Below are 51,948 nucleotides of genomic sequence, written 5' to 3'. Positions count from 1 at the left end.
TAAACGCCCAAAAGATATCACCACGCCGGACAGGCAAACGTGGTGAGTTTGGGAACCTGAGCAATCAGGATATTAAGAACGAAATTTCTTAAGAATCTCAGCGTCTTTAGACCTGAGAGTGTCAAAATTCCGTAAATTTGCTGAAAAATCAGGTTTTTTTAGTCGGAGGTTTTCTCGTATTTATGGTGATAACTAATGGTTATCATTTAATAAAATAAAGGGTTTCAGCTTTCCTTCTTAAAAAATTTTGTATCAATTGCTACATTGGAATTGCGCATTTCCTGTTAAGTTAAGCTTTCTAAATTTATGATAAGTGGTGTGAGTGTGATGGCGAACAATACAAATTCGTTTCCAGTTTTGTGGTTGTCTTTATTGATTTCTGGTCTCGCAGTGCCTTTGAGTCCGATCGCCACAATTGCTCAAGTTCAAGATAACTCAAATCCAGAACTTGCCCTAGAAAGTAGTACCGTCCAGGAGATTTCCTCAGAGCCAACCCAGAAAGCGGTTGAGTTTGAACCATCCCAGCTTAGGGGGACAATTACAGAGATTGACTCCGTAGCCGATCGCACTTTAGCACCAACACAGACAGCAGAGACAGTCACAACCATAGAACCCAAAATAATGGGGACAATCCGTGAATTGCCCCCAAAAGAGTTAGAAACTACAAACTTTCCTCAGTCTCAAAAAGTTTCTGAAGTTGGCGCAGTTGCCGATCTTAGCAGCGAGACTAACAGCGCTGATGACCTCAGTATACAACAAGATGCAGCACAAGTCACATCTGTTTCCCAACTGTCTGACGTGCGACCAACAGACTGGGCTTTTGGCGCCTTACAATCCTTGGTAGAAAGATACGGCTGTATTGCAGGATATCCCGATGGTACATTCCGCGGCAACCGGGCCATGACTCGCTACGAATTTGCTGCGGGATTAAACGCCTGCTTAGACCAAATCACCAAACAAATTGGTACATCAACCGCGAATTTAGTCAAGAAAGAAGATTTACTTGCCGTCCAAAAATTGCAAGAAGACTTTGCCGCCGAATTGGCGACATTAAGGGGACGAGTTGATGCTTTAGAAGCACGCACTTCCGAACTAGAAGCCAACCAATTTTCGACTACAACTAAACTCAGTGGATTTGCCTGGTTCAACGTGACGGGAGCTTGGGCAAATGATAAAATTAGAGTAGAAACTACCGACACAAAAGCTGCTTTACCGACTCGTCCAGCCGGAAGAGACCCTGTAACAAATAGACCAATTGTGCAGAAAGTAGACAACCCAGAAGTTACTTTCAGTCAGTTAGTTTGGTTGACTTTGAATACTTCTTTTACAGGCAAAGACCAGTTGATAACGCAATTAGCAGTAGGCAATGGCAATTCCCCAGCCAATCAATTTACTTCTGCGGGTTTGTTCAATACATTTGGAACTCCGTTTCTGGATCAAACATCAGGAAATAATCCTAATGAAGTAATCCTGCGAGAACTTTCCTATCGGTTTCCAGTTACTAACAACTTGCAATTAGTAATCGGTCCCCGAATTAATTTCTATCGCTACTTTGACAACAATAAATTTAACTTTTTTGTCGATGGTGCAAGTAGCTTTAATTCTAACAACAGCACATTGTTAACTGCTACTAAACGCGGTGCTGGTGCTTTGGCGTTGTGGGAACTGAGTCGCCAATTTAAACTGAGTTTTGGCTATTTGGGGGAGAGTATGGAATTTTTACCTTCTTCAGTATTTAACTCAGCTTCTAATCCATCTCAAGGCTTGTTTAATGCGACGAATACGAGTACCGTTGAGTTAACCTTTAGTCCGAGCGATCGGGCAAATTTGCGCTTTCTCTACTCTCGTTCCAACATTCGACAAATAGGCGGACTAATTGGTGCCCCGGTTGGTAAACCGATTAATGGTTTGGCAGATGACGGTTTCGGCGGGAAAGTTGGCGATGCTACTGCGAATACTTTTAGTTTCAATTTCGATTGGTCTGTCACTCGCCGTTTCGGTCTATTCGGTCGCTATGGCTACGGCGAAACCAATATATTTCCCCGAACTAATCGACCTGATGGCACGATTAAAACTCAATCTTATCAGTTAGGAGTAGCGTTTCCCGATTTAATCAAAAAAGGGGCTTTGTTTACGATGTCATTTTTAGTACCCTTCGACGTTACCGGCGGTCGCAGATTTCTGATTTCTGGGGGCGGCAATGGGGGTACTCAGTATGAAATTGAAGCAAATTATTATTTGCCAGTTACCGACAATATTTCGATTGTGCCGGCATTTTATGTGATTGGTAATGCCAATAATTTTGACAACAATCCGACTATTTTTGTAGGCAATTTGCGCACGCAGTTTAGTTTTTAAGCTCGACAATGATAAAGGCAAAGCCCTATTGAAAAATGGGGTTTTTATATCAAATCCGTTGACATCGGAATTATGATTTCTCTCTTCTCTTTCTCTGTGTCCTCTGTGTCCTCTGTGGTTTAATAATTCCGATACAACCGGAATTAACATTACCCAATTTTTTGATAAATAAAACCCCCCTTGCTTAAACAAGGGGGGTTAGACGCATAAAGTACGTCGGATTCTCCTTACATCGAAGAACCTAAACCGGCATAAGCACCGTAGAAGAAAAGAGCCAAAATGCTTAGAGCACCGAGGCCAGCTACAGTAGCTACTAGCCACAAAGGAATTCTGCCACCACTAGACATAGCCATAACCTCACTAATTCACAACTAAATTGACGCTTCCCGGCTTTTGGGGGCAGGGATTATCAAGAAACTACCACATGGTAATTCTTACAGGCTTTGTCAAACTGCCTTTAATCGACATCAAATTCAAAGACCAGTTAGTTAAAGAAGTAACTGGAAAACAAAATACCTAAAACAAAAATCAGCAACAAACCCAAATAAAGAGAAGTCCGGTTTAATTCAACAGGCTGCTCATTGGGATTAGGAACGCGCTCAGGCATTGTAAACTCCTATCTATCGTTGAATAAATTGCATTGCTGCGATCGCGCCCAAAAAGAAAAGAGTTGGGACACCTAAAGTATGAACTGCCAACCACCGTACCGTAAAAATCGGATAGGAAATCGGCTCATTGTTGGGGGTTCTGCCAGTCATTTTTTCTAACTCCTTGTTAAATTACTTGGCAATGAACTGATCTACTTGTTTTTTAGCTTCAAAGCGATCCGAAATAATCGGCACTTCTTCCCGTTGCGGGGTGAAATACTGGTTAGGGCGAGGAGTGCCAAAAGCATCATAGGCCAAACCAGTCTGCACAAACAGCCATCCAGCAATAAACAAAGCTGGAATGGTGATGCTGTGAATTACCCAATAACGGACACTTGTAATAATGTCACCAAAGGGACGTTCTCCAGTTGTACCGGCCATCTCAAATTCTCCTTTCAACAAATCTACAGACAATCTCTATCACTATTCTACTATCAAGCAGCTTGCGCGGAACCTTGATATTTAAGTAGAGTACCGTTGGCGCCGATCACAAATCCGCGTTCTGGGCCCATAAAGACAATCCTGTAAAAATTAGCAGGAACATCTTCTACTTCGCGGTCTTTTTGCCAAGTTTTCCCGCCATCCAAACTGCACAGCAAATTGCCGCCGCCGCCGGCTACCCAAACTTCATTATCAGTCCGGTAAGCCATATCTAGTAAACCCCAACTCGCTTTGCGATCGGGAAAAAACGGTTTTCCCCAACCTTCAGGATTAGAGGGGTCACTAAACTGAATTTGACCACCACGGGCGAGCATCCACAAACGCCCATCCTTGGTAAAGCCCATATTTTGCAAGCGACGAGAACTATTGCGGTTGTGAGGTTCCCAAGTATTCTGTCCTGGTTTCCACACCGAATAGAAATTGCCCTTGGATGAGACTGCAACATACTGCCCGTCTTCAGAACGGTTGATATTGCGAACGACTCCAAAGGAATCTTGAACGACAGCTTTCCAATTTTTGCCACCGTCAGTCGTCCGGTAAATCGCCCCCACATCCGTCGTCATTTCTGCCGAGTTGGGGCCCTGGGCAACGATCGTACTAGGAGAACCCGGTAACTGAGAACTCAAAGCAATCCGAGTCCAAGATTTGCCCTCATCCTCTGTGTGGAGCAAAACTGAAGGCTGACCGACTATCCAGCCTTCGGAACCGGAAAAACTCACCGCAGAAAAACGCGACCTGGTATCGTCGATATCCAGGGCGATCGGTTTCCAATTAGAGCCGCCGTCAACAGTTTCAAACAGAGTCGCCTCAGAACCCACAACCCAGCCGTGCTGACCATTGTCCGTAAAGGCAATATCCTGCAAATTAGCTTCTGTCGGCAAGGAAATTACCTGCCAAGGGTTGTAACTCACAGAACCAATGGTGCTGCAACTGGCACAGATGAGTGCCGCACTCAATAAAATTACAATTCGTTGCCAAAATCTCACAATCGTCTTACTGCAAACCATACATACTAAGTAAAAACAAGAAACCAACGACCAAGCCGCCAAAAATCAGTAAACTTTTCTGACCTTCGGTCATGCCGTTGACGCCGACACCGTAGCGCTGATTTGCCTTAAATCCCGATACTCCTTCCATCTGACCCAGATTTTGAAAGACCGACTTGCGGCCCGCGCAAACGGGACACACCCAAGTAGCGGGCAAATCTTCAAAAGCTGTGCCAGGGGCGATGTCATTTTTAGGATTCCCTTTTTTCGGATCGTAGACGTAGCCGCAGGCGCGGCACTCGTGCCGATCGAGGTTTTTAGTCTCAGTGGCTTGATCGCTCATAGATCGAAAAGAATAGGCTAGCTAATCTTAAAATATACATTAAAAATTATTGCAGAACACGGGCGATTAATCTCAACTAACTCGTAATTTTAGCTACCCAGAATCTATATAATGTAAAGACAAGTTACAGAACCCTTTCACAGAGGCAGTAATTATTCACCGTGTTTGCACTTAGCGGCTACGAGTATTTCTTAGGCTTCCTGTTAATTTCCAGCCTAGTCCCTATCCTCGCCCTCACGGCGGCGAAGGTACTGCGCCCCAAAAGTCGTCCCTACGACCGACGGACCACCTACGAATCTGGCGTCGAGCCGATCGGCGGAGCCTGGATTCAGTTCAACATCCGATATTATATGTTCGCCCTGGTCTTCGTCATCTTCGATGTAGAGACCGTCTTCCTCTATCCTTGGGCGGTTGCTTTCAACCAGCTAGGACTGTTGGCTTTTATCGAAGCCCTGTTTTTTATCACGATCCTCGTTATTGCTCTTGTCTATGCATGGCGCAAAGGAGCCTTGGAATGGTCTTAAGTTCTGACAAATCACAAAAATCCCTAATTGTCAACCCCGCGAGTCGGCCGGAAGTCACCTCGGAATTATCAGAGAATGTCATCCTAACTACGGTGGATGACCTCTATAATTGGGCGAGACTTTCTAGCCTGTGGCCGCTGCTTTACGGCACTGCTTGCTGCTTCATCGAATTTGCAGCTTTGATTGGTTCGCGCTTTGACTTCGATCGCTTTGGCTTAGTACCGCGATCGAGCCCACGACAAGCCGACTTGCTAATCACGGCCGGCACGATCACCATGAAGTACGCCCCCATCTTGGTGCGGCTGTACGAACAAATGCCCGAACCCAAATACGTGATCGCCATGGGCGCGTGCACGATCACCGGCGGAATGTTCAGCGTAGACTCCCCCACAGCAGTCAGAGGCGTTGACAAACTGATTCCCGTAGATGTGTACATACCAGGCTGTCCCCCCCGCCCAGAAGCGATTATTGACGCAATCATCAAACTGCGGAAAAAAATCGCCAACGACTCGATGCAAGAACGGGCAAACTTGCTGCCCACCCACCGCTACTACACCAGACCCCACAAAATGAAAGTAGTAGACGACATTTTGGATGGCAAATATTTGTCAATTCCCGGCCGGATGGCGCCACCGAAGGAATTGACGGAAGCGATGGGAATGCCCGTACCACCAGCTTTGCTGACTGCACAAAAACAGGAGGTAGAACGTGGCTGAGACAGAAACCTCAATTGTTGAAGCTGGGAAGGTTTCCCAGTGGCTGACTCAGAATGGCTTTGAACACGAAGCTTTAGCGGCTGATAATTTGGGCGTGGAAATATTAAAGGTCGATCGCGACTTCTTAATTCCCATGTCAACAGCGCTGTACGCCTACGGGTTCAATTATATGCAGTGCCAGTGCGCCTACGACCAAGGCCCCGGACAAGATTTAGTCAGCGTTTACCACTTGGTGAAACTGACAGATAATGCTTCCAAGCCTGAAGAAGTCCGCGTCAAAGTATTCATTCCCCGCGAAGATCCGAGAGTGCCATCAGTCTACTGGATTTGGAAAGCAGCAGACTTTCAAGAGCGGGAATCCTACGATATGTACGGCATAGTTTATGAAGGACATCCGAATCTGAAACGGATTTTGATGAACGAAGATTGGGTAGGCTGGCCGCTGCGGAAGGATTACATTTCCCCTGATTTTTACGAATTGCAAGACGCTTATTAAAGTTTTGAGTTTTTAGCTCAAAATACATTTGGTCGTTTTGCACCCACTTCTTTGAGGAGTGGGTGCAATTTTTGTGCAATTTTCGGGAAAGGTCGATTCCCTACGGGATAGCTTCGCTTCACGAAACTTTTTGGGATATGATGAAAGTGTGACCGTCACCTTGCCACATTTTTAATGTCTGCTTATGCCCAAAAAGATTAGAGAACTCAAAAGCCTGTTGCTAAAAGCTGGGTTTACTTATCGTTCGGCAAAAGGCAGTCATACAAGATGGGTTCATTCTTTACTACCAAATGAACCGATTACCATTGCTGGAAATGATGGCGATGATGCGAAACTTTATTTAGAGAGAGAAGTTAATCGAAAACTTGGAATATTGAAAGCAATTGAAGAAGAGGAATCAGAATCATGAAATTACCTTATATAATTGTTATTCAATGGTCGGATGAAGATAATTGCTACCTAGTTCACTTACCTGATTTTCCATCTCAGCAGTTCCACACTCACGGAGATACTTACGAACAAGCTTTGCAGAATGCTGTAGAGGTATTAGAGCTTTTAGTTGAAGAATATCAGGTAGATGGTAAATCTCTCCCAGCACCTAAAACTCTAGTAGAAAACTTGCTGTTTGCTTGAATGTAGATTTGAAGTCATTGAGCATTATTCAGAGATTCCGAGATTAACAACCTGCTATCCTTTGTAGTGCCGGGGGTAATAAAAGTGGCAAAGAATACAATTAAATTACTCGATGTCGTTGCCTTGACAGTTGATATTCCTGAATACAACCTGTGGCGCGGACAAGTTGGCACAGTGGTGGAACTGTTGGCTGATGGTGCAGCGTTTGAGGTGGAATTTAGCGATCGCAACGGACGCACTTATGAATCTGTCGGGCTGCAAAGAGAGCAAATCATGGTGTTATACTTTGAGCCAGCATCACCTGATATCAAACCCGAAATGGTTACAGCATAAGCGGCACAACAACGCCCATGCACCCTACCGTATCAAAGTTATTGGTTGCGATCGAGAGGTTATCTGCGGCGGGTGATGGGCAACGATCGATCGCCAGCTTAGCCTAGTAGGTTGTAAAATATAAAAGTATAGCTATAAAAACACCTATGACACTCACCCTCACTCTGACACGAGAAATAGAGCAATACTTAACACAAAGAGCTCAAGAGCAAGGGCTTTCGACAGAAGCATACACTCTGCAACTGCTGATAGAACATATTCTGCTAAAACAAAAGCAAACAAAATCAGTCAATCTGCTTCAATCTTGGATGGATGAAGAAGATGGCGAAGAGCAGCAAGAAACAGGTCAGTATCTGATTCAGGCTCTTGATGAAGATCGTTTGTCCGATCGCCAGCTATTTCCTATTGAATTATAGGTTTGCGACCGCCGATTTATGGCGAAACATCAATCTCAGTTGAGATTCTGGTGCTGATTGGAGAGATAGCAAAGGCAATCAAGGCGCGATCGCAGTTTATAACTATAACCGATGAGTTTCAACGATCGCAAAACAAGACTAGAATACGGCGATTTTCAGACACCGCCGGCATTAGCCGAGATGGTGTGCCGCAAATTAGTAGAACTTAATGTCAATCCTGGCACCATAATTGAGCCAACGTGCGGTGTCGGTAATTTTCTTCAAGCTGCTGCACATTCGTTTCCAGCCGCAGCCAAGATTATCGGGGTTGAAATCAATCAAAATTACTTAACACAAATTAGACTTAATAACCAATTATTTCACGATGAGAGATGTGATATTTTCCACGGAGATTTCTTTCAGTTTGATTGGGAATCCTTAGTCAGTCAGTCCACTGATAGACTGCTGGTACTAGGCAATTTTCCTTGGGTGACAAACTCACAACAAGAAACTATTCGTAGCGAAAACTTACCTAAAAAAAACAACTTTCAAAGTCACAAAGGCTTAGATGCTCTCACAGGTAAGAGTAACTTTGATATCTCAGAATGGATGCTGATTCAGGCGGTGCAATGGCTGCAAAAGCGCGATGCCGATCTGGCGATGCTTTGCAAGACTTCGACGGCCAGAAAGTTATTGAATTACCTTCACTCTCAAAAACTGAATCTCGCTGACTGTGCAACTTATACAATAGATGCTAAAAAATATTTTGATGCACATGTTGATGCTTGTTTATTAGTTTGCAAATTTGACGCTCATTCGCGCAACTATTTCTGTGATGTATTTAGCAGTTTAGAAAGTTCACACTGTCACCGAATCGGATATCACAACAATCTGCTGGTTAAGGATATAGATGCTTTTAGTCAAGTGAGCGATTTATATGCGGTGAATTCAGGGACTAAATGGCGATCGGGTGTAAAGCATGACAGCTCGAATGTGATGGAGTTTCGGAAAATTGACAATTATTTTGTAAATACATTGGGAGAAATTGCCGATATTGAGGAAACTTATCTGTTTCCGATGCTCAAAGGATCTGGTGTTGCTCAAAATCGAATTAATGATACCGATCGCTATATGCTAATTACTCAAAAATTCATCGGTGAATCAACCGAAAATATCAAAAATATAGCTCCTAAAACCTGGTGTTATCTGGAGTCTCGCGGGCAATATCTAGATAATCGGAAAAGCAAAATTTATCAAAATAGTCCTCGATTTGCGATTTTTGGAGTGGGCGATTATACTTTCAAACCTTGGAAAATTGCGATCGGCGGGCTTTACAAAAAATTGGAGTTCAGATTAATTGGTGAAATAGCTGATAAACCTGTGGTTTTTGATGATACTGTTTACTTTCTTGGCTTTGACGACGAGGGAGTTGCACGTCAAACTTTTGAGCTTTTGAATTCACCGGCTGCAATTAAGTTTTATTCGTCGATCGTATTTTGGGATGAAAAGCGTCCGCTCAAATCGAGTGTTTTAAATTGTCTGAATCTAGAGCTGCTGGCAGATTTGGAATTTGTAACCGCAGAGGACGCAGAGAACGCAGAGAGAGAGAATAGAGAGATGAATAATTTCGATGAAGCGCGAATTTGATATAATGAATATCTATACTATGCCATATTTTAACTGGCAGTCTTTGTATCTGAGTTAGCTAATATTCCAGTTTATTGATGTTTTTATTTTTTAACCACTGATGTAGGCGCTTCGCCTTCTTATTCGGTTTTTAATATCGCATCGGTGCGTCGCCATCTAGAATCTGCAAATTCTATTGAATATCTCACAGCGACGCACCCTAAAGATGAGAAACTTGCGTTAGTCCTAACTTCATTCCAACCGGATTAATTTGACCAACAAACTCATGATTTCTCCATGTTCCGGTGTAATATTGACACTCTCAGGTCTGAAGACGCTGAGATTCTGCGGACAGAATTAGTTTAATCTAATTCTCGCTACGATTGCCAAAGATCGTCTACTGAGTTGATCGAGCGACAAACCTAATCTTCCCGATACTTTTCTTAAAATATTGGCTGCCCCATTCAGGTCAGCATTAACAACAAAACCATCAGCAGTCCAATAAAGTCCACGCTTAATTCTGTTTCCAGATGCTTTCCACCCCATCGGTTTTTCACCGTATTTGGGTAGGGAGTCTCCATCCAAGAAACTAGCTTTTGAAGTGTAGGCTTCCTCAGTTTCAACAAATTTAATCCCGTGTAAATCACCAAGTTGTTTGACGCGGGATTTTAGTTTACCTAAAGGCATTTGAACAAACTTTTGATTATTCAAATTACCCAAATTAGCATTAATTTTAAACCCTTCATTCCAACCCATCACCAAGGTTCCTATACCATATTTAAGACAGTGGCTAACAATTAGTTTGGCTGCTTTATTAATCCCATCACGCATTTGGTGATTGCGTTTACGGGTTACACGGTCTAACCAATTATCCCAATATAGTGATTCTGTCAACCCCAAATTAAATAAATATGCTCCCTCTCCCAGAATACAGAACCCATAATCATGTAAAGCATTTAAGGGTAGGTCTAGTAATTTATTGAGAAAATATTTTCCACACTTGCTAAAATTACCTAGCTTGTGGACAAGTAGTTATTTTGTTAGCAGTGCTGGTAATATCAGCAGCGAAACTGTTAAAAAATATATGGAAAATCCACATCATTTAGTAAACTAATATTTCAAGGGGAATAAATTCCCCTGTGTCGTGTTTCCTCTCAGGTCTGAAGACACGCTCGTTTCCACACTCCCATCCTTTTCTTATGATGCGATCGTCGGGAATCGCGATTGGATGAGTCCAACGAACAGCTTCCTCGTACCGCAATGCGTGCAGTTGGTGGATAGTTCGGCGTACTCCCAGCGGTGAACCGATGATAATATGACGGACTGCTTCGCGACGATCGCCCTCAAAGGTTTGGTTGGTTAAAACATGGGGCGATGTTTGGTTCGATGATGAATCTTGCAACATAGCTTTGATGAATAATTTTGGATAGATTTGATGCTTTGTCACGGTAAAACCGCATACAATAACAAATTGAAGAAAAGACAACAATTCCCCTACAGCACAAGTATCTTACCTGGGGCTGTCTAATTTGTATTAGTCTAAATCTAAATTAATTTAGGGTTGATGTCAATTATTTTAGGCAAAACCCAAATAAATTAATATAAGTTAATAAACAGTCTATGGAAATCTCAGAAAGAGCCGATCGATCGCCCCTAATGCGACTGAGAGTTCAGCGGTTTATAACTCAAAAGCAGCTAGCAGAAGGACTTGGAGTTACGGAAGCGACAGTCAGCAACTGGGAAGCCGGACGATCCGTACCGAAGCTAACGCCTATTCAATACAAGAAGTTGCTAGAGATTCTGCAAATTACTTCTGCTGAATTACCAGACCAATTTGGTTATCCCAACGAGCTTGATGGATAGAATCGAGATCGACAGAGAGTTGCTGATTCGTATCAGCTTGTTCGAGCGATCGCCAGTTAGGCACGCAGCACTGACTTCGCTTTTTGCAAATAATCCCGCCGATCTTCGAGACCGTTGTAACCCCCATTCACGCGCAAGGTGACTGCTTCGAGGTCATCTCGATCGGCATACTCGTTGAGCTTTCGGGTATCCCAGTACCAGCCTGCCACCCAAATCGCAAACGGAATCTGTCCGACAAGTTGGGGTTGAGCGATAAAATCCTGATTCATTGCCTTAGAAAACTCCGCATAGTTCGATCGCCCAGTCAGTTGCATTAACCCCCGTCCCTTAAAGCGTACACCGTCGCCCGGTTGGGTGTTGCCCAAATCGTCTCGTCCCTCGTAGTCTTCACCAGAAGCATATTCTTCCATCGCATTGAAACAGTCCGACTCGTGAGCCACCTGAGCGATGAAATGGCAGATCCGCAGGGACGTATTAATCTGGTAGCGATCGAGAACTTCGTTGAGGCTGGAAGCCAGTTGGCGCAGGCGATCGCTCGGCCCCTTCGATCCGGCAATCTGAATCAGTTGCTCGCCCGTCATATATTGGGCGCTGGCCGTGGGACTCGCAGCCGTAGCCGTACCAGAGGCGAAGAGAGTTTGAGCTGTTTGGACTGGTGCAGTTTGAGCTGGTGCAGTTTGAGCTGGTGCGTTTTGGGCGGATGTACCCGGTGGGTTATTGCCGTAAAACAGCCGTCCCCAACCCGTTTTCGGACCATCTGCCGTCCAGCGGCAGGTCAATTCCCGGCGAGAATAGGTCAATCCGCCGCCATCTTCAGAAGCGTAGCCGTCCAACAAATTGCCGAAGGGATCGTTGATAATGTAATCGCCACCTGCCGTGCGACCGATCGCCACAATCATGTGTCCGCCAGAAGGAGCTTCCGGCGGGCCGTGATGCAGAATACCAATGACAGCAGGCAGTCCACTGGCTAGCGATTTATCCACATCGTCAAAATCTAGATTGGTATTCCAGGTGGATTGAATTCCCAGTTCTGTCAGCGCTTGAGTTTGGGCGCTATGGTCGGTGGTATCGCCATACTTAATCACGTACTGGAAGTAGTCGTCATCCCCCGAAATGTTTGCACCCAGGAACTTAGCCACCATCGCACAACTGGAGGTATTGCAAGTTCGGTAGGGTTGCTCCATATTGTCTCGTTGCGAGAAAAAGGGAACAGGGAGTTGAATTGCGCCGTTGCTTGCCACCGGGGCAGAGGAAGCCGGGGCGGGGGGAGCTGGGGGAGCAGTGGGCGCGGGGGGAGAAGCGCTGAGCATCGGTGCTGGAGCAGCAGAGGTCGCCATCATCGGGCTGGGAGCGGCGGCCGTTGGTGCGATCATCGGTGCTGGCGCAGCAGGGGGCACCATGAGATTGGGGGAACTAGACCCAGTATTGCCAACGATCGCGACATCGGATGCGCTGACAAACCAGACGTTGCGGTTTTCAGCGCCGATTCCGCGATCGATCGCCACTTGCAGGTGATTGTTGTCAGCTTGAGCATAAGAAATCAAGCCAAAGCTGTTGCCTGCACCGACCCAAATCTTATAGTTATCGGGCAACAATGATGAATGTTGGGGACTGAGCTTGAATTCGGTATTCTGGCGAACTTGGAGAATGCCCGCAGCCCCAGCGGGAGGAAGGGCGGGAGCCGCCGCAGGCATGAGTCCCCCCGCAGGAGCAGGATTTCCCCAAAGCTGTTGCTGTTGCTGTTGGGGGAGCCGAACGGGTTGGGGTCGATCGAACAGGGTTTTATCGGTGGCGACAGTGTTGGCGGTCTTAATAATTTGCTTGATTTGCTCGTTTTCTTTAGCTTGCTGCTGCTGCAACGTCGCGATGTAATTTTGTACGTCGTTCTTGATGATACTTTCGACCCGGCTGGCAAAGTTAGCATAGCCGTCGATATGCTCGAGCAGGTTGTCGTAGGAACCGCTCAATTGCACGTACTGCCAGCCTTCAGCCTTGAGGTCTTCTGCCATTTTGCGATAATCTCGCCAGCGATCGCCATAGCGATGAAACTCCTCTAGCGCCGCACTGACGGCAATCACCTGACTTAAGAAAAAGGGAACGTAAGGAAACCAATCCCGGAAGAAGACATTATCTTTAGAAAGTTGCATATTAATACCCACCAGAGCAGGCAGTACCACCCCGCTAATAATCGTCGTCAGACGCAATCGGTAGTGCATTCGGCGGCACTGATCCGCTTTTTTATCCGCCCACACTACCTGATCGATCCAGCGCTGTTTGAGCGCCTGTTTGTAGAGGTCGGGAAGTTTTAACTGTTCGACTAAGCTTGCTAACTCTTCGCGCAGATATTGTTCGTAGGTCTTTTTCTTAGCCATCGGGATATTCTGTTAGAGGGTAGAGGCTGGGATACATCTGAGGTTAGGCAAAATCCGCATAGGCGACCCATCTTTGAGGTCGATCGAGATGCTCATCAGAAAATCATAGCTAGAGACAGACACTGAAGAGCTTAATTTTTGGAGGAGGCATTCAGTCCCGGATTTCGGACACTCAATCCAGTCAGCATGATTAATTTTCAACTTTCAACTTTTCAGACGGTAAATGGTACTCTGGCCGCCGTAGTAGCCATCAAAATCCGTATCGCTTTCCCACACAAAGCAGGCTCTAGAAGATGAGTTGGAGAGGACTCGACTGCAACAATCGGTCAGTCCAATCCCTATGTGTGCTTCTCCATGCGCAACCACCAAATCCCCAGCTTTCGCCGATTCTCTCGACACCTGTTGTCCTCGCCTTTGTTGGAGCGCGTCTAAGACTGAGGGAACGTAATTGGGATTGTCGCCCAGTGGTCTGATACCTGCATCCTGCATGACTTTGTTGACCGTCCAGGCGCAGGCGTTATTACCGCCATCGGGGCCGTCGGCCGTAGACATTCCCCGCAGTTTGAGAGCGGAGGCGAGGATTTTAGCATTCACATCGGCGATCGCGGTTTGCTCCACTGGGGGGCTGACGGCGGGAGGCTGGGCGACAGTCGGCTGAGGGATTGGGGCACTCGGTGCGGGTGGAGGTGTAAATGCTGTCAGAGGTTGGGCGACAGTCGGCTGAGGGATTGGGGTACTCGGTGCGGGTGGAGGTGTAAATGCTGCGGGAGGTTGGGCGATCGCGGTTGGCGGCATCTGAGCCATCTGAGGGGGGGCTGGTGCGATCGCGGGTTGTCCTGGAGCGTTGAACATAGCAGGTTGAGCCGGGAGTCCCATTGCCCCAAAGCCATTGTGAGGAAGGTTTGCAGCCGGATAGGGAGGCAGTTGAGGCGCAGGAGTGTGCTGCGCGAACAAGGTTTTATCGGTGGAAACCTGCTCGGCGGTTTTCAGCATTTGCTTGATTTGCTCTTGCTCCTTAGACTGTTTTTGCTGCAACGTCGTGATATAGCTTTGTACGTCATTCTTAATCAAACTTTCGATCCGACCTGCAAACAGGGTATAGACATCTTGGTGGGTTGTAGATTCGTTGTTCTCACCCCTAGGTTTGAGGGCTTTCCAGTCTTCGACGCTGACTTCGGACATCCGGCTGCGCGGCAGGGGAGGCGGACTATCGTCTTCTTCGTGGGTTTTGTAGCGATAGGGGCCGGTCAATTGCAGGTATTCCCAGCCTTCTGCTTTGAGATCTTCGGCTAGTCGTCGGTACTCGCGCCAGCGATCGCCAAAGCGCAAAAATTCTTCGGCCGCGGCACTGACGGCGATGATTTGGCTCAAGGCAAAAGGGACGTAAGGAAACCAAATGCGAAAGTATTCATTATCTTTACCCAGTTGAAAGTTAATTCCAACTAGGGCCGGCAACACTACCCCACCCACGATCGCCGTCAGGCGCAAGCGATAGTGCCAGCGTCGGCATTCTTCGGCTTTCTTATCCGCCCAAACCACTTGATCGAGCCAGCGACTTTTCAGCGACTGTTTGCATAGATCGGGTAGCTCCAGTTGCTCGACCATATCGGTCATTTCTTGGCGCAGGTAGTCGTAATATGTGAGCTTTTTTGCCATGTGGATTTCTGTTCGCGCTATGTTGTTTAGACCCGCATCGTGGCTGGGAAATCCGAGTTGTTCACCCCCTTTATTTCACGAGGCAACAATCCGAGCGACCCTAACGAACGGCTGGATTCCCCTGACCTATGCAGTTTTGCAGATCGAAGGCAGCCCAACCCTAGAGGGGGTAACACTATCGGATGGTATAACCCAATTTATACCCGACCTTCGATCGAGGCAAGAGTCTGTTCGCTATTTCCCATTCCTAAGTATTTAGCTATGCCTGCGACACGCTAGGCGTTTCATGTCGCGTAACGAAACGGCAATAATTTCAGTCTCAGATGACATGAATTATCGCTAGGTATTGACCCCAGCTAGATAATTTTGCACATCACTAACATACAATATCCACTGTACAATTGTTGGATTGAATTATGATAATGACTCTGTTCCCTGTTTCCCGTTCCCAGTCCCCTCTTTGCTTATTATAGATATGACAACATTTTATGATGCTTTTATCTCTTACGGACGCGCAGACAGCTTAGGTTTCGGCAAAATTTTATACGATCGCCTGCGAGAGCAAGGGTTGAATATTTGGTTCGACCAAAACGATATTCCCCTGGGAGTTGATTTCCAAAATCAAATTGACGACGGCATCGAGAAAGCGGACAACTTCTTATTTATCATCGCTCCGCATTCGATCAACTCGCCCTATTGCGGCAAAGAAATCGAACTGGCGATTCGGCGCAACAAACGGATAATTCCCTTACTGCACGTCGAACACATCGATCGCAACATTTGGCAGCAGCGAAAACCCGCAGGAACCGATGAAGAATGGGAAGCTTACAAAGCCAAAGGATTGCATTCGAGTTTTAATAATATGCACCAGGCGATCGGCAAAATTAACTGGGTGTATTTTCGCGAGGGAATCGATGATTTTGATAAATCTTTAGCCGGGTTGACAGAGTTACTAAACCGCCACGCCGAGTATGTAAAACAGCACACGCAATTTTTAGCCAAAGCCTTGGAGTGGGAACGGCAGCAAAAACAAAATCGATGGCTGTTAGTTGGGGACGAAAAAAAGCAAGCCGAAGCTTGGCTGAAAATTAGATTTAAAGAACAACAACAACCTTGCGTTCCGACGGACTTGCACTGCGAATATATTACCGAAAGCATCAAGAATGGCAACAACTTGATGACTCACGTGTTTATCTCCTATTCGGATCTGGATCGGGAAACGATGGAGAAAATTCGCAGCAGTCTGAGGCGAGAAAGTTTGACTGTTTGGACGAATAAAACCGATATTCAAACCGGAGAAGATTTTCAGAGTGCGATCGATCGGGGAATCGAACAAACCGATAACTTGGTCTATCTGCTCTCGCCCGACTCGGTAAAATCCGAGTACGTTCGCAAAGAATTAGAGTATGCCGTATCGCTCCAGAAACGAATTATCCCCGTTCTAGTGCGGGAAACGTCAGCAGACGAAATCCCCAAGGCGTTACAGGGCGTGCAGTATATTGACCTCACCGACAATATAAAAGAAGACGATTACTTACTCGATGAAAGTCAATTGCTGAAAATTTTACATCAAGATGAAGCCTACTATAACGAGCATAAAGTGTTCCTAACTCAAGCCTTGAAGTGGGAGCGACAGCATAAGAATCCCAGTATTTTACTGCGAGGCTATAACTTACGAAGTGCCGAGGCGTGGTTGAAGGTGGCACAGAAACGAGAGCAGTATCTTCCTACAGCATTAATCGAAGAGTTTATCGCTGAAAGTTTGCGGCAACCGCCTTTAGAATCCCTCGATGTGTTTATTTCCTATTCTCGTGCCGATTCAGATTTAGCCCGGAAGCTCAATAACGAACTGCAACTACAAGGAAAAACGACCTGGTTCGACCAAGAAAGTATTGCATCGGGATCGGATTTTGCGCGAGAGATAGAGCAGGGCATCCAATCGTCCGATAATTTCTTATTTATTCTGTCACCGCAATCGGTCAATTCGCCCTATTGCGCGATGGAAGTCGAGTATGCTGCCAATTTGAATAAGCGGTTTGTAACCCTACTGCATCGATCGGTCAATTCAGCCGACTTGCACCCAGAGTTAGCCAAAGTTCAGTGGATTGATTTCAATCAAAACGATGGCGATTTCAATGCCAATTTCAACCAATTGGTCAGAACCCTCGATACAGACAGAGAACACTTACAGAATCATACGAAATGGTCTCAACGATCGCTAGAATGGGAGCAAAAAAATAAAACCAACGATTTACTGTTGCGAGGAAGTGAATTAGCCATTGCCGAAGCGTGGTTGAAAGACATTCAAACCCAAAAGAAACAGCCCGTCGCGACGGAGTTACAAAAGGCATATATAGCCAAAAGTAGCGGGTTAAAACGCCAAAATAAGATGCTATTAACGGGAGCGGCTGTGGGTGCGATCGGGATTATGACCCTTGCCACTATTGTTACCACAAAGCTGTGGCTAGACGCACAAGAGCAAACGAAGATTGCCCAGTTAGACGAGAATGCCGGCCGCGTCCAATCGCTGCTCGATGCCGATCCCCTAGAGGCACTCATTCTGGCGATTAAAGCCACGGGCGAAAGCCAATCTGCATCGCCAGAGGTTCGCCAGGAGACCTTTGCCGAGATCCAGTCTAGCTTGCGCGATGCCACCGGGGATGCCAGAGAACGTAATCTCATTCAGGGACAAGCCGCTGGAGTCAACTCATTAGCGTTGAGTCCAGACGGCAAAATCCTCGCGAGTGCGGCTAAAGACGGGACGATTCGCCTGTGGGATACCTCTGGCTATCCCATCGGTGAACCGCTCGACCCGCTGACCAATGGGCCTATAATCGCCCTCTATGCTGTGGCATTTAGCCCCGACGGCAAAAGGATCGTCAGTGGCGGTGCAGACGGGACGATTCGCTTGTGGGACATCTCTGGTAAGCTCATCAGCCAAAGCTTCAAAGGGCATCAAGGCAATGTCTGGTCAATCCGATTTAGCCCCGATGGTAAAACGATCGTCAGTAGCGGCGAGGACGGGACGATTCGCCTTTGGGATACTTCTGGCAATCCCGTCGCTCAACCCTTCAAAGGGCATCGGGGTGGGATTCGATCGATCGCATTGAGTCCCGATGGAAAAACCATCGCCAGTGGCGGCAAGGACAAAACGGTTCGGCTGTGGACTCGTCAGGGTCAACCCATTGGTAAACCTTGGACGGGGCATGAGGATGAGGTCGCGTCAGTGGCGTTTAGCCCCAATGGCAAAACCATTGCCAGTGGCAGCAATGACGGGCGGATTCGTTTGTGGGACACATCGGGGAAACTCATCACTCAACCCTTCATAGGGCATGAGGGGGCCCCGATTGGGTCAGTAGTATTTAGTCCCACGGGTAGAGCCATCGTCAGTGGGGGGAGTGATGGAACCATTTCTGTTTGGAATCTTCGGGGGAATTCTATGCTGAGTCATCCCCTCATCGGGCACGTGGGTGCAGTCTCGTCGGTGGCATTGAGCCCCGATGGCAAAACCATTTTCAGTAGCGACGATAAGGGGATGATTCGTCTGTGGGATACGCACGGCTACCTCATCGGTCAACCCTTCACCGGGCACGACTATGGAGTATACTCAGTGGCATTTAGCCCCGATGGCAAAACCATTGTCAGTGGCAGCGCAGACAAGACGCTCCGCCTGTGGGACACTTCTGGCAATCCCATCGGTCAGCCCTTTAAAGGACATCAAGGTATGGTCTTTTCAGTGGCATTTAGCCCCGATGGCAAAACCATTGTCAGTGGTAGCGAAGACATGACGCTCCGCCTGTGGGATCGCTCTGGCCATCCCATCGGTCAACCCTTTAAAGGACATCAAGGTACGGTAGGCGCAGTGGCATTTAGCCCGGATGGTAAAACCATTGTCAGTGGTAGCGATGACATGACGCTCCGCCTGTGGGATCGCTCTGGCCATCCCATCGGTAAACCCTTTGAGGGACATACAAATTGGGTCATGTCCGTCGCCTGGAGCCCGGACGGCAAAACGATCGTCAGTGGTGACTATAACGGGAAAATTCGCTTGTGGGATACTTCAGGCAATCCCATCGGTCAACCCTTTGAGGGACATAAGGATGGGGTCTACTCGGCGGTATTTAGCCCGGATGGCAAAACCATCGTCAGTGGTAGTCGGGACAATACGCTCCGCCTGTGGGATCTCTCCGGCAAACCCATCGGTCAACCCTTTAAAGGACACACCAATTCAATCTACTCGGTGAAATTCAGCCCGGATGGCAAAACCATTGCCAGTGGTAGTTACGATAAAAACATTCGCTTGTGGGACACCTCCGGTCAACCCATCGGTCAGTTTCTCAAGGGACATACACGTTCAGTCAGTTCAGTTGCCTTTAGCCCGGACGGTAAAACCATTATCAGTGGCAGTACCGATCGCACGCTTCGTCTCTGGCGCGTTGGCACTTGGCAAGATTGGCTCAAGAGCGCCTGCAACCGATTAATCTTACATCCCGTTTTAGTCGCACCGGAAACGCTGCTTATTAGGGATGCGGAAATGCTCTCCGTGGCGAAAGAGGCTGGCAAAACCTGTCAAACCTCAGCCTGGAACGACGCAGAAAATGCGCAGTTTTTAGTCAATCGAGGTCGATCGATCGCGTGGCAAGGCGATGTCAGCCAAGCCATCGCGACGTTCCAACAGGCTCAGAAATTATTGCCCAGCCTTGAGGTGCCAGCACAGGACAGGATTAAACAGTGGGCTGCCGACGGTTTGATCGAAAAAGGGGAAAACCTAGTCCAAGAGGGTAAAGTTCAGGAAGCGCTGGATGCCTTCGAGAAAGCAAAGCAGTTCGAGGCAACTTGGAAGATCCCTCAACAGTCTTGGCATACGCTGTGTTGGTACGGCGCACTGCACGGTGCCGCCCACGAAGGGGCAAAGGCCGTGATAGCGGCGTGCGATACGGCGGTGGCACTTGCACCTAAAAATGTCCGGGTTCGAGATAGTCGTGGGGTGGCTCGGGCGCTGACGGGGGATACGACAGGGGCGATCGAAGATTTTCAGGCGTTTATCAAGGGCACGGATTCGGCAGAGGGCAAAAAACAGCGGCAAGGCTGGATTGATGCCCTGAAGAAGGGTGAGAATCCATTTACCCAGAAGGAGATACAGCGGTTTTCTGAGAGATGAGCGCTTACTCCCTTCCTACCCAAAGAATTTGTATTTTAATCAACCGCGAAGACGCTCATGACACGAAGTAAGAGAAAAGAAGAAGTACATAATCTTAGACCGGAACATTGGTAACAAGTTAAGCCTGTATGCCAGTTGTCAAGGGGATTTCAGAAGAGGCATCAAAGAAAAATTGGTGATTGCCTCGCTGTCGATCAGGGAAAGGTGAAACAATTAACTTAACATTGGGCTTTCGTTGAGATTTAACAATACCTAAATCTTGGTTTTCGGGCGCGGCGAAATACTCGATCAAGTCAGTTGCCTTACCTTTTTGATGAGCCACATAAAAATGGTAAAGACCCCGGTAAATCATTTCTAATGAAATCGAATCTATTGGTAAAGAGAGTTGGTCAGCAACGGCATCACCTAAATCAACCAAGAGTGCATAAAATATCCAAGTCCCCCAAATTTGAAGCTGGATGCCGTTGAGAGAACCTGTCCACAAATAACTTAATCCCAAAAGCCTTTTTACGGTATTAAAAGCATCTTCAATCCTCCAGCGCCTGCGATATAAATCTGCGACGACGTAGGGAGGTAATACATGAGGATCTAGTACGCTTGTCAAATAAGAATGCCAAATTTTACCGGAACGAACTTCAATCAAACGTAAGGTAATAAATGGAGTTTTTGAAGTTCCTGAGCCTAGCCGTATCCGACTATCTCGGAGTTCGTAACTCTTGGTATATACTTGCTCTACTTTAATTGATGCTCCTTTTTTCAAACGAGTAATTAAGTGGATATCTCGTTCAATTAATTTGAGCCAAAAACTAAAATGATAAAATCCTCTATCCAGTAAAAGTAAGGTTTGAGTTGGGACTAATTGCAGAATATTTTCTTCAAGCTTAACATCAGAAGCTCTGGGATTTTCCAAAAACCAAATCTCGGCAGGAAGCCTGGTCATTAAATCTATGACTGTTGCCATTTTTCCTGCCAACTGCCCTTTGGGTATATCTTCCAGGCTTTTGAGCTTACAAAATAATGCTTCGAGTGTTGAGCTATCCACTATCCAAATTCGGGAAAATTTAGTCAAGGCAAATTGAATGCTTTCTGGTAGAGGTCTTTGGTTTCTCTGATACCAAGCAGTTCTTAAACTTGGTAATAAATTTTTGAAGACTCCTTCAAATAAAGTGGCAGGAAAACTTAAAAATCTTTGAGACATTGCTTGTTGAGTGACTGTTGTGGGTCCGCACCACAAAAAACCTTCTCTTGCTAGCATTCTTGTGAGTTCTGTCACTCCAGCTACGTCTCGCCATAGCAAGGTTAATACTGCTGCTACCATCAACGGTAAGTTGAGAATTCTACCTCGTAAACCCAGTTGACGGTAGTAATTTTCTTGTGAGGTGATGGCTGGTGTTAATAATGCAGATAGTTGCGAGGCGATTGCCTCATCTTCCACCATCGGTCTTGTGGTTTTTTTGGCGTGGTCACGGTTGGTTTTTTGACTTTTAGCCATATTTACTGACCTACACAATCGCTCAATTATTTGTCAATTATATCGTTTGATCATACCAACGCCTGCGACTCTTATCGATCGCCTGCGACTCTTATCGATCGCCCGCGACTAGAGTCAGCGAACAACTTATTAATAATGATAATCACTGCCGGTGGGAGAGTCCGCCGTCGGCGGACTCTCCCACCCTTACCCCTTGTTTGATTATCATTATTATTCAATTATATTTCTACATAAAGGGGTATTGACAAAATCTACTTCCTTCTAACTTGTTACCAATGTGCCCCAAGTGGGTTTCCAACTAATCCAAATCTACAATGATTACCTACAGTTGACCTGGAGAGAGCGATCGTACCCAACATTTTGAGCAAGTTCATTTTTCCAACCGCGATCGCGCTCGCATCGCTGAAAACTTTTTGCGATCGTGCAATGAAACCGCTAACTGCACAAGACATACTCCAGCGTTACTCAGAATACCGGACATATTCTGCATTTTTTATTAATTGTTCATTAAGTCCAAGCAAATCACTTGGTTTGGTGCGAGAACACCTCCGACTTTGATTACTTGCAGCTCTCCGGTTTCGTCGGGATATTGTCCTTTAACTTGAGCAATTGCTGCATCTAAACTAGATGCCTGAGCAATATACACCTTCTCAAGAGCACTTAGTACCCAAATAGGTTTGGGCCACTTATGTCGAGGTTGGAGAATTGAATAGTAAATCACTTGACCAGTGTACTGAACAATTTGCTCGATCGCAATTTCCGAACAAAACTCCCCCAATTCTGACTCAATACATTGTTTGAGTTCTTTCGCAGGAATCTGCTCAACAACTGATTCTAAGAGCATTAATGCCGGTCTTGTCTGCTCTAATTGAGTGTGTTCCTGCACGACTAATGACTCTACGAAATGACTCACCTGGTTGATGATTGAGTCAAAATCTAGCTCCATCAATAAATGACCTAAATACTCCCTTAACAAATTTCTTAGCTTTTCATCAGAGATATTGATACCGCAGGTTTTCAGATAAACTGAAGGTTTATTACCCAAATTCCGACCGCAGCCAACTTCTCCATTAGCTGCATCTTCTGCTTCTATCAGTTCCATCAAGCGCGGATAACTGGTTGTATCATCTATTGTGGATTGGAGCTGGGAGGGAATTGAGTTACTCATCTGTCTGTCCTTAATGTTTCAAAGTAATTAAGATTGTCGGGTTCTTCAGGATCTGGACCGCAGTCTAGCAGCCCCACTTTCAACTTTCTATAAAATACTAGCGCACCAGGCAGTGCGTGGAAGCCTATCCTTCCTTGGTATCCTAGTTCCTCACTACGAGCGATCGCAAAATCTATCAGAGTTCCACCTACTCCTTTATAAGTGGGAGGATTGCTAATAGCTGGTCGATTCCAGGGAGCCGTTGCTAGGGCTCTGACATAGACCAATCTTCGTCTCAATTGAGACTCAATATAGCAGCGTTTTTTTAAAATATCGATAGTCATTAAACCCTGAGTTATGCCATCACACTCAATGGCATATAGTTCATCTCCCGGTAAAAATTGAGTTCGATAGCTTTTGCTAACCCAATTCCAGTATTCATCTTCTTCTCCACTCCCTCGAAGGGTTGGTTCCCAGAGGGTTGTGGCATCTTCTAAATGCTTCTCAGTAACGGATGTCAGGATAGCATTAACTACCTGTCGATCTCGAACTCGAAGAAGCTGGATAGGGCGATTCAATTGCCAAACCTAATTATTGTGACAACTACATTATATGTCATAATCTTTAAATTTAAATTCAAGCAATATTTTCCCACCCACCTCCCTCTAAAAATCTTTTTCAAAATCTAATCGTACAGACGCTAACGCAGCCGTTTGTAAAAAGATTACAGATGGCAAACCAGGCTGCGACCTTTTAGGCGACACTTGGGATAGCCAAAACAACTGTTGCCGACTCTAAAGTTGGCAACTATTTTAAATCAAAACCAGGCAACAACTGGTTTTTTTTAGACCAACCGCCATCCTTTATGTCTCTTACCTTATTCCTAAAGTTCAGGACTTAAATTGATTTACAAAAAATAGACTTATAACTCAATACGCTTGGGTTAGCGCTTTCAGACGAATTTCATTTCACGCATTTATCGGAGCTCCAGACTTGTGAAAGGAAGTCAAATTGTTCTGAGCCCAAGCGTATTGACTTATAACTCGTATATTTCCCAAATAAAACTCATCATCCTCAAGCTACCTAATGTCGAAAACTCCTTAAAAATAGTAATATTTCGTGCATTGTGGACACATTGATATTCTTGTACTATTTTTATCGACGGAACTAATTATGAAACCTAATCCGCTAAACAAGCAGAAAATATCAACCGCTATCCCAACTCTTTTGACCCCCAATAAACTTAAAATAGCTCAGTTGCAACTTACACTTAAAACTCCTTACCAACTGATTGATACTGCTTTCAATCTTGAAACAGCCCTTCAACCATTTCAACAAGCAAAAATAATCGGTATAGACTGCGAAACGACAGGGCTTGACCCCTACCAAGCCAAAATTAGATTGTTACAACTTGCCATTCCCGGCCATCCAGCGATCGTTGTAGATTTATGGGCCATTGAACCGAGTTCCCTCGAACCATTACGCTTGCTCCTAGCCAGTCCTGCACTCAAAGTAGGTCACAACCTCAAATTTGAATGGCAAATGCTCGCTTCTGCCGGACTGGAACCATCCAAACCTTTTTTCGATACCTATCTGGCTTACCGAGTGCTGACGGCTGGACTAAAACGCCATTTGTCCCTAGATGCTGTCACTGAGAATTTGTTGAAAGTAAAGCTAGACAAAACGCAGCAAGTTAGCGATTGGTCGGGAAACTTAACACTCGCTCAACTCCAATATGCTGCTACCGATGCTGCAATCTTACTCCCACTGGCTGCTGCTCTGCAACAAAAATTGAAAGCTTCTAAGCTTTGGAAAACTGCTTTACTAGAGTTTTCCTGTCTGCCTGCGGTGGCTTCTATGGAACTCAACGGAATGCTTTTAGATAGAGAACAGTGGAAAGTTTTGGGAGTCAAGCTCTGTCATCAACGCGACTCTCTTTTAAAACAAATTAATTCACAACTCCATCGACCTAACCCTAATCAACAAATCTCTCTCCTGCCGGAATTTACGGATACAATTAATCCTCGCTCTCCCAAGCAAGTCTTAGCAGCTTTGCAAGAAAAAGGTATTCCTGTTACTTCCACTAGCTCTCAACATTTAATTCCTTTGCAAGGCGAGTATCCCGTTATTCAAGCACTGTTAGAATACCGCAGTTTATCGGCTCGTATCGATACTTTTGCTTTGGTTTTACCTGAACGCATTCACCCGATTACAGGGCGCATTCATCCCAATTGGTTTCAGATTGGTGCTAGATCAGGACGGTTTAGTTGTCGAGAGCCAAATTTAACGAATATCCCCAGAGATAAGCAAACCCGACAGTGTTTTAAAGCTGCACCCGGTTACGTCCTGCTCAAAGCCGATTACAGCCAGATTGAACTGCGGATCATGGCGAAGGTTTCCGGCGATCGCACGATGGTGAAAGCCTACTCTCAAGGGGAAGATTTGCACTCTCTGACCGCTTCTTTGGTGCTGGCAAAACCCTTATCGGAAATTACTCTCGAAGACAGACAGCTCGGCAAAATTATTAACTTCGGTTTAATTTATGGCATGGGAGCACAGAAATTTAAGAATATGGCTCAAGCAGAGCATGGAGTCACTTTAACGCTGCAACAAGCTTCACACTTTCGTAAGAAGTTCTTTGAATCCTATACAGGTATCAAACAATTTCACGGCAAAGTTCGGAGCGCCTGGAGCCGAGGTATTCGAGAGAGTCGGACAGTCTTAGGCAGAAGGAGATTATGGTCAAAAGATACTAAACCGCTGCTTAATGAGATGCTAAATAACCCAATTCAAGGGATGAGTGCTGACATTACTAAACTCGCTCTTGCTCTACTTTTTCTGCCTCTGAGCAGCACTGGTGGTAAACTGATTTGTGTCGTTCACGATGAAATTTTAATAGAGTGTCCTCTTGAAGAAGTGAGGCCAGTTAAAGCCTTGCTTAAAAAATGTATGGTCAGAGCCGGGAATAAATTTCTCTCTCCGATTCCTTGCGAGGTAGAAATTAAGGTGATGGAAAGTTGGGGAGGTTAACGGGGAAAGATTGAGCAGCGGGGAATTTCGGGTGGGGCTGACGGGGGCTAGTTTGGTGGTCGGGTACGGCAAACAGTGGCTTTTACAGGTTCTCAGTTCTCGTCCCAAAACGTTAAAAGCTTTGCAGAGAATCGGGTTCACGGGTTCTCAGATTGAGGTGCGAGTGGGCAGAGAGGAAAAATTGGGAGCTTCTAACGCCCTTACCCTATCGCTCGATGATTTCAACTAGAACCCTTTCTGCACCTCGACATCATAGACGACAAAGTTTGGATTCAGCACGACGGAACCGAAGACGGCATTGCCTATGAGCTAGAAGCCGCAGGTATCTCAAAACACCCTATCGTTCTCGCCTTCAAATCCCTAGAACGTCGCAGACTAACCGAATATGCTGTGTCTTGAGGTAACTGTAGATTACTCTTAGTTTAAGAAGTGATTTGCTAGTGAATTTTTTTTAGGTACTCCAAAATCTTCTCAGTTTTGGCAATCTGCCCTTGCTTTCTATACAAATCAGCAGCCTTTTGCCAATCTGCTTTAGCTGCCTGCTTATCACCCAACTTCAAACGACAACCTCCCCGCTTGTAGTGGAGATCGGCGTAATTGGGTTTGCTGAACAAGAACGTGATCGCCAAAACAAGGTCTGAAGCACGATCTGAAGTGGAATCATGGAACCCTCTGCGTGTAAATCGCTTCAACCGCTTTAGGGTAGCCAGGAGTGCAGAAAATAAAGCTACTGAACAATTCTGAATCAAGCCAATCGCCCGATCGCAATCCTGAACTGCGTTCAGGTAGTCTGCTTTTTGGATGTAAGCAACTGCGCGATTGTAGTAAGCTTCAATATGGTCAGGGTTGAACTCTAGCGCCTGACTTAAAACCTCAATGGCTGTCTGAAAATCTTTCTCTTTGATTTTTGCAAGTCCCAGTTGATTTAGTTTATCTGCCCTTGGTTTCCAGACATACTTATGACAAGTTTCACAGGCTTCTTGTGCCACCTGTATATCTTTCTGGTCTGTAAAAACCTCACTGGGATTATTCAAGGCAGGGTGAAACCGCAGGCGATTGCAACAAACTTGCAACCATTCTTGCCAACTACCTATCCATAATTGAATTAGACCATTTACACCACCAGTAGCTATTACTTGTTGGAAAGACTTTGCGTAGGGATTTAGAATTCTATGAAAGGCAACTGAAGAAACATTAGCCTCTTCTTGAAGCGATTGACTTACCGGTTCACCTTGTCGATTCCACAAGCGAAGTGTTCGATCATTACCAACACTCGCAATTAATTGCCCATCAGGACTGAAAGCCACTGCATTAACAGAATCATTATGTCCTCGGAAAATTCGTCCAATTTGATTACCTTTCAAATCCCAAAGGCGTAGGGTACTATCCTTGCTACCGCTAACAATTAGTTCTCCATCAGGCTCGAACGCAACCGAATATACACTATCCTCATGTCCTCGAAATGCTTCTCCAATTTGATTACCTTCCAAATCCCAAAGCCGTAAAGTTGCATCAGTACTACCACTGACAATTTTTTGTCCATCTGGACTGAAAGCCACTGATACAACAAAGCTTTCGTGTCCTCTAAAAGGTTCTCTAATTTGTTGTCCCTTCAAATTCCAGAGTCGCAGAGTCCGATCGTGGCTACCGCTGACAATTCGTTCTCCATCAGGACTGAAAGCTACCGCTTCGACTGGTCCTTCATGTCCGTAGAAAGGCTCACCAATAAGCTTGCCCTCTTTGTCCCACAATCTTAGAGTTTTATCCGAACTACCACTAACGATATATTCATTGCTAACAGCAACAGACTTAACAAACTCTTCATGTCCGAAAGGGTTTCCAATGGGCTTGCCTAGAATATTCCATATTCTCACAGTGCAATCATCGCTGCCACTGACAAACCGTTGTCCGTCAGGGCTAAAAGCTATGCCTCTAACCCCCAATCTATGTCCCTTAATAGGAGGCACAAGAAGGCTTCTTTGAAGACTCCAAAGCTGAATAGTTTTGTCAGAACCACAACTGATAATCCATTGTCCATCAGAACTAAAAGCTACGGCTCTAACATCACCCTGATGACCTTTAAAGGGATAGCCAACTGGATTACCCCTCAGATCCCGCAATATTAAGGTATTGCCACCACCAGAAACAATCCATTTTCCATCAGGGCTAAAAGCCACTGAGTAAACAGCAAATGTGTGTAAAGGTTCACCTATTGGATTTCCATCTATGCTCCATAGCCGTATATTTAGGTCATCGCTACCACTGACAATTTGTTGTCCATCTGGGCTGAAAGCAATTTCATGAATGTGAAATATACCGTCTTGCTGAAACGGTTGACCTATCGGCTCACCCTTCAAATTCCACAAGCGAATTGTATTATCTGCACTACTACTTGCAATTTGCTCTCCATTCGGACTAAATCTAATTGAAGTAATCCTATCTGAGTGAGCTAAGATAGGTTCAGCGATCGATTCACCAGAGAATCTCCAAAGTCGAATTACTCCACTAGCATCACCACTAGCGATAATTTGTCCATCTGGGCTAAGTGCTACAGAATTTACATAAGCTTCGTGTCCTTCAAAGGAGTACTCAAACGCCTCACCTCGTAGATTCCAAAGACGCACAGTGCAATCATTGCCTCCACTGAGGATGGTTTGTCCATCTGGAGCTATAGCAATCGATTTCACGCCGCCTTCGTGAGCTTGAACAGCTAGTACATCAAGCTGGCTAGCTAATCTGCAAATGTAAATTTCTCCTCCCTCATCACCACTGACAATGACATTGTTATCTTGGCTAATGGCTACTGTTCCGACGATGGAATGGTTGTGTCTGTAGAGAGTTCTTGAAACATATGCTTCTTCCATTGCTTTATTCAGACTTACCTGAACTGGAGCAAGAAGGTTACCTGGCAGTTTTTCTAAATTTGTACCAACTGATTGGATAGCTAGTATCAAACTATTTAGAGGTTGAGTCTCTATTGAGTTCATTACTATAGCGGACTGCTCTCGCAGTCTTGCTTCAGTTAGTGCTTTGTCAAGCTTTTTAATCCGATCTTCTTTCTCAAGAAGAAGGCGATCGCGCCACTCAACACTGGCGTCAATAAATTGATGTTCCCCAGGACTGAGAGGGATAGACCTCAATTCAAAAATACCTTCATCTCTCAGTTCTAATATTCGCTCTAACCTGGAACCTGCAAGCAGTTCCTCATTGGCTCTGTCTTTATCTTTTTGCAGCAAGTCTTTCCATCGTGCCATATCCTCAGCCAATCGGGACTTAATAGCAAGGACATCTTTTGCTTCTTCAATCCACTGTTTCAACGTATCCCAAGATGACAGCAAGGCTTCATGAGCAATCTCGATGGTGGATTGCTTGCTTTGGTCTTTATCGTCGCTAACCAAAAGATTTTCGTTGACTAGCTTATTGACAGTACTGATTGCTAGAGAGTCAGTGAACTGAGACCGATAAGCCCTCTTACTAACGGCTCTCCCAAACGTATCAGCGTCTCCAAAACCAGTAACATTGACTAGATTCAAAAAGATGTTTTTTGCGGCTGCCTGCTCATCAGCACTCAAATTGTTAAAGACTTGCTCTACTCTCTTCTGGAGTGATCCTCTCACCCCGCCCAGGTTCCGATAAGTTGACTTATTGAGCGTCCGATCGCTAACATCATCGTTGCGCCATAGCAGTTCCAAGGTATATTGCAGCAAGGGTAAAAACCCTGCCTGTCCTTGCACATCCTTGATAATCTCCCCAACTAATCCTTCCTCAAATACGACGCCATGCTGGGCAGCAGGTTGCTCGATTGCCAGCCACAACTCATCCCGATGCATATCGGCGATCAGACGCATATTGCCGTGCGCAATCCGACCCAGATCTGCATAGGGACTGAAACGGTCTAGAAAGTCAGCCCGCATTGTCATTACGATTTTGACCGAGCTGCTCTGAGACTCATGCAAAGTCTGGTACAGTCGAGTCAGACTCTCAATGAAGCGATCGCGCTTCCCTGGCTCACTAATCGTGAAGAGTTCCTCAAACTGGTCGATGTAGATGAACCAATACTCCTCTTCCCGCTTCAGTGTTGTCACAACTTTGCTTAAGGTACTGACCTCACTTGCTAAAGCCAGTCCAGCCTCCGTCTGGCTGCGACCTTTTGCGAGCAGGGCAGAAAACAAAGAGATGAATGGGTCTCGATCGGGCTTGAAGATTAACTCTGTAAACTTCGTGCCAAGACTTTTTCTTAGCCTAGTAATCAATCCAGCCTGAATCACGGATGATTTTCCGCTTCCTGATGCTCCCAGCAGTAGAATCAGATTACTCTGAGTTACATCCTGCATCAGGCTGAGAATTAACTGATCTCGACCAAAAAAATGTTCCGAGTCTCCCGGCTCAAACTTCTTCAACCCCTTGTAAGGGGAAGTCTGATTCAGCGTGCGAGTCTTAATCTCATCCACTGACACATATTGAATAACCTGTGTCGGAGAGAAATTAAAAGTATTAACCCCATCCCCAAATGTAACGTTGCTGACAGCGTTACTCATGTTCTGGTAGGAGTTGCCAATAGCTTCCTGGTTCATACCACTGGAATTCCCCAAGCATTAGCAATCAGTTTTGCCACTGCTATCGTTGGTCCAGCCAAAGTCTGTACCCCTTCCAAGCCTTGTTTGAGGGTAGCGATTGTCTGAGCGACTAACCCTTTGTCGGGTTCCGGCTTATTCAATTCCCCTTTGAGCTGATCGAGTTGAGCCTCTGCGCCTGCTTTCCTGAGAGGATCGATCTCGCTGTTGCTAATTGCCTGCTGCAACTTCTCTAAGGCACTCAGAATCTCCTGCTTGTGAGTCAATGTTTGGTTAAAAGTCGTGGAAGCAGTGTAGTTTCCACCCTGATTCTGACCGGGTTGGAAGTTAAAGGCATTATTACCATCCCCAAACGTGGTGCCACTCACAGCGTTCGTCATCTGTTGACCCCCTGAAGCAGTAGAGGGAGATGGTGCATCTAAAACAGTGTGCAGTTGAGCTTTCAATTGGCTCTTTTCTTCTGGCGCGAGATCTCGAATGATGCCCAGAACTTCATCTACGCTGTACTTTGGCATTTTTTACTCAGTAAATTTGAGAAATTACGGTTCTAGCACATCTATTGCATCTTTTGTCTGAGAATTCAGGGAAAATTTGCATTTACCTGGGTTTGCGAAGCTTACTCTTTTCACCTCACACTGTTACCCGCTCGCTAAATTTGGGCATTCTAAGAGAGAGCAAGCTTGAATGCGAGATGATTGAGATCTGTGTCCCGACCGATTAAGACGGGTACTCAAAAAAAGGGGGTCAATTGGAAGCGGGCAAGGAAGAGTCATCAAGGAAAACAAGACCCCAAAGTCCGAAGCCAAAAACAGGCAGATTTAGAGATGTTGGAATTATCGGCAGCTAGCAGAGAAATCGACTTAAAGTATTTAGACGAAATCAACAGTAAAAGTTTTTTCGATGCGAATAAAACCCTACTATTGCTGTCGATCGCACACTCAAGTTTTATCGCAAGCAGGCGGACGATACTCGAATAATTCTTGCTCTCGGGCCGCAAATAAAGACCGATCGCCCCCAGAAGCAGGCCGAGCAAAGGACGCTTTGTTCCGAATCCCCTGGATATCTTCAGAAGAACGCTCAGACGACAGCACAAACTGAGTTCTCTGATAACGCAAATGGGTCAATTCAATCGAACCCGGTCGTCCTTCACAATAGGCTCGTTCAGCACAGCGTTTAACTGCGATCGCAATTTCCGCACTCGTTGCTCCGGCATAATCAGATAGTAGCGAATACCACTGCCTGTCGCTCCAAAGGTTCTCTTTTCCTTCCCCAAACTGCTCTGGGAAATACTTAGCTAAGTGCAAATTGAAAATCTCATAGCGAGCGCCGCTGTGTGGCAAATCCACAAACCAGATTCCGCCGTCGTCAAATCTGCGGATAAGTTCAGCCGGCAGCATTTCTAAGCGGTTAACAGTAGCTAACATTAACACGGGGCTCTCATGTTCCTGCATCCAGGTGAGCAATTTCTGCGACAGTCGCCTAGCTACACCGCCATCAGCATTTGATTCCCAGCCAGAAAAACCCTTGTCAAAATCGTCAAAGAACAGCACGCAGCCGCCCAAATTATCGGCTGTATCCAGCATTTTGTTGAGAGCGCGATCTGGATTAGAGGAACCTAGAATATTGCCCCAACTTGCTGCTAAAAGCGCATAACCTAGCTTCTTAGCAGCTAGCTTTGCACTCAAACTTTTGCCCGTCCCCGGCGGCCCCCACAGCAGCATTCCTTTGGGAGGTCTGAGGTGATATTTCTTGGCATCAGCTTCTGACAGCTTTACGACTTCGCTCAAATAAGCGTCTAATAAATCTAAACCGCCAGCATGAGGCACGTCGGGAGAAGCAATGAACTCCAACCCCTGGTCTCGAAGTTGCGATATCTTATGCTCTAATACCAACTCAGCGATATGGACAACTGAAGTAGTCACAGAGAGCGATCGATCTAACACTAATTCAATTTCAGCAGTTGGTAGCCCTAGACTAGAAACAGCCAGCCGCTTTTTAGCAGCTACCGCATCTGAACCCCAATCAAGGGAACAATTGCGATCGCAAAACTTATCTACAAGAACTTCGACTTCAAAGCGATCGGGTAACGGACATTTGAGTAGAGGAATTAATGGACTTAGCTTTGATGGCAGTTGGATGTACTCACCCAGCAGTACCCAATATTGGTTGGCCCAACGCCCTTTCAGCTCAAAGAATGCGTTAGCCAATTGAGAATAACGGCGGACAAGAGGCTGTTCGGTACTGTCTGACTCCAAAATGTCCTCTAATAAAAAGATACCGGGGCAGTCATTTTCCAGCAGAAATTGCAGGACATCACTCTCGACAGATAGCTCAGTTTTACATAAGACGCATTCACTATTATACATCTCGGAAATATCTGAAACGCTTGCCATATCTGAATGACAACCTAAATTCGGGAGATGTTTATCCAAACACCGCACCTGTTGAAGAGTTGCATAGCCAGGATTCCAATAATAAACAGGTAAACAACACTCACTGGCGTAGTGATGAAATGATGACAATATTTTTTGGCGATCTGCACTGTAATATTCGAGGGCAAATATGGGAGTTTGAGTGGCTCTTAAATTAGACCATGTAGTGAAATATTTCATTAATTTATACAACTAAAGAGAGGATGTTTAACCTAAAAATTTAACTAACATAATTAAGATTTAGCTTCCTGCTAATGAGCGAAATTCTCCCCCTCAAGTGGAGGGGGTAATTGTGCCTAACGGCACTCATAAATTGATGTTATGTAAGTTAAATTGTCAATCATGGCCACAACTAAAAAACAAACAGCAGCCACTCCAAATCGCTCTCAGTCACCAGTGCCTGCTAAATCAAAACCGCCCGAAAAACAGAACAGTCAAACAGTCGGCAGTAACAATGGAGCTAAATCAAAACCTCAACCTAACCTCAGCCCTGAGCAACTTGCTGTCGAGCTAGTCAAACAGATTCGCAATACAATTCATAAGAAGTACGGTGTGACAATTCAGCGTCGCGATAGCCGTATTTCGACAAAGGTTGGCCACGCAATTCGCGAAAAACTGGGATTGGATATTCAAGCTCAGTTGAACAAGCGCAACGGCAATGGCAATGGTAAAAAATTCGACTGGCAAGAGTGGAACAATACTGTGTTTCCCAAGCTAGTTGGCCGGCCTGATGAACTCAAGTATGATGTCGAAGTTGTTGCTTTAGCGATGAGCCAACTTTACGATACAATTGCTGACAATCCACAAGCTGCTATTGCCGATTTAATGGAGTTCAATGCTCAAAGCTTAAAGCGTCGCAACGAGTTAGCTAAATCCTCTGAAGAAGATACTGAAGAACTCGATGAGGATGACGATGACGATGATGAAGATGATGACATACTCGATGAAATTGATGACGATGACGATGACGAGGAAGGCGATGAGGAAAGCGATGAGGATGACGATGAGGAGGATGATTTTAGTCTAGACGAAGACGAGGAATTTGAGGAAGACGACGAATAATCGCTAAAGTTTGATTAGAAAGCTCTGCTGAAAAAGCAGAGCATTTTTTGCCTCTATCGAGGCCTTTTCCACTAATTGCGATTCAGGGTAATGATTGTCGCCACCGTCCGAATTAGGGCGCTCTGGGAGGCATAGCCAAAAAATTCACAATCAATGAAATCTTGGCATTGGTTGTGAATTTAATTTTACCCACCCACCCACCCCAGGAATTTTTTGAATTAATTCTAATTAGCGAACTGTCGTCGCTTCAGTTGTGAAGAAAAAACACAAGGAGTGTTAATCATGGCTAATCGCAAATCCGCTCCAACTCCAATGCAAAAGCAATTTGCAGAAACTCTTGAAGAACAGCGCTTCGAGATGTTTTTGCACGTTGCCCGCGAGTTAACGGGACGTGCCAAACAGCGACAGTTGCAGAAAGGTAAAGCTCTTGACTGGGAAGCGTTCAATACTTGGTTTAACAAGCAATATGAAGGCTACTCGGCTGACGAGATGCTTGAAGAAATCTTGAGCAACGTTTACTGGCTTTCATCTGAGCAAGCAGTGATTGACTTGCACTTCCGTTATATCGAATCGGCAGTCAAAGCTTCTCATAAGAAAAAGGCAACTGACGATAATGAAGAGATTGATGATTTTGTCAAGTAATCAATGACGACCCCCGATAAAGGGGATAAAATCCTGCTTGGAGCAGGATTTTATTTACCCGCCCACCCACCGCATTAATTCGATTTGCGACATTTATGATCGCATTCTCACAAGGATTTAGTTAATAGCACTTATGGAGTAATAACTTGATTATGTCATTCTGAACCCTTGACGGAGTTTACCATCGAGCGTAGCAAAGGTTCCGCAAGTAAGGCGAATAATCTCAAAGCTTTGCAACACAGTTACAAAGCGTAAGTTATGGTTAATTGGTTTTATCCGAGAATGTAGGTTGCTCAATAAGTCAGCGTAAAACCCTTTTGCAATAAATTAAATAACTGTTTTTTTTTAAAAGCTTTGATATTAAACGCGAGCGCGTTTGAGAGATGTTCCACTTGCAAATTATAATCATGTACGAACCTATTCAGCATTTTCTTACCCTCACAATTGAAACTGTGGTAATTTTTGGTTACGGTGGCTTAATTGTTCACTATCTCGCTACGCTGTTAGCATCGAAGCGGATGAATCCTTCTGAAAAACTCTCAGCAGAACTTGCCCCAGATTTTGTGCCTCTTCTCAATAAAATTGCTTCCTTTCCTGCTGTTGCCGAATGTGCAGCAACTCCAGAACCCACAGAAGAACAGCGCCTCACCTCTTCGCTACAAGTTCAAGCCGAATTTGCTTCTAATATTCAACTCGATACCGACACATTAAATCTACCCTTCATTCAAGTCGATAGCCTGACTCTTCGACAATGCCGCACCGTTATTCGAGCGCTCAATTCCACTCTCCCACGAAGTGAGCATATTCGCATTAAACTCAACAAAAAAGATGTGCCAGCCGATTCGTTAAAATTTCAAATTAAGAAGCACTTTGAGCATCGACCGCAGCAAGTTGTCTCCCTAATTGAGCAAATTTTGAGAGTTAGTTAGCACGCTCGGGGAATCAACAAGCCAATTAGTCTTTTATTTCAAAACAACTTATGGTAACGATTTGATAGAAAGTTTTTTTATCTAACCTCCCTTTCCATATCTGGCGATTAGTTACTTTTTTCACCATTGCCAAGGGGAATCAGACCCCGGCCAATCTGTTCTATCAACTCGTTGAGACTCAATCCGCGTTCAATGGCGATCGCGCGAATTCCCTCCCATCCCACCGACGTTACCTGGATATTCCTTTGCTTCTTGGGTTCTTCATAGCGAGGTTGCCCGCCTGAGCGGTTGAGATTGGCTAACGAGTTGGGATGAGGCTGGATTCCTTTACTAGGTGGCATAGCGTCGATAACGTTTCCCTTTTTCAACTATTTTCGCATTTTCTTGACGGTTTTCGACAGTCGCTATGTTATCGTTGAATAATTAAACGAAAATTCAGCCCGCGCCTAGCCATAAGCTGCGTACAATAGTCAGCGCGGGCGCGACTGGCATGAGACAAGCGAGTCAGGAATGCGTCAAATGCAATCAGAAGCCGACAATCAAGAGCAACAACCGTTAATCGTTTTGCCAGGGGGTGTTGGTGTGTACACCTCCTCCGTTGCGGAAGAACTGCGGATAGACTCTGAATTCCAATCCCTCATCCCTCCCCTAAGTAAGGGCGAAAAAGCAGCCCTGCAAGCCAGTATTCTAGAGGAAGGATGTCTCAACCCGCTAGTAGTCTGGGCGGAAAAAAAGCTTCTCATCGACGGTCACAACAGGTATTCTATTTGTACCGCGCATAGCATCCCCTACCAAACTGTAGAGATGTCTTTCGATAGCCGGAATGCAGTCAAGGTTTGGATGATTGGCAACCAACTAGGGCGTCGCAACCTGACACCCGAATCTGTTAGTTACCTGCGCGGCACGTGGTACGAGCTAACCAAGCAATCTCACGGGGGCAAGCGTTTGGCAAACTGTCAAAATGTCAGCTTGACAGACAAAACAGCGCCAGAGGAGGCAAGCTGTCAAAATGACCACTTGACAGACAAAACAGTGCCAGAAGGAGCAAGCTGTCAAAATGGCAGCTTGACAGACAAAACAGCACGAGAGTTGGGAGAACGGTTCAAAGCTTCCCCTAGGACGATTTACCGGGATGCCAAATTTACTCAAGCTGTGGATGCCCTCAGTTCTCTTGGAGGAGAAGATGTGAAGTGGAAGATTCTTAACCGCTCTGCTGGGCTGACAAAGAAGGAAGTTCTTGCTTTGGCTTCGGATGCTCGCAGTCGTCCGGCTCAAGTTGCCAAAACTTTACAGGGGCGGTGCCGTTCGGTAAAGCCTGAAGATAAACCTGCTATCGCTCACCACCTGACGCTCAAAATGGGTGCCTTAGTGGAAGTGTACGCGCCCGATCGCCAGGACGTTAACGGTCGGTTGGGGCGCATTCAGTCAGTGGGCGAGAAAACGGCTACCGTGTGGATGCGGCACATCCCTACTCTTGCCATGAATTTGCATACCTTCAAACACTCAGCTCTTACTGCTGTACCGCTCGAAAATCAACCGGGACTTCAAGAAATTTGCGATCGCACTGGCCGACTTCACAAATTAGGAAATCTAGATCCCTTTGAAGTCGAAATTCTGAACTTGTTAGAAAGAGCAACGGTTCTTACTCCCACCGAATTGCAGTATTTAGAACAGATTGAGGATAGACACAAACTTGATTGAGTGCCTCACAACTATTCTTCTTTTTGATAACAGCAATAACTTCGGAAATTTTAGTTGATTCACTTGATAGTTCAAACACTGAGTCAATCAATTTTTGTTGAGCTGCTAATTGTTGCAGTGAATAACAAGCTATTGCTCGCACTCGCTCAGGACACTTGCTAGCATTTTTGGCAGCAAACGGTCCCCAGAAAGCACTCAGTACAATCTTAATCTGTTCCGATATTGGGTATGTTTGACTCAAACAGTAATCCCAAACCATCTCATCGAATGGGTCGTTTAGTGCAACTAAAACACCCGATATTTGCGACTGCACTTGCTTCTGATTTTGGTCAGGTAACGGCTGATTGTTCAAATTGGCAATCATAGATTTCTCCTGTTAAGCTAACTTATTTACATCCCACTCAAGACTTTAGTATTTGCCCTCAAGGAACAAACTGTCGTTCTTGAGGGGAGCGAATCCACAAAGTACAAAATCCTTTTTGTGCAGGTTTACCTTCTACTGTCAGCGTCACCCCCAATCGATTTATCTCAGTTTCACACAGTTTTTTGCCACCTTTCTCGCTCAACAAAGCTTGATTCCAGCTCATAAATTGGCGAGCATATTTTCCTTCATTGCTGGTTGCCCACTGAATTGTATCCGCGTTCTTGCGAGCAAACTGACCCTCTTTGCTCAGCCCCCATTCGAGCGCTACGGCTTGTTCTAAAGTGAGCTGGCGCGGCCCTTTTGGGTCGAGTTCAGGCGCTGGAATGAACCGGGGCAGCGCTAACCCGATAAACGCGCCGATCGCCATCGCCCCTAACACCACCCCGCTCCCAAAAATCACCGACCAAATATCGTGAGCAACTTTCTCTAAAGCTGCTTGTCGCACCAGGGTGTAAACTGAGTTGGAAATGTGGCGATGTTGCACCTTAACAGCCGCTTTTCCCTGCCGTTCTAAAAACTCCCTGCTTTCTTTTTCCCAATTTTCAGTAAGCTGGCGAACTTGTTCCAGTTCTTGAGAAATAACAGCTTGAGAATCTTTCAAATCACCTTGCCATTGAGATTGCCAATTCTTGAAAAACTGGTCAATTTCTTGCGGTTTTTTTTCTAACAGTAGTTCGAGTTGACCTGTCGCCAGTAATACGATAAAAAGTGGGTCATTTTTATTGAGGCCGTATCGGTAAGCTGTCTGAATGACATGAGAGCGAAATTTGGAGTCTTTTCCCTTGAGTACCTGGCTAATTAGTGACTCAGTATCTCTCTCGTACATGGGAGGGGCCGATAAAGGATCTCTGTTCAGAGCTTCTCTTTCCCTCGAATCATCGTCTATGAGTTCCCAAAACTCCTCTTCATTTAGCTTACTCCCATCTGATTTCAACTTTTCTTCTACTGCATCTTCTGGGAATGTATCTGGAGAATCGGACAAACTTTGCGAATTTTCAGCGGATTGTATGGAATTATTTTTGGTATTATTAAGTCTGCCCTGTTCCCTTGGCGTTTCCAATATCTCGCCAAACTCTTCAGAGTCAACTTCGGAAAGTTCTTCTAAAAGTCGATCGGACATTTAACCTCCTACCTAATCAAAATCCTAATCTTTATGCTGTTCTGCATCGCGCCTTCTATAGTCTGAGCTCACATTTTGTCCGTCCCATAACGAGTTCATCACGCATTGACTCTAAAATTTACAGTCCTGGACGCAAATTATCGGTTTAGACACTACCTGTAGTAGTAAGATGCGTTTTGGTACACTCAACCCGCTCAGGAATGGTGAAGAAGTTTTTGAAACCCAGGAAATCTCGTAGCGGGCGATCGATCAATCTTCTTACTTTCAGAGTTTAAACGCAATAAACAACGTTTATTGCTAAGATCCAACGCTTGGGATAACACAACTGCGTTGATTGCACTCAGCCAGCGGGCTGGTTTCGGCACACCCTATCAGTAGAGTCTGTGCGTAAGCCTTAATTTAGATTCTTAAAAGCTTACGATACCTTTTTTACAAATTACAGCCTCCTGAGACTTTACAACCTGTTGCTTATTTTGTTACTCATTTGGCTGCTCATTTTCTATCTGCATTTCCTCATTTATTTTTCGTTCGTAGGCACCGATAACTTCTTTTTTATTGCGATTGGGTGCGTTGTTAAACAAACCTACATCTTCTATGAGACGGAAACAGTCTTCCAGAAAAGTATGCAATCGCTGCTGACTAATCAAGAAGAATTCAGAGTGTTTCATTGCTTGAGAAAATGACAACCGCTTCGTATCAATAAACTTGCGCTCTCTTGCACTCAGCGCCGGCAAGTCTACGACAGGAATTCGGTAATTATTAATGAGCTTGTTCATTTCCTTATGGCTTTGTACGTGCGACCAATCTTTGCAAACTCCAAAATTACGGACAAAAATGTGATTGAGCTTACCTTCAAAGTAGTTGAAAGAGTCAATAAACATTTCAATGCTGTCAGTCGTGCCGCCGCAAATAAACCACTTGCAAACATCAACTCCTGACTGCTCTTTAAAATCAGGAGAAGTTAAATTAGCTTCGTCAATCCATTTGTTGATAATGCCGTAAACCCGTGCTGGTAAATTGACAATAACAGGAGTCTCCACTGCCGTTTCAAAAATAATGTCGATCTCGAAAAACTTCTCTTCATCCTCAACTAAAGCTACGATTTTTGCATTGTGTTCAGGATAGCGCTGCTGCACGTCAGGATTTTGAAAATCGCCATCAATTAAGGTGTACAGTAGTTCATACTTCTGATTGAATTCAACCAGAAGCCGAGTTAGCATCGACTTGCCAACGCCACCTTTCTCGCCGTCAACCAAGTGAATCATGTTAGTCATTTCATTCCTCCTTGCTGGATGCCTATTAAAGACTTAATAATTTTTAACTAAAGCTAGGCCCGACCATTGCGGGATCGAAACCAGCTAAGTTAAATGCGCTGTTTTCAAACTCAACTTCTCCCGCAAAGTCCTCTGGTTCTTTTTCTTCGGATAAACTTGCTGGCTTTGAACACTCAGTGGTAGTTAATTCCGTAGCAATAGATGCACCTGGATTCGACAAGTGAGAGAAAGTAGCTAAAGGAATTAAACCCGAAGAAATACCAGGGGCAATTGCTCCTAACTCGGTACAGTTAAATCCCACATCTCGGCAAACTTCATCTATCTGTCTGAGCAAAAAATTAATGCTTTCTCGCCTCAAATACTCTAAGTCTGTACTAGAATGATTACCGCTATTGCGTAAAGCTGCTAACAGCCACCGCGCTTTTATCAGAGGTAAAATCGTTTCCTTTAAACTAAAAAAAGGATGATTTTGCAGGTAAGACAGCAAGATAGCGTCTTCGGAATCTGGCAAAACTTGACAGCGCCAGCAAAATTCCTTGTAGCGTTTTCTAGGCATAATTTCTCACCTTCTTTCCAGAACCTCGGTAGGGCCCTCCCAATAAGAGGGCTGCATCTAAGTTTGATTCAGATTCCTCTAATGAAGGTTCTGTATTCGACTCATCACTCAATTCATCAGAAGCATCTAAGCTGCTATCTTTGATACTTAAATCAGCCTTTTGTTGAGCGGCAATTTCCGTGTTTTGTTCAGTAATATCTTCAGTCTTTTGTTCAGTGGGTTCCTCAAATTTTTGTTCAGTAATATCTTCAGTCTTTTGTTCGGCGGGTTCCTCAAATTTTTGTTCAGTAATATCTTCAGTCTTTTGTTCGGCGGGTTTCTCAAATTTTTGTTCAGTAGATAGCTCGGATTTAGCGTGAGTAAATTGCTCAAATTTTAATTGAGTAGGTTTCTCGGATTTTGGCTGAGTAGAGTGTTCAGATTTTGGCTTGGTAGATTGTTCAGATTTTGGCTTGGTAGATTGTTCAGCACATTCTTTTACACTCTGTATATCAGTCGGAGGGACTGGAGCATCTCCTGAAGTGGAAGTTGTATCTTCTGCCCTCTGAGAAGTTGCGGCAACAGACCTTTGCCTCAGTACCTCAAACTGAGATTTGAAGTAAGAAAATAGTCCATAAACATCAGCTATGCGGCAACCTAAGCCATCAGGATCGAGCGTTTTTGGCACTGTTATACCTGCGTGCCAAGACAGCGAATAATGAGAAAACTGATTTCGCAGTTCTGGCTTCATATATTCAGAAGTACCCCCGCAAAATACAATTTCATCTAAATCGGACGGCAGCACTTCATTAATCCAATGAGATAGCATTCGAGCGTAGTCGAAGCGAGACAGCTTGACTGCTTCAATCAATTGGTCAACTTCTCGATCTTTAGCTGTTTCCTCTCGATTCCGAGCAATTCGGTAAAAGTAAGGGCGGTTGTAGCTTACGCCCGCTTGAGCGATTGATAAAGCCAAACGGGAAGCATCGTAGTTAGAGGTTCGCTCTTGAACTAGATCCACCAACCTTACCATTCCTAAGTCTGAAGTTTTGCCCTTACCGACAGCACCGCGTGCCGAAACTATTACCGAAGCATTGCGAAATCCTACCATCACAAAGGCAGTTACCCGCTGCTTGAAGGCTGAACCTAAATTGCTGTTGTGGATCAAAGCAATGCCGCCGCCTTCTTGCAAAGCTTGGGTTTTGTCCAGGGTGACGGATAGCTTGCCGGTGGGTGTTTCAAATGAAGCAGAGTATTGATTTAATAGCTCAAAAAATTGTTTGGAGTCATTAAATTCACCTGGGGGCAAGAAAACGGAGATCCCAGCGCTGAATTGATTGCCTAAATCTAACTTCCGCGACACCACCCACAAAGCTGCTAGAGCTTTGTACAAAGCGCTACTGTACTTCAGTCCCGCCAAACCGATATGAGCATTGAATTGCGCTGCTGCCAGGTAGCCAACGGCTCGACATTCATTACCAATTGCCACCCAAGCGATATTTTCGGGAGATGCCGATGCAAGGTTAGGTTTTGTGAAACAATTGGCTATGTCTTGGCTCACCGGCCCCACCTGCGATTCCATTACAAAGGAGCTTGCTTTACTGCCTGCTTGCGAGCTTTGGCAGAAAACTCTAGTAGATAAGCCGCCAAAATCTATAGCCAGAATCGCATCTGGTATTGATGGTTTTTTCTTCATAAACGCTGGATTTTCTTACGTTATAAAATGATAGTATTGGCTTCTATTTAAGTCTGACCTCACCAATTATGGTGATTTAGGATAGTTTAAATAGCCCCCTCCAAATGACGGGGACAGACTGCCTTCTCCAAATGGCGGGGACAGACTGCCTTTCAAGGAAAATATCTCGGTTTGTGCCGATTGCTTTGCGCTTCCTACAAAGAGCAACTATGTCAAGGTTACGCTAAGATGAAAGGCAAACGATTAATTTTAATAACTATCCTGTCTTCGTTTAACTCAAGTTGAGCCGGGATTTCTGGAGCTTCAAAGAAATAAATTGGGTACGGTAATCTTCGGGCAGCTTGATTTGATGTTTCCGCTCGAAACTCTGCAACTCTGCTTCCGCAAGCGTTGGCCTCAGTTTGTATTGGTGAGAATCTGCGCGTGTTCCGTGCAGATTTTTATCTTCTTGCTGCAAGGGTTGAAGCAGTTCTGCTAATTCTTTAATATTCTTTGATATTTTCAATTGCCGATTCCAGAGAGCAATCCATCATATCCCAGTCAATGCCATCATCGGGGAACAGCGATAATTGTCCAGGCGAGACGTTTGATTGACCGCGATTGTGATAAGAAAGGTGGCAGGCGGTACAAAGAGCAATTAAGTTTTCTGGGCGATTATCCTCTGGTATCCGGTTGCGGTGGTGCACTGTTAAAGTTAAGGAACAACGTTCGGATTTGGTTAAGCCGCTTTGTTTACCGGGTCTGAGGCATTGTTGGTTGCACTTAGCACAGCGCCAGAGCGCACTTTCTTTCACCGATAACGCAATCTCTCGCCAATTTTTTGGATACCTTTTGGGTTTTGCCATAAACGTCAAAGCTCATCTCTCTATAGGGCGATCGCTTTTGTTGCCATTACTCAGAATACCGTCTCATCCGGGCATAAAAGCGATCGCATTCGGGGACTTTGGGCATGGTGGGCGGATTGGGTTTTGGTTCGGGTTTACCTTAAGAGAATTGGGTTGTTGGGAGCGATCGCACTCGCCTCGATACACCGGTGCTTTACCCGCATCAAGGATATCTTTTCTTAGTATCTGAAGACGCAAGTTCAAACTACTTCGCAGTACAGGGTATAGTTTGCTCCTGCAAGCTGCAATAAGTGTGCTAGTTAGTGCATATCGTCATGTCCAAGCGAGTCTCCATCAGCCGCCATTTCTGATAGAAACGTCAGGGGATTGCTCATATCAGCAGCGAAACCAAGAATGGCGCGATCTCGATGCTCGTAGACTAAATCTCTCTGAGCGTCAAACAAGAAAGTTGCGCCTCGCTGAGTGAGATAAGCAGCATTTGGAACATAGGTTTTCCAATGACTCAGCACTTCTGTCATATTCCGCAGCCGCAAGGTTGCCAGTTCAAACGGACGCTGGAAACCCTTACCGCCAGCCCACCGGAAAGTGGAACCTCTGAGGGGAGGAAGAGGAAAAGCTTGGATAACTTCATCATCACCAATTAATTGAGGTGCTCTGGCGTCGCCTCGATACCCTCGAAATACTTCTGCCAAAGTGCCGGGGCTACCAATTCCCGCACACATGAACAATAGATTGAAGTAAGCATTCGCAGCGGCCGATAAACCGGGTACTTGTAAGGATAAACCTGGATACAGATCAAGTTTTTGGTGCAGTTGACCAGTGGGATCTACAAATAAACAGTCACTAGGAAATCCTGTATAACTACAGAATCGCTGACCCGATGAGCGATCGCCAATTCCCACAGCTCGAATTGTTATCCCTTGCGATTCCAGCCGTCGAGCGTCCCGTCGCAGCCACCAGGCATATTCAAGACTGTCGAAATCTCCCAATTGTGGCAAGAGCAGCACCAATTGCCTCAGAGAGGATTCGCAACCGCTCAAGATGGGTAAAATGGCTCCATCGCTCACCCGTTGGCGTTCGGTTTGGCTCAAGAAGGTATGAATATTCATCGGCTAATTATTTATGAAGGAATTTAAGTGTGCATTCGGGGAACTTGGGCATGGGGAACTGTTAGGGTGTGGTTCAGGTTTCTCAGAACTGAGGTTGAACACTTATTTGAGTCTGCGATCGCCAGTTTTGAGCGCAGAGTTAGCAATCGCTATTGCAGATTCAGGCGTGCGCGCTTTTGACCAAACTTCGTACAATACGCCATTTCGCTTCCACTGCAACCGAGACCAACAAGCGGCACCGCACTGTTGAATTAGTAACGCATTAGAACCGTCGATTAATTGAATATCTTTAAACTTAGCTTTGGGGTCGGGTGATGTTTTTTCGATATTGCCATCTTTCTTTGCCTTGATTGAAAAGCGAAGAGCCGCATTTCCAACATTTCCAGGTGTATTGTTAAAAGTGACATCGTAGTCAGCATATTGTGATGCGGTAGATACAAAAGCATAAATAATTTCGCTGCTATCAAATTTATATTTTTCGACAGTATCTTCAGATGGCAATAAAATGGGAACATCCGTTTTCTTCGCAATCTGTAAAGCTATTGATTGGATGGAGAAGGTAGAAGCGATTGCTAACTCTATCCCCACAACCGCCGCACTCGCCGCTAAAACCGCCACGCTCAACGAGTATCCCATCCAGGAAGTAACCTTAAACATCATTCACTCCGCGCTACTGTACGTCAATATTGACAGCCTCAACTGTAAGTCTGTTCCCAGCGACCTGACCCAACAGTCCTAGATTACGTCTATCTTTGAGGACTTTGTTAATATCATTCAGGATTTCAATCACCAAACCAACATAAAGTAAAATACTTTAGTTTCTCCCAGAATTTGTGTGTTGAGAACGATCGCACTTCTGCTCAGTTAATCCCCTCTGGGTAGTACAGATCGTCACCCGGCAGCCGTCGCTCGATAACATCTTGCCGGTTGTCCAACATAACCGACTCAACGAATTCACCAAACCGCACATTGTACTCAGATTCAGTACGCTTGATAGTGAATGCCACGTCAGCCCGCCGTTCGATAGATTCTGCCATGCTAGCTTGCACTAAAGCTTGAGCTTTCACGTTACCTTTGCCTTTGGTTGCTTCATGTAACCAATATGCTGTAGCTAACGGAATGGGAATAGGCTTGATTAATTGAGCGTTATCTGCCACTGGAATACTTTGAGCTTGTGTAAAATTGTATCCGTTGAAAGGCAGAGCTAAAGCTGATTTTCCAGTGATAAACCGGGTCAATGCGCTACCCTTTTTATCCACCGCATTCATAACTCCAATCGCATCGACTTTGTAGCCGCCGTCGGGTAACTGGTAAACATGAAGTGGAATTGCACCTAAAAGGATGGTGGCAGAAATAGCTTTAACTGTCATTTGGTAGTTTAAATAAATTACAATTATTAGAAATTAGCCTGCTTTTGACTAATTAATTAATTATATTTACGAGCAAAGAATATAATATACGGACTACCGAACCCAGCAAGTACGGTTTACTCTACATAGAGTGCTGCACCTCGGCGATTCTCTCTTCGATCTGACGAGTTGTCACCCCAATTTTATAGAAGCAGTTCCCATCAGCTTTGACCTCTAAAAAGTAGAGCGAGTTTACCAGAATGCGACGCAACTGCGATCGATAAATCTGCAAGTCAGCCCGCCGTTCTTCCAAGCAAGATAACCCCGCAGATAAAGCAATCTCTACAGAGCCTTCTAACTTCATTAACTCCGACAGCAGCAAGGGTTCTTGGACTTTGTTGAACAACGCCAGGGGAAGCGCACCCATTGGGATTTTACCGAGATGAGTGAATTGATAAGTGCGTAGGAACGGGGCGTAGCCATCGCCCGACGATTCCACCAACTCTTTGAGCTCCCACCGAAAGTTTACCAAGTCTCTGGAAATAGCGTAACCCTTTGCCCCGTACTCTTTCCACAGCACTTTCAACTGTTCCAATTCCTCACCCTTAAGCTGTATGTTGAAGTTGTCGTAGAGGGGCAGCGAGGGGAAAGCTTTGGTTTTAATCCGCTGCGAAACAGGCTTGCAAGTTTCCCTGGTGTGAGCAAAATGGTGCTCTTTCACATTCCCCTTTTTTGCTGTCAGTCCGCCACCGCAGTAGAGACAAGTTAGCTGAGTTTTTCCCCGCACAACTCCATCAATGCCCGCCAGTTCGCCACTGGGAGCAACGCCGTATTTTAGCCACATCGCCTTTCAATTCTCCTAAAAGCAGGTTTTCGTAGGTGCACCCGCTCCACATGATTAATGATTGTAACAAATAAGACAGGTGAGAGCTTCTGGCCTGTGATTGAGAGCGACCGTCACCAATCTGGGAGTTCTTCAGCCGCGTCGAAGAGGGCTTGTGACAGTTGCTCTCTCGGCAACGGTGCAACTAGCTTTTCATCCTGTACGTGGGGAAAAGAACCTTTTATATCCTCAGTTTCAGGAAGTTTCCTTCCTCTAAATCTTTTTACCTGATTGTGGTTCAGTTCTGCTGAAGCTTGTATAAAGGAAAGTGAGCCAAATCATCGCTGTTTCTGAGGCTGGGTTAGGCGCAACCTGAAGCTGATATGGGCAAAACTCACCCCGTCAGACAACGGTAGACCAATATTCTCTCTGTTTGCGGTCATCCTTATCTAATACCAATTTCATAAAATAATGCTACAGATAATACATCTCAAACCCATACTCTGGTAATAACCATCTATCGCACTACTAAATGAAATTGGTATAATGTTTTACTGCATTACTGCATTACTGCATTTATCTGGGTATTGCTTAGCGCCAGGAGGCTGATGCAGTCAGGAAACATACTGTTTCAGGGGCACAGGTGGATGCAGAAAGGTTCGGGCGATCATTAAATCTGATGCTTTAAACAGGCTCATGCCAATAAATTAGGTCATAATGTCGATCGCCCACCTGTCTGATAATGTAAAGCGAGTCGTTAGCGGAGCCCTCTTCGAGGATCGCACTTTGACAAGGAACAAAGTTTGCACTCCGCACCAAACCAGAAGCTTCGTTCTTGAGGACAGGAGAGATGTCACCAAAGAAGAACGTTGGAGCAGTTCTCAATCAAGTAACCTGAGTATCATGCTCAACTTCCTGGAACATAGTTGATTTACATCAAAATATTTTAATTAGCTTGACTTTAGTGCTGTATGTCGTAAAACAATATTTGACACCTTAACTATGCTATTAAATAATCGGTATCAAGTTTTAAAATCTATTGGTTCTGGTGGGTTTGGGGAAACCTTTCTCGCAGAAGATACCCAAATGCCATCAGGGCGACGGTGCGTAGTTAAAAAGCTCCACCCAGTTTCTCACCATCCCCAAATCTATCCACTAATCAAAGAGCGCTTTCAACGGGAAGCGGCTATTTTGGAAGATTTGGGCAGCCACAGCGACCGCATTCCTACACTCTATGCTTATTTTGAAGAAAACAACGACTTCTATCTCGTTCAAGAACTAATAGAGGGCATGACTCTCACAGATATAATCCAATCACAATCCAGTTTCAGCGAAAGTTACGTCAGAGACTTTTTAGTTAATTTTTTACCGATTTTAGATTATGTTCATCAAAAACGGATTATTCATCGGGATATTAAACCAGACAATATAATTATTAGACAATCTGACCAAAAGCCAGTGTTGATAGATTTTGGTGCTGTGAAAGAGGCAATAGCTACTACCATGAGTTCTTCGGGAAGTCCACAGACTTCAATTGCGATTGGCACTCGTGGATTTATGTCTTCGGAACAAGCGGCTGGACGACCAGTTTATAGCAGTGACTTATTTGCTACTGGATTAACCGCTATTTATTTACTAACAGGTAAACAGCCACAGGATATAGAAACTAATAACTATACAGGTGAAATTCTTTGGAAGCAATATGCTCCGCAAGTTAGCCCTACCCTCGCCATTATTTTAGATAAAGCAATTTCGGCTCATAGTTGCGATCGATACGCTACAGCACAAGAAATGCTACAAGCCTTACAATCAAAAACATCCCAGGTTCATCAAATTATCCGTCCTACCATAGCAGATATTCCTGAGAATATTCAGCAACCAACAGTTATTTCCGTAGCTCCATCGAAACTAGGGAATATCCAACAAACTTTATTGCTCGGTAGTTTCATTGCAACGGCTATTATTGCAGGATTTTGGATAACCAAACCATTTGCACAATCACCGATTTCAAATCCACAGCCGAATCCAATTGCCTCCACTCCACCAATAGTTTCATCACCGCAGCCTTCTAAGTCTCCTTCACAAGTACAAGAACCTCCTACTGCTGCTAAAACTCCCGTTACTCCTAAATCACCAAATGTTATACCAGCACAACCATCGCCAATTCCTTCAACACCGATAATTACACCTCAACCTCAACCATCACCAATTTATCCATCTGCAATAGTTACATTTCAACCTCAAACATCACCTAATTATCCACCAACTCCACCACAACCATTACCAATTTATCCACCAACACCAACAGTAACTTTACCCAAGCCAACTCCTATGTCACCTGCTCAAATTTCGATTAAGCTGCTTGACAAGCCAGAACTCTATCTTGCTTCAACTACTTTAGTGTATGCTGATGGAGATAGATTGAAAGCAGATTTTAGAGTTTACTGTCCAACCTCCATGATTCGTCCTACTAACTACATTTTGACCAACAAACAAGGTGCTGTCAAAAAAGCAGGAGCGTGGTGGGAACCTTCATTTATACCCAGATATGATGCGGAGTATCAACTTATCAAAGAAGTTTGCAACAAAAACTAATACAATTCTGGACTCACAAACTATATTTTTTGAATAGCAGTTCATTCCTTGATATACTGCGTTTCATCAGGATTTAAATTTAATTGGGATTTGAAGCCTGACGTTATCGTGAGGACGCAGACACGGGAGGCAAGAGAGTTAAGATGAAGTTTTCGTTGGAACAGATGTACCCCAACATCGCCCGTTGGGTATACGAACATGAAGGCTGGATTGAAATAGGCGATCGCGCAGAGAGTTCTTTAACATCTTTTGTGCGAGCGATCGATTGTGGTGGGATGCTGTGGTTCGGAAAAGATAGCTATGAGAGCCTAGATGAAGCGCTGCAAGACCTAGATGCGGGATTGGCAGTTGTGTTGAAAGAGATTTACGGTGAATGAAACAAAACAACCAACAACGTGCTACTGCCAATAAAATCAAAAAGTGGATTCAAGCCACCAAGGAAGTTGAAAAAACTCGACTTGCCATACCGATAACCAGGCTGACGAGTATCAAAAGAATGTTGGAGTGTTTAATTCAGTCCAGAAAACAAACGACAAGTCTGAGTATACTGTTCATTGCCGATCCACCCGTAACAAACAACCGATGCTGTGCCATCTAAGCGATGACCGAGAAACATGGCAAGGGGAGCAAGACCTGCAAAAAACAAATGAATTTCTTTACTGCCAGTACGTCGCAAATTTCCAACGATAAGATCCTTAATGCGTCTGACAGCATCATTTGTCTGCTCTGGCGAAATGATAGGCTGCTGCCCATAGATATGAAGTTGTGGCATACCTTCTAATTCGTACTTAGCCAAATTTTTTTCTACATCAGGGCGAATATCTCGAAGGATGCTAATGGTGACGACCAGACGATCGCCCGTATCGCCCACCGTCTGATTTTGACAAGGATAGGCTGGTGTTTCACTGGTCGCATGAGAATCAGTTGCCCATATCTGACTGCGGTATTCCATTTCGATTGCATATCCCCGAACGGCTGAAAAGACAGAACCCAATGCCAAACAAGCTGGGAGGCGACGATCCCCTAAAAGTTTAATTCGTTTGGTATTTCGATGATTTTCGATCCAGTTTCGTGTCTTCTGGAGGTTAATGACTAACCCGTTCCAAGCTTCAGTCTGGGCGATCGCGCGAGTTTCTCCACCAGAGAAGTCAGCCCAATCAAAACGCAGTCCTGGATGAGTTGGATTGTCCGCATTATCGGTAGCTGTGTAAATCAAGATAGAACGTAGGTCTGGCAGTTGATTGGAGGGAATTTTTTCCCGAAGTTTGTTCTCCAAATCTTTGCGAGTAATGCTTTCATTCCTTTTCTGGCGGAGAAATATTCCTAAATTATTGTAAATATTATCTAACGTTTTAATCGACAAATCATTATACTCTTGAAGATAGTCAGTAAAGGATTGTTTAAAGAGTGCCTCTCCTTGTAATTTGGCCGTGATCCAATCAACTTCTATTTCTACTTTGTTTAACAAAAATTTAGCATCTTCTTCGGTTCCACCACTTTTTTTAACAAGTTGAATATAGTCCTTGAGAGAATTTACATAAACAAGGGAATTCTGTTCGTAGAAGTCGTTGGGGTTGCGAACTCGGCGTAATCCATTGACCAAAGGTTCCAGGTCTCTGGATATCCCTGTAGCAACCAAAATAAACACCCGGTAAGTATTTGGGCTGCCAGAATCAATTTCTTTAAACCGCTTAATTTCCTTCCAAAAATGGGAGGGTTGTAAGGTGTGAACCTTAACTTCAAGCAATTCAGTAACAAACCCTTGTTCGGGAACAAAAAATTTGGCTTCTACATCACCAATGCCTTCGCGAAGCATGGCTGTAAAACCATCCTGTGCCAGCCATAGGGGGATACGGGCAAGGATAATATGATCTTGAAAGGAGAATCCCCCTTCAGCAATATCCCCACCACGGGATTGCGGTTCTAAAAGTGAAGGAGTCAGGTGATCGCTCTCTGTCATGATTGCTGCTATTACTCAGATAGTTTATTCAAAGGTACGTTATCTTCAGTATAATTAGCCTTTTCACCCTGAAGTTTGCTATCAGAAGCATGGGAAGATGGGCCCAACCATTTACCTGTATCTAGCCATAATTCGTAGTAATAAAGCCACAACGCCGTCCACGGAATAATAGTGGTTGCAATTAGCATATCGCGCCGCCACTGTTTCTCCTGCGGGTAGTACAGGCACAACGTTCCGTCTTTCCATAAATGTGGTGCTTTTGGTACTAAGGCAGGACAGATCACCCGCACTGTAGGGAACGAGCTGAGCTTATAATACACGGCTACTCGATATTTTTGGGAAAACGGACGCGGCTGAAGTGTGCCGCGCCATACCGCGACGCCACGCTCGCGCCTGTATGCGAAATCTGGGAATCGATGTAAAATATGGAAACTTTGCAGTGCAGGATTAACGATAGGTTGTAGTTGCGAATATTCAAATTTGCTCAGTCCCATGAAACTTGGTAGATTGTGTAGGTGTGTAGATGCCCGAAACTGGCTGGCTTGGCAAAATCAACCCAGTAGAAGTGACAAAAGACTGACCTGGTAAACCGGCTTTCGCGAGTTCCGAGGCACTAATTTCCACTTCTGTAGGGAAATACTCTTCTCCAAAGATTTTTT

The 51,948-nt window shown here is 45.1% G+C and carries 52 protein-coding genes and 1 pseudogene (1 of these 53 running past the window's edge); 21 read left to right on the top strand and 32 right to left on the bottom strand.

Annotated features, from left to right (window positions below):
- The first annotated feature begins 327 nt into the window (after window positions 1-327).
- Window positions 328-2,358: an iron uptake porin gene (locus AAFP14_RS08825; RefSeq protein ID WP_341731899.1), complete on the top strand. Its 2,031-nt coding sequence runs from the start codon at window positions 328-330 to the stop codon at window positions 2,356-2,358.
- Window positions 2,359-2,585: 227 nt separating this feature from the next.
- Here the strand turns inward: AAFP14_RS08825 and AAFP14_RS08820 are convergent, their stop codons facing one another.
- The 6 genes from AAFP14_RS08820 to AAFP14_RS08795 form a co-directional block, all read right to left on the bottom strand.
- Window positions 2,586-2,705 carry a photosystem II reaction center protein J gene (locus AAFP14_RS08820; protein ID WP_340521366.1) on the bottom strand — a complete coding sequence of 40 codons (120 nt, stop codon included), beginning with the start codon at window positions 2,703-2,705 and terminating at the stop codon, window positions 2,586-2,588.
- Between the two features lie 137 nt (window positions 2,706-2,842).
- A complete protein-coding gene (locus AAFP14_RS08815; protein WP_015176850.1) occupies window positions 2,843-2,965 on the bottom strand; it encodes a photosystem II reaction center protein L in 123 nt (40 codons plus the stop codon).
- Between the two features lie 13 nt (window positions 2,966-2,978).
- Window positions 2,979-3,116 (bottom strand): cytochrome b559 subunit beta, encoded by a 138-nt coding sequence (gene psbF, locus AAFP14_RS08810; protein WP_340521364.1) that lies wholly within the window; start codon window positions 3,114-3,116, stop codon window positions 2,979-2,981.
- A 21-nt stretch (window positions 3,117-3,137) separates the two neighbouring features.
- Window positions 3,138-3,386, bottom strand: a complete 249-nt coding sequence (gene psbE, locus AAFP14_RS08805; RefSeq protein ID WP_190739490.1) for a cytochrome b559 subunit alpha — start codon at window positions 3,384-3,386, stop codon at window positions 3,138-3,140.
- Between the two features lie 53 nt (window positions 3,387-3,439).
- Window positions 3,440-4,453 (bottom strand): photosynthesis system II assembly factor Ycf48, encoded by a 1,014-nt coding sequence (locus AAFP14_RS08800; RefSeq protein ID WP_341731898.1) that lies wholly within the window; start codon window positions 4,451-4,453, stop codon window positions 3,440-3,442.
- On the bottom strand, window positions 4,440-4,775 hold the full coding sequence (locus tag AAFP14_RS08795) for a rubredoxin (RefSeq protein ID WP_340521360.1): 336 nt from the start codon (window positions 4,773-4,775) through the stop codon (window positions 4,440-4,442). The genes AAFP14_RS08800 and AAFP14_RS08795 overlap by 14 nt, the downstream gene beginning before the upstream one ends.
- A gap of 161 nt (window positions 4,776-4,936) precedes the next feature.
- On the opposite strand from AAFP14_RS08795, the gene ndhC reads away from it, so the two are divergent.
- From ndhC to AAFP14_RS08755, 8 genes are all read left to right on the top strand, one after another.
- Window positions 4,937-5,299 carry a photosynthetic/respiratory NAD(P)H-quinone oxidoreductase subunit C gene (ndhC, locus tag AAFP14_RS08790; protein WP_096831245.1) on the top strand — a complete coding sequence of 121 codons (363 nt, stop codon included), beginning with the start codon at window positions 4,937-4,939 and terminating at the stop codon, window positions 5,297-5,299.
- Complete coding sequence (gene ndhK / locus AAFP14_RS08785) at window positions 5,290-6,015, top strand: photosynthetic/respiratory NAD(P)H-quinone oxidoreductase subunit K (protein WP_341731897.1); 726 nt, start codon at window positions 5,290-5,292, stop codon at window positions 6,013-6,015. The genes ndhC and ndhK overlap by 10 nt, the downstream gene beginning before the upstream one ends.
- Window positions 6,008-6,511, top strand: a complete 504-nt coding sequence (locus AAFP14_RS08780; RefSeq protein WP_341731896.1) for an NAD(P)H-quinone oxidoreductase subunit J — start codon at window positions 6,008-6,010, stop codon at window positions 6,509-6,511. The genes ndhK and AAFP14_RS08780 overlap by 8 nt, the downstream gene beginning before the upstream one ends.
- Window positions 6,512-6,695: 184 nt before the next feature.
- Window positions 6,696-6,920 (top strand): type II toxin-antitoxin system HicA family toxin, encoded by a 225-nt coding sequence (locus AAFP14_RS08775; RefSeq protein WP_341731895.1) that lies wholly within the window; start codon window positions 6,696-6,698, stop codon window positions 6,918-6,920.
- Complete coding sequence (locus AAFP14_RS08770) at window positions 6,917-7,144, top strand: type II toxin-antitoxin system HicB family antitoxin (RefSeq protein ID WP_341731894.1); 228 nt, start codon at window positions 6,917-6,919, stop codon at window positions 7,142-7,144. The genes AAFP14_RS08775 and AAFP14_RS08770 overlap by 4 nt, the downstream gene beginning before the upstream one ends.
- 84 nt (window positions 7,145-7,228) lie before the next feature.
- Window positions 7,229-7,477, top strand: a complete 249-nt coding sequence (locus AAFP14_RS08765) for a DUF4926 domain-containing protein (protein WP_341731893.1) — start codon at window positions 7,229-7,231, stop codon at window positions 7,475-7,477.
- 146 nt (window positions 7,478-7,623) lie between these two features.
- Window positions 7,624-7,893: a hypothetical protein gene (locus AAFP14_RS08760; protein ID WP_341731892.1), complete on the top strand. Its 270-nt coding sequence runs from the start codon at window positions 7,624-7,626 to the stop codon at window positions 7,891-7,893.
- A 111-nt stretch (window positions 7,894-8,004) separates the two neighbouring features.
- Window positions 8,005-9,519, top strand: a complete 1,515-nt coding sequence (locus AAFP14_RS08755) for a class I SAM-dependent methyltransferase (RefSeq protein ID WP_341731891.1) — start codon at window positions 8,005-8,007, stop codon at window positions 9,517-9,519.
- 336 nt (window positions 9,520-9,855) lie between these two features.
- Here AAFP14_RS08755 and AAFP14_RS08750 read toward each other — a convergent pair whose 3' ends face one another.
- Window positions 9,856-10,392 (bottom strand): transposase, encoded by a 537-nt coding sequence (locus AAFP14_RS08750; RefSeq protein WP_341731890.1) that lies wholly within the window; start codon window positions 10,390-10,392, stop codon window positions 9,856-9,858.
- A 61-nt stretch (window positions 10,393-10,453) separates the two neighbouring features.
- Between AAFP14_RS08750 and AAFP14_RS08745 the strand changes: the two are divergent.
- A pseudogene (locus tag AAFP14_RS08745) lies at window positions 10,454-10,612 on the top strand (transposase); the annotation flags it as partial.
- On the opposite strand, the gene AAFP14_RS08740 reads toward AAFP14_RS08745, so the two are convergent.
- The gene (locus AAFP14_RS08740; RefSeq protein ID WP_341731889.1) at window positions 10,601-10,945 is read right to left on the bottom strand and encodes a hypothetical protein; all 345 of its coding nucleotides are present in this window, start codon (window positions 10,943-10,945) and stop codon (window positions 10,601-10,603) included. The pseudogene AAFP14_RS08745 and the gene AAFP14_RS08740 overlap by 12 nt on opposite strands.
- 173 nt (window positions 10,946-11,118) lie before the next feature.
- On the opposite strand from AAFP14_RS08740, the gene AAFP14_RS08735 reads away from it, so the two are divergent.
- Window positions 11,119-11,361 carry a helix-turn-helix domain-containing protein gene (locus AAFP14_RS08735; RefSeq protein WP_341731888.1) on the top strand — a complete coding sequence of 81 codons (243 nt, stop codon included), beginning with the start codon at window positions 11,119-11,121 and terminating at the stop codon, window positions 11,359-11,361.
- Window positions 11,362-11,417: 56 nt separating this feature from the next.
- Here AAFP14_RS08735 and AAFP14_RS08730 read toward each other — a convergent pair whose 3' ends face one another.
- Together AAFP14_RS08730 and AAFP14_RS08725 are read right to left on the bottom strand one after the other, a co-directional pair.
- Window positions 11,418-13,733 (bottom strand): DUF4231 domain-containing protein, encoded by a 2,316-nt coding sequence (locus AAFP14_RS08730; RefSeq protein ID WP_341731887.1) that lies wholly within the window; start codon window positions 13,731-13,733, stop codon window positions 11,418-11,420.
- Window positions 13,734-13,937: 204 nt separating this feature from the next.
- Window positions 13,938-15,389 (bottom strand): DUF4231 domain-containing protein, encoded by a 1,452-nt coding sequence (locus AAFP14_RS08725; protein WP_341731886.1) that lies wholly within the window; start codon window positions 15,387-15,389, stop codon window positions 13,938-13,940.
- A gap of 475 nt (window positions 15,390-15,864) precedes the next feature.
- Between AAFP14_RS08725 and AAFP14_RS08720 the strand changes: the two genes are divergently transcribed.
- On the top strand, window positions 15,865-20,550 hold the full coding sequence (locus AAFP14_RS08720; protein ID WP_341731885.1) for a TIR domain-containing protein: 4,686 nt from the start codon (window positions 15,865-15,867) through the stop codon (window positions 20,548-20,550).
- A 118-nt stretch (window positions 20,551-20,668) separates the two neighbouring features.
- Here the strand turns inward: AAFP14_RS08720 and AAFP14_RS08715 are convergent, their stop codons facing one another.
- The 3 genes from AAFP14_RS08715 to AAFP14_RS08705 form a co-directional block, all read right to left on the bottom strand.
- The gene (locus AAFP14_RS08715; RefSeq protein ID WP_341731903.1) at window positions 20,669-21,988 is read right to left on the bottom strand and encodes an IS4 family transposase; all 1,320 of its coding nucleotides are present in this window, start codon (window positions 21,986-21,988) and stop codon (window positions 20,669-20,671) included.
- Window positions 21,989-22,538: 550 nt separating this feature from the next.
- The gene (locus AAFP14_RS08710) at window positions 22,539-23,210 is read right to left on the bottom strand and encodes a hypothetical protein (RefSeq protein WP_341731884.1); all 672 of its coding nucleotides are present in this window, start codon (window positions 23,208-23,210) and stop codon (window positions 22,539-22,541) included.
- Window positions 23,207-23,767, bottom strand: a complete 561-nt coding sequence (locus AAFP14_RS08705) for a hypothetical protein (protein ID WP_333470107.1) — start codon at window positions 23,765-23,767, stop codon at window positions 23,207-23,209. Before AAFP14_RS08705 ends, AAFP14_RS08710 begins: the two co-directional genes overlap by 4 nt.
- Window positions 23,768-24,362: 595 nt before the next feature.
- On the opposite strand from AAFP14_RS08705, the gene AAFP14_RS08700 reads away from it, so the two are divergent.
- Genes AAFP14_RS08700 through AAFP14_RS08690 form a run of 3 tightly spaced genes read left to right on the top strand, consistent with a single transcriptional unit; the run spans window position 24,363 to window position 26,618 of the window.
- On the top strand, window positions 24,363-26,219 hold the full coding sequence (locus tag AAFP14_RS08700) for a bifunctional 3'-5' exonuclease/DNA polymerase (RefSeq protein WP_341731883.1): 1,857 nt from the start codon (window positions 24,363-24,365) through the stop codon (window positions 26,217-26,219).
- A gap of 10 nt (window positions 26,220-26,229) precedes the next feature.
- Window positions 26,230-26,448, top strand: coding sequence for a hypothetical protein (locus AAFP14_RS08695; protein WP_341731882.1), 219 nt, complete (start codon window positions 26,230-26,232; stop codon window positions 26,446-26,448).
- 8 nt (window positions 26,449-26,456) lie between these two features.
- Window positions 26,457-26,618 (top strand): element excision factor XisI family protein, encoded by a 162-nt coding sequence (locus tag AAFP14_RS08690; RefSeq protein ID WP_333470111.1) that lies wholly within the window; start codon window positions 26,457-26,459, stop codon window positions 26,616-26,618.
- A gap of 38 nt (window positions 26,619-26,656) precedes the next feature.
- Here AAFP14_RS08690 and AAFP14_RS08685 read toward each other — a convergent pair whose 3' ends face one another.
- The 3 genes from AAFP14_RS08685 to AAFP14_RS08670 all read right to left on the bottom strand — a co-directional run bounded on the left by AAFP14_RS08685 (window position 26,657) and on the right by AAFP14_RS08670 (window position 33,405).
- Entirely contained in the window at window positions 26,657-30,793 is a 4,137-nt protein-coding gene (locus tag AAFP14_RS08685; protein WP_341731881.1) for an nSTAND1 domain-containing NTPase, read from the bottom strand.
- Window positions 30,790-31,308, bottom strand: a complete 519-nt coding sequence (locus AAFP14_RS08680; protein WP_341731880.1) for a hypothetical protein — start codon at window positions 31,306-31,308, stop codon at window positions 30,790-30,792. The genes AAFP14_RS08685 and AAFP14_RS08680 overlap by 4 nt, the downstream gene beginning before the upstream one ends.
- A 423-nt stretch (window positions 31,309-31,731) precedes the next feature.
- A complete protein-coding gene (locus AAFP14_RS08670; RefSeq protein ID WP_341731879.1) occupies window positions 31,732-33,405 on the bottom strand; it encodes an ATP-binding protein in 1,674 nt (557 codons plus the stop codon).
- 162 nt (window positions 33,406-33,567) lie between these two features.
- On the opposite strand from AAFP14_RS08670, the gene AAFP14_RS08665 reads away from it, so the two are divergent.
- From AAFP14_RS08665 to AAFP14_RS08655, 3 genes are all read left to right on the top strand, one after another.
- Entirely contained in the window at window positions 33,568-34,287 is a 720-nt protein-coding gene (locus AAFP14_RS08665) for a hypothetical protein (protein WP_341731878.1), read from the top strand.
- Between the two features lie 282 nt (window positions 34,288-34,569).
- Window positions 34,570-34,929: a hypothetical protein gene (locus AAFP14_RS08660; RefSeq protein WP_015179737.1), complete on the top strand. Its 360-nt coding sequence runs from the start codon at window positions 34,570-34,572 to the stop codon at window positions 34,927-34,929.
- A 407-nt stretch (window positions 34,930-35,336) separates the two neighbouring features.
- A complete protein-coding gene (locus AAFP14_RS08655; RefSeq protein WP_341731877.1) occupies window positions 35,337-35,858 on the top strand; it encodes a hypothetical protein in 522 nt (173 codons plus the stop codon).
- Between the two features lie 107 nt (window positions 35,859-35,965).
- On the opposite strand, the gene AAFP14_RS08650 is transcribed toward AAFP14_RS08655, so the two are convergent.
- Window positions 35,966-36,199, bottom strand: a complete 234-nt coding sequence (locus AAFP14_RS08650) for a hypothetical protein (RefSeq protein WP_332949736.1) — start codon at window positions 36,197-36,199, stop codon at window positions 35,966-35,968.
- Window positions 36,200-36,377: 178 nt separating this feature from the next.
- Here AAFP14_RS08650 and AAFP14_RS08645 point away from each other — a divergent pair, with 178 nt between their 5' ends.
- Window positions 36,378-37,559, top strand: coding sequence for a ParB N-terminal domain-containing protein (locus AAFP14_RS08645; protein ID WP_341731876.1), 1,182 nt, complete (start codon window positions 36,378-36,380; stop codon window positions 37,557-37,559).
- Here the strand turns inward: AAFP14_RS08645 and AAFP14_RS08640 are convergent.
- From AAFP14_RS08640 to AAFP14_RS08585, 12 genes are all read right to left on the bottom strand, one after another.
- On the bottom strand, window positions 37,501-37,923 hold the full coding sequence (locus AAFP14_RS08640; RefSeq protein ID WP_341731875.1) for a hypothetical protein: 423 nt from the start codon (window positions 37,921-37,923) through the stop codon (window positions 37,501-37,503). The genes AAFP14_RS08645 and AAFP14_RS08640 overlap by 59 nt on opposite strands.
- A 58-nt stretch (window positions 37,924-37,981) precedes the next feature.
- On the bottom strand, window positions 37,982-39,103 hold the full coding sequence (locus tag AAFP14_RS08635; RefSeq protein ID WP_341731874.1) for a DUF6753 family protein: 1,122 nt from the start codon (window positions 39,101-39,103) through the stop codon (window positions 37,982-37,984).
- 476 nt (window positions 39,104-39,579) lie between these two features.
- Window positions 39,580-40,377: a P-loop NTPase family protein gene (locus AAFP14_RS08630; protein ID WP_333471054.1), complete on the bottom strand. Its 798-nt coding sequence runs from the start codon at window positions 40,375-40,377 to the stop codon at window positions 39,580-39,582.
- 43 nt (window positions 40,378-40,420) lie between these two features.
- Window positions 40,421-40,933, bottom strand: coding sequence for a hypothetical protein (locus AAFP14_RS08625; protein WP_341731873.1), 513 nt, complete (start codon window positions 40,931-40,933; stop codon window positions 40,421-40,423).
- Window positions 40,926-42,608: a hypothetical protein gene (locus AAFP14_RS08620; protein WP_341731872.1), complete on the bottom strand. Its 1,683-nt coding sequence runs from the start codon at window positions 42,606-42,608 to the stop codon at window positions 40,926-40,928. The genes AAFP14_RS08625 and AAFP14_RS08620 overlap by 8 nt, the downstream gene beginning before the upstream one ends.
- A gap of 271 nt (window positions 42,609-42,879) precedes the next feature.
- Window positions 42,880-43,113, bottom strand: a complete 234-nt coding sequence (locus tag AAFP14_RS08615; RefSeq protein WP_341731871.1) for a hypothetical protein — start codon at window positions 43,111-43,113, stop codon at window positions 42,880-42,882.
- Window positions 43,091-43,453, bottom strand: a complete 363-nt coding sequence (locus AAFP14_RS08610) for an HNH endonuclease (RefSeq protein WP_333230031.1) — start codon at window positions 43,451-43,453, stop codon at window positions 43,091-43,093. The genes AAFP14_RS08615 and AAFP14_RS08610 overlap by 23 nt, the downstream gene beginning before the upstream one ends.
- A gap of 299 nt (window positions 43,454-43,752) precedes the next feature.
- Window positions 43,753-44,562, bottom strand: coding sequence for a peroxiredoxin-like family protein (locus AAFP14_RS08605; RefSeq protein WP_341731870.1), 810 nt, complete (start codon window positions 44,560-44,562; stop codon window positions 43,753-43,755).
- A gap of 102 nt (window positions 44,563-44,664) precedes the next feature.
- Window positions 44,665-45,222, bottom strand: coding sequence for a hypothetical protein (locus AAFP14_RS08600; protein WP_341731869.1), 558 nt, complete (start codon window positions 45,220-45,222; stop codon window positions 44,665-44,667).
- Between the two features lie 200 nt (window positions 45,223-45,422).
- On the bottom strand, window positions 45,423-45,932 hold the full coding sequence (locus AAFP14_RS08595) for a hypothetical protein (RefSeq protein ID WP_341731868.1): 510 nt from the start codon (window positions 45,930-45,932) through the stop codon (window positions 45,423-45,425).
- A gap of 121 nt (window positions 45,933-46,053) precedes the next feature.
- Entirely contained in the window at window positions 46,054-46,755 is a 702-nt protein-coding gene (locus tag AAFP14_RS08590) for a GIY-YIG nuclease family protein (RefSeq protein ID WP_341731867.1), read from the bottom strand.
- 663 nt (window positions 46,756-47,418) lie between these two features.
- Window positions 47,419-47,619, bottom strand: a complete 201-nt coding sequence (locus tag AAFP14_RS08585) for a hypothetical protein (protein ID WP_341731866.1) — start codon at window positions 47,617-47,619, stop codon at window positions 47,419-47,421.
- Window positions 47,620-47,736: 117 nt separating this feature from the next.
- On the opposite strand from AAFP14_RS08585, the gene AAFP14_RS08580 reads away from it, so the two are divergent.
- Both AAFP14_RS08580 and AAFP14_RS08575 read left to right on the top strand, forming a co-directional pair.
- Complete coding sequence (locus AAFP14_RS08580) at window positions 47,737-49,329, top strand: protein kinase domain-containing protein (protein WP_341731865.1); 1,593 nt, start codon at window positions 47,737-47,739, stop codon at window positions 49,327-49,329.
- Between the two features lie 143 nt (window positions 49,330-49,472).
- Window positions 49,473-49,706, top strand: coding sequence for a hypothetical protein (locus tag AAFP14_RS08575; protein WP_341731864.1), 234 nt, complete (start codon window positions 49,473-49,475; stop codon window positions 49,704-49,706).
- 131 nt (window positions 49,707-49,837) lie between these two features.
- Here the strand turns inward: AAFP14_RS08575 and cap4 are convergent, their stop codons facing one another.
- The 3 genes in view from cap4 to AAFP14_RS08560 are tightly spaced (at most 11 nt apart) and all read right to left on the bottom strand, a layout consistent with a single transcriptional unit that may run on beyond the window.
- Entirely contained in the window at window positions 49,838-51,289 is a 1,452-nt protein-coding gene (cap4, locus tag AAFP14_RS08570; protein WP_341731863.1) for a CD-NTase-associated endodeoxyribonuclease Cap4, read from the bottom strand.
- A gap of 11 nt (window positions 51,290-51,300) precedes the next feature.
- Complete coding sequence (locus AAFP14_RS08565) at window positions 51,301-51,783, bottom strand: type II CBASS E2 protein (RefSeq protein WP_341731862.1); 483 nt, start codon at window positions 51,781-51,783, stop codon at window positions 51,301-51,303.
- Window positions 51,764-51,948 carry the end of a nucleotidyltransferase domain-containing protein gene (locus AAFP14_RS08560; protein WP_341731861.1) on the bottom strand. 898 nt of this gene lie beyond the right edge of the window, so only the last 185 of its 1,083 coding nucleotides appear in the window; its start codon lies off the right edge, out of view; the stop codon is at window positions 51,764-51,766. Before AAFP14_RS08560 ends, AAFP14_RS08565 begins: the two co-directional genes overlap by 20 nt.

This window comes from Microcoleus sp. EPA2, from assembly GCA_020882975.1.
In the GTDB taxonomy this organism is placed as follows: domain Bacteria; phylum Cyanobacteriota; class Cyanobacteriia; order Cyanobacteriales; family Microcoleaceae; genus Microcoleus.
Note: the sequence above shows the minus strand (reverse complement) of the source record. Positions and strands in the feature narration are given on the sequence as shown.

Excerpts from the sequence above, each read along its gene's own strand:
- AAFP14_RS08665 (WP_341731878.1), top strand. The coding sequence starts at position 33,568 with ATGGCCACAACTAAAAAACAAACAGCAGCCACTCCAAATCGCTCTCAG.
- AAFP14_RS08660 (WP_015179737.1), top strand. The coding sequence starts at position 34,570 with ATGGCTAATCGCAAATCCGCTCCAACTCCAATGCAAAAGCAATTTGCA.
- cap4 (WP_341731863.1), bottom strand. The coding sequence starts at position 51,289 with ATGACAGAGAGCGATCACCTGACTCCTTCACTTTTAGAACCGCAATCC.
- AAFP14_RS08720 (WP_341731885.1), top strand. The coding sequence starts at position 15,865 with ATGACAACATTTTATGATGCTTTTATCTCTTACGGACGCGCAGACAGC.
- AAFP14_RS08575 (WP_341731864.1), top strand. The coding sequence starts at position 49,473 with ATGAAGTTTTCGTTGGAACAGATGTACCCCAACATCGCCCGTTGGGTA.
- AAFP14_RS08610 (WP_333230031.1), bottom strand. The coding sequence starts at position 43,453 with ATGGCAAAACCCAAAAGGTATCCAAAAAATTGGCGAGAGATTGCGTTA.
- AAFP14_RS08670 (WP_341731879.1), bottom strand. The coding sequence starts at position 33,405 with ATGAAATATTTCACTACATGGTCTAATTTAAGAGCCACTCAAACTCCC.
- psbE (WP_190739490.1), bottom strand. The coding sequence starts at position 3,386 with ATGGCCGGTACAACTGGAGAACGTCCCTTTGGTGACATTATTACAAGT.
- AAFP14_RS08815 (WP_015176850.1), bottom strand. The coding sequence starts at position 2,965 with ATGCCTGAGCGCGTTCCTAATCCCAATGAGCAGCCTGTTGAATTAAAC.
- AAFP14_RS08710 (WP_341731884.1), bottom strand. The coding sequence starts at position 23,210 with ATGAGTAACTCAATTCCCTCCCAGCTCCAATCCACAATAGATGATACA.
- AAFP14_RS08680 (WP_341731880.1), bottom strand. The coding sequence starts at position 31,308 with ATGCCAAAGTACAGCGTAGATGAAGTTCTGGGCATCATTCGAGATCTC.
- AAFP14_RS08825 (WP_341731899.1), top strand. The coding sequence starts at position 328 with ATGGCGAACAATACAAATTCGTTTCCAGTTTTGTGGTTGTCTTTATTG.
- AAFP14_RS08755 (WP_341731891.1), top strand. The coding sequence starts at position 8,005 with ATGAGTTTCAACGATCGCAAAACAAGACTAGAATACGGCGATTTTCAG.
- AAFP14_RS08700 (WP_341731883.1), top strand. The coding sequence starts at position 24,363 with ATGAAACCTAATCCGCTAAACAAGCAGAAAATATCAACCGCTATCCCA.
- AAFP14_RS08625 (WP_341731873.1), bottom strand. The coding sequence starts at position 40,933 with ATGCCTAGAAAACGCTACAAGGAATTTTGCTGGCGCTGTCAAGTTTTG.
- AAFP14_RS08685 (WP_341731881.1), bottom strand. The coding sequence starts at position 30,793 with ATGAACCAGGAAGCTATTGGCAACTCCTACCAGAACATGAGTAACGCT.
- AAFP14_RS08640 (WP_341731875.1), bottom strand. The coding sequence starts at position 37,923 with ATGATTGCCAATTTGAACAATCAGCCGTTACCTGACCAAAATCAGAAG.
- AAFP14_RS08580 (WP_341731865.1), top strand. The coding sequence starts at position 47,737 with ATGCTATTAAATAATCGGTATCAAGTTTTAAAATCTATTGGTTCTGGT.
- AAFP14_RS08645 (WP_341731876.1), top strand. The coding sequence starts at position 36,378 with ATGCAATCAGAAGCCGACAATCAAGAGCAACAACCGTTAATCGTTTTG.
- AAFP14_RS08725 (WP_341731886.1), bottom strand. The coding sequence starts at position 15,389 with ATGGCAAAAAAGCTCACATATTACGACTACCTGCGCCAAGAAATGACC.
- AAFP14_RS08600 (WP_341731869.1), bottom strand. The coding sequence starts at position 45,222 with ATGATGTTTAAGGTTACTTCCTGGATGGGATACTCGTTGAGCGTGGCG.
- AAFP14_RS08795 (WP_340521360.1), bottom strand. The coding sequence starts at position 4,775 with ATGAGCGATCAAGCCACTGAGACTAAAAACCTCGATCGGCACGAGTGC.
- AAFP14_RS08620 (WP_341731872.1), bottom strand. The coding sequence starts at position 42,608 with ATGAAGAAAAAACCATCAATACCAGATGCGATTCTGGCTATAGATTTT.
- AAFP14_RS08820 (WP_340521366.1), bottom strand. The coding sequence starts at position 2,705 with ATGTCTAGTGGTGGCAGAATTCCTTTGTGGCTAGTAGCTACTGTAGCT.
- AAFP14_RS08650 (WP_332949736.1), bottom strand. The coding sequence starts at position 36,199 with ATGCCACCTAGTAAAGGAATCCAGCCTCATCCCAACTCGTTAGCCAAT.
- AAFP14_RS08630 (WP_333471054.1), bottom strand. The coding sequence starts at position 40,377 with ATGACTAACATGATTCACTTGGTTGACGGCGAGAAAGGTGGCGTTGGC.
- AAFP14_RS08760 (WP_341731892.1), top strand. The coding sequence starts at position 7,624 with ATGACACTCACCCTCACTCTGACACGAGAAATAGAGCAATACTTAACA.
- AAFP14_RS08735 (WP_341731888.1), top strand. The coding sequence starts at position 11,119 with ATGGAAATCTCAGAAAGAGCCGATCGATCGCCCCTAATGCGACTGAGA.
- AAFP14_RS08655 (WP_341731877.1), top strand. The coding sequence starts at position 35,337 with ATGTACGAACCTATTCAGCATTTTCTTACCCTCACAATTGAAACTGTG.
- ndhK (WP_341731897.1), top strand. The coding sequence starts at position 5,290 with ATGGTCTTAAGTTCTGACAAATCACAAAAATCCCTAATTGTCAACCCC.
- AAFP14_RS08715 (WP_341731903.1), bottom strand. The coding sequence starts at position 21,988 with ATGGTGGAAGATGAGGCAATCGCCTCGCAACTATCTGCATTATTAACA.
- AAFP14_RS08605 (WP_341731870.1), bottom strand. The coding sequence starts at position 44,562 with ATGAATATTCATACCTTCTTGAGCCAAACCGAACGCCAACGGGTGAGC.
- AAFP14_RS08595 (WP_341731868.1), bottom strand. The coding sequence starts at position 45,932 with ATGACAGTTAAAGCTATTTCTGCCACCATCCTTTTAGGTGCAATTCCA.
- psbF (WP_340521364.1), bottom strand. The coding sequence starts at position 3,116 with ATGACTGGCAGAACCCCCAACAATGAGCCGATTTCCTATCCGATTTTT.
- AAFP14_RS08565 (WP_341731862.1), bottom strand. The coding sequence starts at position 51,783 with ATGGGACTGAGCAAATTTGAATATTCGCAACTACAACCTATCGTTAAT.
- AAFP14_RS08635 (WP_341731874.1), bottom strand. The coding sequence starts at position 39,103 with ATGTCCGATCGACTTTTAGAAGAACTTTCCGAAGTTGACTCTGAAGAG.
- AAFP14_RS08730 (WP_341731887.1), bottom strand. The coding sequence starts at position 13,733 with ATGGCTAAGAAAAAGACCTACGAACAATATCTGCGCGAAGAGTTAGCA.
- AAFP14_RS08770 (WP_341731894.1), top strand. The coding sequence starts at position 6,917 with ATGAAATTACCTTATATAATTGTTATTCAATGGTCGGATGAAGATAAT.
- AAFP14_RS08590 (WP_341731867.1), bottom strand. The coding sequence starts at position 46,755 with ATGTGGCTAAAATACGGCGTTGCTCCCAGTGGCGAACTGGCGGGCATT.
- AAFP14_RS08775 (WP_341731895.1), top strand. The coding sequence starts at position 6,696 with ATGCCCAAAAAGATTAGAGAACTCAAAAGCCTGTTGCTAAAAGCTGGG.
- AAFP14_RS08800 (WP_341731898.1), bottom strand. The coding sequence starts at position 4,453 with ATGGTTTGCAGTAAGACGATTGTGAGATTTTGGCAACGAATTGTAATT.